Source organism: Mesorhizobium sp. WSM1386, assembly GCF_055901595.1.
In genome coordinates this window covers 786,938-840,735 of record NZ_CM148373.1, presented here as the reverse complement: position 1 = coordinate 840,735, position 53,798 = coordinate 786,938, and the positions used below count along the sequence as shown (strand labels likewise).

55 protein-coding genes (2 of these 55 running past the window's edge) are annotated in these 53,798 nt (G+C 64.6%); 25 read left to right on the top strand and 30 right to left on the bottom strand.

The window, feature by feature from the left end; all coding sequences use genetic code 11:
• Positions 1 to 1,745 carry the 5' portion of a translation elongation factor 4 gene (gene lepA / locus AC0NIH_RS04005; protein WP_473466432.1) on the bottom strand. It extends 61 nt beyond the left edge of the window, so the window shows 1,745 of its 1,806 coding nt (coding positions 1-1,745); the start codon lies at positions 1,743 to 1,745; its stop codon lies off the left edge, out of view.
• A 208-nt stretch (positions 1,746 to 1,953) separates the two neighbouring features.
• Between lepA and AC0NIH_RS04000 the strand changes: the two genes are divergently transcribed.
• The 4 genes from AC0NIH_RS04000 to msrA all read left to right on the top strand — a co-directional run bounded on the left by AC0NIH_RS04000 (position 1,954) and on the right by msrA (position 5,414).
• Complete coding sequence (locus tag AC0NIH_RS04000; RefSeq protein ID WP_352714727.1) at positions 1,954 to 3,018, top strand: TadE/TadG family type IV pilus assembly protein; 1,065 nt, start codon at positions 1,954 to 1,956, stop codon at positions 3,016 to 3,018.
• Positions 3,019 to 3,386: 368 nt separating this feature from the next.
• Positions 3,387 to 4,091, top strand: coding sequence for a DUF1223 domain-containing protein (locus AC0NIH_RS03995; RefSeq protein WP_473466434.1), 705 nt, complete (start codon positions 3,387 to 3,389; stop codon positions 4,089 to 4,091).
• Between the two features lie 107 nt (positions 4,092 to 4,198).
• Entirely contained in the window at positions 4,199 to 4,498 is a 300-nt protein-coding gene (locus tag AC0NIH_RS03990) for a hypothetical protein (protein ID WP_473466437.1), read from the top strand.
• Between the two features lie 190 nt (positions 4,499 to 4,688).
• Complete coding sequence (msrA, locus tag AC0NIH_RS03985) at positions 4,689 to 5,414, top strand: peptide-methionine (S)-S-oxide reductase MsrA (RefSeq protein ID WP_473466440.1); 726 nt, start codon at positions 4,689 to 4,691, stop codon at positions 5,412 to 5,414.
• Between the two features lie 233 nt (positions 5,415 to 5,647).
• Here msrA and AC0NIH_RS03980 read toward each other — a convergent pair whose 3' ends face one another.
• Positions 5,648 to 6,151 carry a hypothetical protein gene (locus AC0NIH_RS03980; protein WP_352712337.1) on the bottom strand — a complete coding sequence of 168 codons (504 nt, stop codon included), beginning with the start codon at positions 6,149 to 6,151 and terminating at the stop codon, positions 5,648 to 5,650.
• Between the two features lie 343 nt (positions 6,152 to 6,494).
• On the bottom strand, positions 6,495 to 6,767 hold the full coding sequence (locus AC0NIH_RS03975; RefSeq protein WP_013892082.1) for a DUF4242 domain-containing protein: 273 nt from the start codon (positions 6,765 to 6,767) through the stop codon (positions 6,495 to 6,497).
• Positions 6,768 to 6,989: 222 nt separating this feature from the next.
• Between AC0NIH_RS03975 and AC0NIH_RS03970 the strand changes: the two genes are divergently transcribed.
• Positions 6,990 to 9,581 carry a helix-turn-helix transcriptional regulator gene (locus AC0NIH_RS03970; RefSeq protein ID WP_473466443.1) on the top strand — a complete coding sequence of 864 codons (2,592 nt, stop codon included), beginning with the start codon at positions 6,990 to 6,992 and terminating at the stop codon, positions 9,579 to 9,581.
• 25 nt (positions 9,582 to 9,606) lie between these two features.
• Here AC0NIH_RS03970 and AC0NIH_RS03965 read toward each other — a convergent pair whose 3' ends face one another.
• From AC0NIH_RS03965 to AC0NIH_RS03955, 3 genes are all read right to left on the bottom strand, one after another.
• Positions 9,607 to 10,611: a cytochrome d ubiquinol oxidase subunit II gene (locus tag AC0NIH_RS03965; protein ID WP_473466445.1), complete on the bottom strand. Its 1,005-nt coding sequence runs from the start codon at positions 10,609 to 10,611 to the stop codon at positions 9,607 to 9,609.
• 4 nt (positions 10,612 to 10,615) lie between these two features.
• A complete protein-coding gene (locus AC0NIH_RS03960; protein ID WP_023779952.1) occupies positions 10,616 to 11,977 on the bottom strand; it encodes a cytochrome ubiquinol oxidase subunit I in 1,362 nt (453 codons plus the stop codon).
• A 243-nt stretch (positions 11,978 to 12,220) separates the two neighbouring features.
• Positions 12,221 to 12,448: a hypothetical protein gene (locus AC0NIH_RS03955; protein ID WP_473466448.1), complete on the bottom strand. Its 228-nt coding sequence runs from the start codon at positions 12,446 to 12,448 to the stop codon at positions 12,221 to 12,223.
• Between AC0NIH_RS03955 and AC0NIH_RS03950 the strand changes: the two genes are divergently transcribed.
• The gene (locus AC0NIH_RS03950; RefSeq protein ID WP_473466451.1) at positions 12,447 to 13,373 is read left to right on the top strand and encodes an ABC transporter ATP-binding protein; all 927 of its coding nucleotides are present in this window, start codon (positions 12,447 to 12,449) and stop codon (positions 13,371 to 13,373) included. The genes AC0NIH_RS03955 and AC0NIH_RS03950 overlap by 2 nt on opposite strands.
• Complete coding sequence (locus AC0NIH_RS03945) at positions 13,370 to 14,131, top strand: ABC transporter permease (RefSeq protein ID WP_013892077.1); 762 nt, start codon at positions 13,370 to 13,372, stop codon at positions 14,129 to 14,131. The genes AC0NIH_RS03950 and AC0NIH_RS03945 overlap by 4 nt, the downstream gene beginning before the upstream one ends.
• A gap of 67 nt (positions 14,132 to 14,198) precedes the next feature.
• Here AC0NIH_RS03945 and AC0NIH_RS03940 read toward each other — a convergent pair whose 3' ends face one another.
• A complete protein-coding gene (locus tag AC0NIH_RS03940; protein WP_473466454.1) occupies positions 14,199 to 15,236 on the bottom strand; it encodes a phosphatidylglycerol lysyltransferase domain-containing protein in 1,038 nt (345 codons plus the stop codon).
• Positions 15,237 to 15,643: 407 nt separating this feature from the next.
• Here AC0NIH_RS03940 and AC0NIH_RS03935 point away from each other — a divergent pair, with 407 nt between their 5' ends.
• From AC0NIH_RS03935 to AC0NIH_RS03925, 3 genes are all read left to right on the top strand, one after another.
• Entirely contained in the window at positions 15,644 to 16,831 is a 1,188-nt protein-coding gene (locus AC0NIH_RS03935) for a flavin-containing monooxygenase (RefSeq protein WP_473466457.1), read from the top strand.
• A 113-nt stretch (positions 16,832 to 16,944) separates the two neighbouring features.
• On the top strand, positions 16,945 to 17,430 hold the full coding sequence (locus AC0NIH_RS03930; RefSeq protein ID WP_473466459.1) for a MarR family winged helix-turn-helix transcriptional regulator: 486 nt from the start codon (positions 16,945 to 16,947) through the stop codon (positions 17,428 to 17,430).
• Positions 17,427 to 18,107, top strand: a complete 681-nt coding sequence (locus AC0NIH_RS03925) for a GNAT family N-acetyltransferase (RefSeq protein ID WP_224689246.1) — start codon at positions 17,427 to 17,429, stop codon at positions 18,105 to 18,107. The genes AC0NIH_RS03930 and AC0NIH_RS03925 overlap by 4 nt, the downstream gene beginning before the upstream one ends.
• Positions 18,108 to 18,190: 83 nt before the next feature.
• Here the strand turns inward: AC0NIH_RS03925 and AC0NIH_RS03920 are convergent, their stop codons facing one another.
• Together AC0NIH_RS03920 and AC0NIH_RS03915 are read right to left on the bottom strand one after the other, a co-directional pair.
• Entirely contained in the window at positions 18,191 to 18,415 is a 225-nt protein-coding gene (locus AC0NIH_RS03920; protein WP_013892072.1) for a hypothetical protein, read from the bottom strand.
• Positions 18,416 to 18,546: 131 nt separating this feature from the next.
• Entirely contained in the window at positions 18,547 to 20,550 is a 2,004-nt protein-coding gene (locus tag AC0NIH_RS03915; RefSeq protein ID WP_473466462.1) for a PhoX family protein, read from the bottom strand.
• A gap of 479 nt (positions 20,551 to 21,029) precedes the next feature.
• Between AC0NIH_RS03915 and AC0NIH_RS03910 the strand changes: the two genes are divergently transcribed.
• Positions 21,030 to 21,527, top strand: coding sequence for a hypothetical protein (locus AC0NIH_RS03910; RefSeq protein ID WP_473466464.1), 498 nt, complete (start codon positions 21,030 to 21,032; stop codon positions 21,525 to 21,527).
• A 261-nt stretch (positions 21,528 to 21,788) separates the two neighbouring features.
• Here AC0NIH_RS03910 and AC0NIH_RS03905 read toward each other — a convergent pair whose 3' ends face one another.
• The gene (locus AC0NIH_RS03905) at positions 21,789 to 22,451 is read right to left on the bottom strand and encodes a response regulator (protein WP_023779941.1); all 663 of its coding nucleotides are present in this window, start codon (positions 22,449 to 22,451) and stop codon (positions 21,789 to 21,791) included.
• Positions 22,448 to 23,845 (bottom strand): sensor histidine kinase, encoded by a 1,398-nt coding sequence (locus AC0NIH_RS03900; RefSeq protein WP_023779940.1) that lies wholly within the window; start codon positions 23,843 to 23,845, stop codon positions 22,448 to 22,450. The genes AC0NIH_RS03905 and AC0NIH_RS03900 overlap by 4 nt, the downstream gene beginning before the upstream one ends.
• A gap of 169 nt (positions 23,846 to 24,014) precedes the next feature.
• Between AC0NIH_RS03900 and AC0NIH_RS03895 the strand changes: the two genes are divergently transcribed.
• The 3 genes from AC0NIH_RS03895 to AC0NIH_RS03885 all read left to right on the top strand — a co-directional run bounded on the left by AC0NIH_RS03895 (position 24,015) and on the right by AC0NIH_RS03885 (position 25,435).
• Complete coding sequence (locus tag AC0NIH_RS03895; protein WP_013892067.1) at positions 24,015 to 24,353, top strand: hypothetical protein; 339 nt, start codon at positions 24,015 to 24,017, stop codon at positions 24,351 to 24,353.
• A gap of 28 nt (positions 24,354 to 24,381) precedes the next feature.
• Complete coding sequence (locus tag AC0NIH_RS03890; protein ID WP_473466467.1) at positions 24,382 to 25,083, top strand: phosphatase PAP2 family protein; 702 nt, start codon at positions 24,382 to 24,384, stop codon at positions 25,081 to 25,083.
• A gap of 70 nt (positions 25,084 to 25,153) precedes the next feature.
• Positions 25,154 to 25,435, top strand: a complete 282-nt coding sequence (locus AC0NIH_RS03885; RefSeq protein ID WP_473466469.1) for a hypothetical protein — start codon at positions 25,154 to 25,156, stop codon at positions 25,433 to 25,435.
• On the opposite strand, the gene AC0NIH_RS03880 is transcribed toward AC0NIH_RS03885, so the two are convergent.
• Entirely contained in the window at positions 25,425 to 26,024 is a 600-nt protein-coding gene (locus AC0NIH_RS03880; protein WP_473466472.1) for a DNA-3-methyladenine glycosylase, read from the bottom strand. The genes AC0NIH_RS03885 and AC0NIH_RS03880 overlap by 11 nt on opposite strands.
• Positions 26,025 to 26,162: 138 nt before the next feature.
• The gene (locus AC0NIH_RS03875; protein ID WP_473466475.1) at positions 26,163 to 27,023 is read right to left on the bottom strand and encodes an SMP-30/gluconolactonase/LRE family protein; all 861 of its coding nucleotides are present in this window, start codon (positions 27,021 to 27,023) and stop codon (positions 26,163 to 26,165) included.
• 112 nt (positions 27,024 to 27,135) lie between these two features.
• Between AC0NIH_RS03875 and AC0NIH_RS03870 the strand changes: the two genes are divergently transcribed.
• Positions 27,136 to 27,936: a helix-turn-helix domain-containing protein gene (locus AC0NIH_RS03870; protein WP_023779935.1), complete on the top strand. Its 801-nt coding sequence runs from the start codon at positions 27,136 to 27,138 to the stop codon at positions 27,934 to 27,936.
• A 5-nt stretch (positions 27,937 to 27,941) separates the two neighbouring features.
• On the opposite strand, the gene AC0NIH_RS03865 is transcribed toward AC0NIH_RS03870, so the two are convergent.
• From AC0NIH_RS03865 to AC0NIH_RS03855, 3 genes are read right to left on the bottom strand one after another with little or no spacing between them, the layout of a single operon-like run.
• The gene (locus AC0NIH_RS03865) at positions 27,942 to 28,748 is read right to left on the bottom strand and encodes a C40 family peptidase (protein WP_023768721.1); all 807 of its coding nucleotides are present in this window, start codon (positions 28,746 to 28,748) and stop codon (positions 27,942 to 27,944) included.
• A 46-nt stretch (positions 28,749 to 28,794) separates the two neighbouring features.
• Positions 28,795 to 29,733 (bottom strand): CHAD domain-containing protein, encoded by a 939-nt coding sequence (locus tag AC0NIH_RS03860; protein WP_023768720.1) that lies wholly within the window; start codon positions 29,731 to 29,733, stop codon positions 28,795 to 28,797.
• A complete protein-coding gene (locus AC0NIH_RS03855; RefSeq protein ID WP_013892060.1) occupies positions 29,730 to 30,203 on the bottom strand; it encodes a CYTH domain-containing protein in 474 nt (157 codons plus the stop codon). The genes AC0NIH_RS03860 and AC0NIH_RS03855 overlap by 4 nt, the downstream gene beginning before the upstream one ends.
• Positions 30,204 to 30,294: 91 nt before the next feature.
• Here AC0NIH_RS03855 and AC0NIH_RS03850 point away from each other — a divergent pair, with 91 nt between their 5' ends.
• The 4 genes from AC0NIH_RS03850 to AC0NIH_RS03835 are packed head-to-tail and all read left to right on the top strand — an operon-like array spanning position 30,295 to position 33,998.
• On the top strand, positions 30,295 to 30,981 hold the full coding sequence (locus tag AC0NIH_RS03850) for a CerR family C-terminal domain-containing protein (RefSeq protein ID WP_023768719.1): 687 nt from the start codon (positions 30,295 to 30,297) through the stop codon (positions 30,979 to 30,981).
• 13 nt (positions 30,982 to 30,994) lie between these two features.
• Complete coding sequence (locus tag AC0NIH_RS03845) at positions 30,995 to 31,948, top strand: HlyD family secretion protein (protein ID WP_473466479.1); 954 nt, start codon at positions 30,995 to 30,997, stop codon at positions 31,946 to 31,948.
• Positions 31,945 to 32,865 (top strand): ABC transporter ATP-binding protein, encoded by a 921-nt coding sequence (locus tag AC0NIH_RS03840; RefSeq protein WP_224689268.1) that lies wholly within the window; start codon positions 31,945 to 31,947, stop codon positions 32,863 to 32,865. Before AC0NIH_RS03845 ends, AC0NIH_RS03840 begins: the two co-directional genes overlap by 4 nt.
• Positions 32,862 to 33,998 carry an ABC transporter permease gene (locus tag AC0NIH_RS03835; RefSeq protein ID WP_473466482.1) on the top strand — a complete coding sequence of 379 codons (1,137 nt, stop codon included), beginning with the start codon at positions 32,862 to 32,864 and terminating at the stop codon, positions 33,996 to 33,998. The genes AC0NIH_RS03840 and AC0NIH_RS03835 overlap by 4 nt, the downstream gene beginning before the upstream one ends.
• A gap of 227 nt (positions 33,999 to 34,225) precedes the next feature.
• Here the strand turns inward: AC0NIH_RS03835 and AC0NIH_RS03830 are convergent, their stop codons facing one another.
• Together AC0NIH_RS03830 and AC0NIH_RS03825 are read right to left on the bottom strand one after the other, a co-directional pair.
• Complete coding sequence (locus tag AC0NIH_RS03830) at positions 34,226 to 35,203, bottom strand: threonine/serine dehydratase (protein WP_473466485.1); 978 nt, start codon at positions 35,201 to 35,203, stop codon at positions 34,226 to 34,228.
• A gap of 294 nt (positions 35,204 to 35,497) precedes the next feature.
• Complete coding sequence (locus tag AC0NIH_RS03825; protein ID WP_013892054.1) at positions 35,498 to 35,818, bottom strand: hypothetical protein; 321 nt, start codon at positions 35,816 to 35,818, stop codon at positions 35,498 to 35,500.
• Between the two features lie 174 nt (positions 35,819 to 35,992).
• Between AC0NIH_RS03825 and mbfA the strand changes: the two genes are divergently transcribed.
• On the top strand, positions 35,993 to 36,976 hold the full coding sequence (mbfA, locus tag AC0NIH_RS03820) for an iron exporter MbfA (RefSeq protein WP_287274215.1): 984 nt from the start codon (positions 35,993 to 35,995) through the stop codon (positions 36,974 to 36,976).
• A gap of 199 nt (positions 36,977 to 37,175) precedes the next feature.
• Here mbfA and AC0NIH_RS03815 read toward each other — a convergent pair whose 3' ends face one another.
• Together AC0NIH_RS03815 and AC0NIH_RS03810 are read right to left on the bottom strand one after the other, a co-directional pair.
• Positions 37,176 to 37,520, bottom strand: a complete 345-nt coding sequence (locus AC0NIH_RS03815) for an antibiotic biosynthesis monooxygenase family protein (RefSeq protein ID WP_473466488.1) — start codon at positions 37,518 to 37,520, stop codon at positions 37,176 to 37,178.
• Entirely contained in the window at positions 37,517 to 37,903 is a 387-nt protein-coding gene (locus AC0NIH_RS03810) for an NIPSNAP family protein (RefSeq protein WP_473466490.1), read from the bottom strand. The genes AC0NIH_RS03815 and AC0NIH_RS03810 overlap by 4 nt, the downstream gene beginning before the upstream one ends.
• A 173-nt stretch (positions 37,904 to 38,076) precedes the next feature.
• Between AC0NIH_RS03810 and AC0NIH_RS03805 the strand changes: the two genes are divergently transcribed.
• Positions 38,077 to 38,751: an ArsR/SmtB family transcription factor gene (locus AC0NIH_RS03805; RefSeq protein ID WP_023779924.1), complete on the top strand. Its 675-nt coding sequence runs from the start codon at positions 38,077 to 38,079 to the stop codon at positions 38,749 to 38,751.
• A 214-nt stretch (positions 38,752 to 38,965) separates the two neighbouring features.
• Here AC0NIH_RS03805 and ligD read toward each other — a convergent pair whose 3' ends face one another.
• Together ligD and ku are read right to left on the bottom strand one after the other, a co-directional pair.
• On the bottom strand, positions 38,966 to 41,527 hold the full coding sequence (ligD, locus tag AC0NIH_RS03800; protein WP_473466493.1) for a DNA ligase D: 2,562 nt from the start codon (positions 41,525 to 41,527) through the stop codon (positions 38,966 to 38,968).
• A 30-nt stretch (positions 41,528 to 41,557) separates the two neighbouring features.
• Positions 41,558 to 42,427, bottom strand: coding sequence for a non-homologous end joining protein Ku (gene ku / locus AC0NIH_RS03795; RefSeq protein ID WP_023768709.1), 870 nt, complete (start codon positions 42,425 to 42,427; stop codon positions 41,558 to 41,560).
• Between the two features lie 387 nt (positions 42,428 to 42,814).
• On the opposite strand from ku, the gene AC0NIH_RS03790 reads away from it, so the two are divergent.
• Positions 42,815 to 42,955, top strand: a complete 141-nt coding sequence (locus AC0NIH_RS03790; protein ID WP_013892047.1) for a hypothetical protein — start codon at positions 42,815 to 42,817, stop codon at positions 42,953 to 42,955.
• A 286-nt stretch (positions 42,956 to 43,241) separates the two neighbouring features.
• Positions 43,242 to 43,604: a thiol-disulfide oxidoreductase DCC family protein gene (locus AC0NIH_RS03785; protein ID WP_473466497.1), complete on the top strand. Its 363-nt coding sequence runs from the start codon at positions 43,242 to 43,244 to the stop codon at positions 43,602 to 43,604.
• A 38-nt stretch (positions 43,605 to 43,642) separates the two neighbouring features.
• On the opposite strand, the gene AC0NIH_RS03780 is transcribed toward AC0NIH_RS03785, so the two are convergent.
• The 3 genes from AC0NIH_RS03780 to AC0NIH_RS03770 form a co-directional block, all read right to left on the bottom strand.
• Positions 43,643 to 44,026, bottom strand: coding sequence for a DUF1850 domain-containing protein (locus tag AC0NIH_RS03780; RefSeq protein ID WP_473466499.1), 384 nt, complete (start codon positions 44,024 to 44,026; stop codon positions 43,643 to 43,645).
• Between the two features lie 61 nt (positions 44,027 to 44,087).
• Positions 44,088 to 46,190: a TRAP transporter permease gene (locus AC0NIH_RS03775; protein WP_473466501.1), complete on the bottom strand. Its 2,103-nt coding sequence runs from the start codon at positions 46,188 to 46,190 to the stop codon at positions 44,088 to 44,090.
• Positions 46,191 to 46,417: 227 nt separating this feature from the next.
• Positions 46,418 to 47,377: a TAXI family TRAP transporter solute-binding subunit gene (locus AC0NIH_RS03770; RefSeq protein ID WP_473466503.1), complete on the bottom strand. Its 960-nt coding sequence runs from the start codon at positions 47,375 to 47,377 to the stop codon at positions 46,418 to 46,420.
• 258 nt (positions 47,378 to 47,635) lie between these two features.
• Here AC0NIH_RS03770 and AC0NIH_RS03765 point away from each other — a divergent pair, with 258 nt between their 5' ends.
• Together AC0NIH_RS03765 and AC0NIH_RS03760 are read left to right on the top strand one after the other, a co-directional pair.
• Positions 47,636 to 48,004, top strand: a complete 369-nt coding sequence (locus tag AC0NIH_RS03765) for a YciI family protein (RefSeq protein ID WP_013892042.1) — start codon at positions 47,636 to 47,638, stop codon at positions 48,002 to 48,004.
• 25 nt (positions 48,005 to 48,029) lie between these two features.
• Entirely contained in the window at positions 48,030 to 49,289 is a 1,260-nt protein-coding gene (locus AC0NIH_RS03760) for an RNA polymerase sigma factor (protein WP_473466506.1), read from the top strand.
• A 3-nt stretch (positions 49,290 to 49,292) separates the two neighbouring features.
• On the opposite strand, the gene AC0NIH_RS03755 is transcribed toward AC0NIH_RS03760, so the two are convergent.
• The 5 genes from AC0NIH_RS03755 to AC0NIH_RS03735 all read right to left on the bottom strand — a co-directional run.
• The gene (locus AC0NIH_RS03755) at positions 49,293 to 49,919 is read right to left on the bottom strand and encodes a glutathione S-transferase family protein (protein WP_473466509.1); all 627 of its coding nucleotides are present in this window, start codon (positions 49,917 to 49,919) and stop codon (positions 49,293 to 49,295) included.
• A gap of 336 nt (positions 49,920 to 50,255) precedes the next feature.
• Positions 50,256 to 51,236: a cysteine synthase A gene (gene cysK, locus AC0NIH_RS03750; protein WP_473466511.1), complete on the bottom strand. Its 981-nt coding sequence runs from the start codon at positions 51,234 to 51,236 to the stop codon at positions 50,256 to 50,258.
• Positions 51,237 to 51,415: 179 nt separating this feature from the next.
• Positions 51,416 to 52,033, bottom strand: coding sequence for a LysE family translocator (locus tag AC0NIH_RS03745; RefSeq protein ID WP_473466513.1), 618 nt, complete (start codon positions 52,031 to 52,033; stop codon positions 51,416 to 51,418).
• A 187-nt stretch (positions 52,034 to 52,220) separates the two neighbouring features.
• Positions 52,221 to 53,597, bottom strand: coding sequence for a PQQ-dependent sugar dehydrogenase (locus AC0NIH_RS03740; protein ID WP_031249998.1), 1,377 nt, complete (start codon positions 53,595 to 53,597; stop codon positions 52,221 to 52,223).
• Between the two features lie 74 nt (positions 53,598 to 53,671).
• Positions 53,672 to 53,798, bottom strand: partial view of a hypothetical protein gene (locus AC0NIH_RS03735; RefSeq protein ID WP_013892036.1) — the 3' portion only. The gene runs 71 nt beyond the window's last position; the window shows 127 of its 198 coding nt (coding positions 72-198); its start codon lies off the right edge, out of view — the gene reads right to left on this strand; its stop codon occupies positions 53,672 to 53,674.

Here is a 53,798-nt window from a genome sequence, read left to right as displayed (position 1 = left end):
TGCCGCATCCGCTTCTTGCCTTCTTTCTGCTTGTCGAGCAGCTTGCGTTTGCGCGAGACGTCGCCGCCGTAGCATTTGGCGGTCACGTCCTTGCGCAGCGCCGAGATGGTTTCGCGGGCGATGACCTTGCCGCCGATCGCGGCCTGGATCGGGATCTTGAACAGATGGTGCGGGATCAGCTCCTTGAGCTTCTCGACCATCTGCCTTCCGCGCTTTTCCGCCGCGGTCCGGTGCACCAGCATGGACAGCGCGTCGACCGGCTCCTCATTGACCAGGATCGACATCTTCACCAGATCGCCCTCGCGGTAGTCGGTCAGGTGATAGTCGAACGAGGCGTAGCCCTTGGAGATCGATTTCAGGCGATCATAAAAATCGAAGACCACTTCGTTGAGCGGCAGATCGTAGGTCAGCATGGCGCGCTTGCCGACATAGGAGAGGTCGGCCTGGATGCCGCGCCGGTCCTGGCAAAGCTTCAAGATGCCGCCGAGATAATCGTCGGGCGTCAGGATCGTGGCGCGGATCCATGGCTCCTCGATGGCCGAGATCTTGACCACGTCGGGCATGTCGGCCGGGTTGTGCAGCTCCTTCATCGAGCCGTCATTGAGCAGCAGCCGGTAGACGACCGAGGGCGCCGTGGCGATCAGGTCGAGATTGAATTCGCGCTCCAGCCGCTCCTGGATGATTTCGAGGTGCAGCAGGCCGAGGAAGCCGCAGCGATAGCCAAAGCCGAGCGCGGCGGAGGTTTCCATTTCATAGGAGAAGGACGCGTCGTTGAGGCGCAATTTGCCGACGGCGGCGCGCAGATCCTCGAAATCGGCGGCGTCGACCGGGAACAGGCCGCAGAACACCACCGGCTGCGCCGGCTTGAAGCCGGGCAGGGCATGGCCGGTCTGCCGCTTGTCCTCGGTGATGGTGTCGCCGACGCGGGTGTCGGCCACTTCCTTGATCGAGCCGGTGAAGAAGCCGAACTCGCCGGGGCCGAGCTCGTCGACATTGATGCGGGCCGGCGTGAACACGCCGGTGCGCTCGACCAGGTATTTGGCGCCGGTACCCATCATGCGGATGGTCTGGCCCTTCTTCAACACGCCGTCGATGATGCGCACCAGAACGATGACGCCGAGATAGGCGTCGTACCAGGAGTCGACCAGCATCGCCTTCAAGGGCGCCGACGCATCGCCCTCGCGCGGCGGCGGCAGCTGGTGGACGATCGCTTCAAGCACATCGGGAATGCCAAGCCCGGTCTTGGCCGAGATCAGCACGGCGTTGGAAGCGTCGATGCCGATCACTTCTTCCACCTGCTCGCGGATGCGCTCGGGCTCGGCGGCCGGCAGGTCGACCTTGTTCAGCACCACGACGATCTCGTGGTTGTTGTCGATCGCCTGGTAGACATTGGCGAGCGTCTGCGCCTCGACGCCCTGTGAGGCGTCGACGACCAGCAGCGAGCCCTCGCAGGCGGCGAGCGACCGCGACACTTCATAGGCGAAGTCGACGTGTCCGGGCGTGTCGATCAAATTGAGGATATAGTCCTCGCCATTGTTCGCGCGGTACTTCAGCCGCACCGTCTGCGCCTTGATGGTGATGCCGCGCTCACGCTCGATATCCATCGAGTCCAGCACCTGCTCCTTCATGTCGCGCAGCTCCAGCCCGCCGGTGGACTGGATCAGGCGGTCGGCCAGCGTGGATTTGCCATGGTCGATATGGGCGACGATGGAGAAATTGCGGATGTGGTCGAGGGGCGTGCTCATGCCGCGCGCTTTAGCAGGGGCGGCCAGCGGCGGCAAGGCTTGCGGGCCAAGGGCTGCCCCTTCGATCACAAAGCGGTGAGCCGCGCCAAAAAGCCCGCAATACCGGCCCGGCGGCCAGCAATGCCTAAACTTTGATCTATCGCGTTAGACGTTGGTTTGTCGGCTGCGTGGTACCTGCGAAGCCTCTAATGCCTTTGGGGGTTGCGAAATGCGCAGGGTTGCCAGCGGGTTCGCCCGTTCACGCAGCGGGTCGATGATGCCGCTGTTCTTTCTCATGCTGGTGCCGATCATATCCGCCGTCGGCTTCTCGGTCGACTATACCAGCGCGGTCCAGACCCGGTCCAACCAGCAGCAGGCGCTGGATGCGGCGCTGCTGTCGGTCACCACCATGGATACCACCTCGACGCTGGCGCAGCGCCAGGCGGCGCTGCAGGATTCCTTCATCGCCAACGGCGGACAAGGCACCGCGACGCTGAACAGCTTTGTCGCTGGTACCGCCACCGCCGCCACCACCGCCCGGGCCACGGCAAGTTTCGCCATGCCGACCATTTTCATGAAAATCGCCCGGATCGACACCGTGCCGGTTGCCGTCGGGTCGGCGGTCAGCAAGCCGCCGTCGCTGGTAAACGCGACCTTCAAGGTCACCGGGGTGTCGGGTTACTGGAACAAGACGATGACGCTCTACGGCACGCAGTTCGGTGCGACGGTAGCCAAGCCGCTGATGACGGTCGCCTATACCTATGGCAACACCAAGGACCCCAAGGGCTACGGCACCACCAACGTCAGCGTCCTCACCACCGATTCAACGGGGAAGACCGTCACCACCTTGGTCCAGAACCAGGTCTGCACCGTCGGCAACAACCCGCCCAACGGCGTGACCCTCAAAACCGACGCGAGCGGCACGAAATATTATTGTGTCGATACGATGTACCCGGCCAATAGTGCCGGCGCGGCGGTCGATGTCAGCACGATGGGCGGCCTCTATCTGCAGATGGACGTGCCGTCGGGTAACCCGAAGAAGCTGATGTCGAACGATCCGGCGACATCCAACCGGCTCTATAACGGGGCATACGCGAACAGTCTGACCGAGACCGCGACCGGTCAGACCGTCGATATCTTCAGCATCGTGCCCTGCGGCGCGACAAGCTATCAGGCCTGGGAAGACGGCGGCAACCCGGTCCCGGCGCCTGTCAGCAACGCCGACTTCTTCTACAACGTCACCGGCAAATGCGACTTCAACAAGCGGCCCTCGGCCACGGCGCTGACGCAGTAGGAAACAGCCGATCTCCCCCCTCGAGGGGGAGATGGCCGGCAGGCCAGAGGGGGCGCTGCCCCGCCGGCCTTGCCGGCGTTCATCCTTCCTGCCCCACGTTTCATTGACAGATTGGGTCACCGAATTGTCGCGTGGCGATGCGTGTTGATACCGCATCGGTGGTGCTCTACGGCGCCCCCCCTCTGGCCTGCCGGCCATCTCCCCCTCAAGGGGGGAGATCGGCTGCTGCTGCGCCTTCGCCAATCTCCGGTGCCCCAGAGAGGCGCCTCCCGATCACAAACCGGTGAGCGCTGTAACGAAGCGGCGGAGGGCGGCGAAGTGGGGATATCGGCGGCGCATCGCAGCGCCGTCCCCACGGAGCAAAGTCGATGCCGAGATCATCAGCCGGAAGGTTCGCCCTGTTGTCCAGCCTGGGCGCGCTTGCGCTCGCGGCTAGCCTCGGTGCGGCGGCCGCGCAGCCGCTCACCGTGGTCGAGCTGTTCACCAGCCAGGGCTGTTCCTCCTGCCCGCCGGCCAACGCCAACCTCATCAAGGTCAAGGACCAGCCCGGCGTGCTGGCGCTGTCCTTCAACGTCACCTACTGGGATTATCTCGGCTGGAAGGACACGTTCGGCAGACAAGAGTTCACCCAGCGCCAGGTCCGCTACGAGCCGGCGCTCGGTCGCGACGGGCCGTTCACGCCGCAAGTGGTGGTCAATGGCCATGCCGATGGCGTCGGCGCCGCGTCCGGCGAAATCCAGCGCCTGATCTCCAGCGCCGGCCGCACCAAGGGCCCGTCGCTGTCGCTCGATGGCGGCAAGGCCGTGATCGGCGCCGGTTCGGTGCCGGGCGGCAAGGCCGATGTCTGGCTGGTGCGCTACACCAAGGGCGTCGTCGAGGTGCCGGTGGCGCGCGGCGAAAACACCGGCCGCACGCTGCCGCACGCCAATGTCGTGCATGCGCTGACAAGGCTCGGCGGCTGGACCGGCGACGCCACCGCGCTCGATCTGCCGGCGGCGTCCGGCGGCTTGAGCACCGCCGTGCTGGTGCAGTCGCCGGGCGGCGGGCCGATCCTGGCCGCGGCGACCAATTAGAGTTCACCGGAGCGAAGATCACGCTCCCGCAGAATTTGCGCAACGCCGCACGAGCGGCGCCGCAAGACCCCGGCCGCCGAAGCGCGAGCCCACCCAAGGAGACCACCATGACCGTTCTTTCCCGCCTGACACTGCCGGCGCTCGCTCTCGCTTTGTGCTCGACGGCGCTTGTGGCCGGCGGCATCGCCCGCGCCGACGACGCCACTAACGCGATGAAGCCCGCGGCCGACGCCATGAAGCCGGCAACCGATGCGATGAAGCCGGCCGATCCGATGGCCACCAACGCCATGAAGCCCGCCGACAACGCCATGAAGCCCGCGGCGGATGCGATGAAGCCGGCGGCGGACGCCATGAAACCCGCTGCCGACGCGATGAAGCCGGCGGATGCCATGGCTCCGGCCAACTGAACATTGGCCGTGGCCGCTGTCCCTGGCGGGCTCCCTGTCCAGCCGGGGACAGTCCCTGGAGTTCTCGTAAAGTGCATGTCCGGCAAGTGCATGGCGCACACGAATGTGAGCTCATTCCGCAACTCACGCATCGCGCCGTCGTATCTGATCCAATAGACTGGTCCCAATGCAAGCCATAAGGAGTGCAACCATGATCAATACCAAGAACCGTTCGATCGGCTTTGCCAGGCGCGCGCTGGCAGCCTTGGCGCTCGCCGCCGTGGGCGCCACCTTCTGGCTGACGCCGGCTGTCTCGGCGGAGGACGCCGTGGTGATCCCGCCGCCCGCGATGGACGAAAAGGCCGCCGGCGGCAGCGAAAAGGCAATCTTCGCCGGCGGCTGCTTCTGGGGCGTGCAGGGCGTGTTCCAGCACGTCAAGGGCGTCAGCATGGCCGTTTCCGGCTACACCGGCGGCGCCAAGGACGACGCCGTCTACGAGACGGTCGGCTCCGGCCGCACCGGCCACGCCGAATCCGTCGAGATCACCTACGACCCGTCGAAGGTCACCTACGGCCAGTTGCTGCAGGTCTATTTCTCGGTCGCCCACAACCCGACCCAGCTCAATTACCAGGGTCCGGATTCCGGCACCCAGTACCGCTCGACGATCTTCGCCGAAAACGATGCGCAAAAGAAGATCGCGCAGAGCTACATCGCCCAGCTCGACCAGGCCAAGCTGTATCCCAAGCCGATCGTCACCACGATCGAGACCGGCAAGACCTTCTACCCGGCCGAGAACTACCATCAGGACTTCCTGACGCTGAACCCGACCTATCCCTATATCGCCTACAACGATCTGCCCAAGGTGGCGAACCTGAAGGCGCTGTTCCCCAATCTCTACAGCGAGAAGCCGGTGCTGGTGCAGGCGGCCAGCAACTGAAGTACCCAACGGGTTGCAGGCAAGCAGGTGAAGGTTTGCGCGGGGAGCTAACACTCCCCGCGCCCCCGAGACCAATCGGTATGCCACCCGCCCCCAGCCCAGTATATGGGCTGACGCCGATCGGTCCTTGGCCTGGCGTGGGCACGCTTGGGATCGTCCCACACCAGGGCTGAAGCAATTCCAGGAAAAGCGTCAGACCAGCGATGGAGCCGGGCGCGATGCCGGCATCCGGTTCAGTCGCTCATCGTCACCGCGTCGCACGACACGTTCGGGTTCATGTCGGCGAAGGTGCCGGTCGGGTTCTTCTTCCACGCCCAGACATGCAGCTCGTAGAAGGCGCCCAGGCCATAGCGGTTGGGCGCGCTGTTGAAGTTGAACAGCTGGCCTTCGAGCGAGGCCGGCCCTTTCGAGGTGATGTATTCCACCGCCACCAGCTTCAGCTTGCCGTCCGCCATCGGCTCGTACATCACGGCCTCGGGCTTTGCGAGATCGACGGCATCGTCCTTCAGGTAGGCCGCGTTGACATAATGGATGCCCATGGCGCCGCCGGTGATGCCGCTGGCGCAAGGGATCGGCGCATAGCCTTCCGCGGTGGCCGTCGCGACGTTCTCGAAACGGCCGTTGGCTTTGCGCACCTTCTCGTCCAGCGCGCCGCTGTCATGGGCGCTGGCCGCCGTGGCTGCGATCGACAGGACCGACAGGTTGATGAGGTGCTTGGTCCACAGATGGATGTTCATTGTCTCTCTATTCATTATTGAGGGTGCACCAGGAGCGGCCTGCCGCCCCCGCTGCGAAGTCGGATCTGGACTGGATCAGCGGTTCGACCGGGTGAAGTCCCAGTATTGCGGCAGCTCCACGAGCTCCGGCAGGCCGATGTCGCGTCTCAGATAGTCGCCCTGCGGAGGCAAGCGGCGCCGGCGCGGGCGCAATGGTGGCAACAGCAACGAGGCGAGCCGCCGGAGAACCCGGCCCAGTAATGGGCCGCGTCCGACCGGCCTCGAGGCCGCCCACACCTCGCTGGACGCGTGGTGAGGCAAGCCGCCATAACCGCGAAGGGCAGTTGGATGCTCATTGTCGGCATCAACGGTAAAAGTAAGGGTCAAGAACCCGCACCTCCGTGATCTTGTCGACCGGCAGCATGTTCTTCTGGGCGGTGGCGCGGATCGCCTCCGGGGAGGGCGCGTCATAGACGCAGAAACTCTGCTTCTTGTCGGCCGAGACGAAGGACTGCACCCAGGTGACGCCCTTCTCGGCGTTGCGCATGATGACGCCGCCCATCGCATCGGCGCCGGCTTCGTTCATCGGCACGTTGAGACCATCCGGAAAAGTACGTTCAACAACATAGCGAGGCATATCGGGTTTCCCTTTTTCATGGATTTGACACTCGGTTTCGAGCGCTGGGGCCTTTGACCACGCTCGCCAAACCCGCGCATCGGAACCATTCCCCATATTTGCCGGGACGATTCCCCATGTTTGCAACGTTGGTTGTCCGGAGCCACACAGCGGATACCGAACCCACCTATAGTGGTGGCTGAACGCGACACGACGGCAAATCAGGCCACAATCGAGCGGATGATGATGCTTCTGGAACGGCAGACACAGCTGGAGCACCTGGACGGCCTGTTGGCGGAAGCCACGCGCGGCCACGGCCACGTAGCGGCCTTGTCAGGCGAGGCGGGCGCCGGCAAATCGGCGCTTGTCGAGGCCTTCATCGCCGATGCCGGCGAGCGGGCGCGCATCTTGCGTTCCGCGTGCGAGGACCTGTCGATCCCCGACCCGCTTGGCCCGCTCTACGATCTGGCGCGCGAGGCGCAATGGCCGCTGCCGCAGGCGATCGACGCCCGGCAGGGCCAAAGACTTCCCCTGTTTTCCGACGCCCTGGCAGTGTTCGAGAGCAAGGGCCGGCCAACATTGCTGGTGATCGAGGACCTGCACTGGGCCGACGACGCGACCCTCGATTTCATCAGGTTCCTCGGCCGGCGGATTGCCAACACCCACATCCTGCTGCTCCTGACGGCGCGCACCGACCGCAGCGAGGGCCAGATGCGCGTGCGCCGCGCGCTCGGCGAAATTCCGGCGGGTAGCATTACCCGCATCGAGGTGCCGTTGCTGAGCGAGGCCGCGGTGCGGTCGCTGGCCGCCACCGCCGGGCGCGATGGCGAAGCCATCTACCGGGCCACCGCCGGCAACGCCTTTTTCGTCACCGAGCTTTTGTGCGCCGACAACGAGACGATGCCGCCCGCCAGTGTGCGCGACGCCGTGCTGGCGCGCGCCGAGCGGCTGTCCGCCGGCGCGCGTTCGATGCTGGACGCGGTGTCGGTGTTTCCGCGCCGTGCCGACGCCTGGGCCTTGCAGGGCCTGTGCGGCGTCGCCAGCGCCGGCCAGCTGGCCGAATGCGTGTCGAACGGGCTGCTGGACGATCTGGGCGATGCCTATGCTTTCCGCCATGAGATCGCCCGCCGCGCCATCGAGATGACGCTGACGACCAGCCACAGGCGGCAGTTCAACCAGCGGGCTCTGTCGGCGCTGCTCGAACGGGGAGACATCGCCACCGCGCGTCTGGTGCATCACGCGGTCGAGGCAAGCAATTTCGAGGTGGTGCGGGAGTTGGCGCCGCTCGCGGCGCGCGAGGCATCAAGGGTTGGCGCTCATCGCGACGCCGCCGGTTACTATGAAGTTGCCTTGCGCCAGGCGGACGGCCTGCCCGCCGAAGAGCGTGCCGCGCTTTACGAGCAATATGCCTTCGAATGCCACTTGATCGGCCGCATCGACGACGCCATCGCGGCGCAGGAACACGCGCGCAAGCTGCAGCGGGACCTGGGCAAATTGCTGAAGGAAGGCAACAGCCTCAGGTGCCTGTCGCGCTTCGCCTATCTGCTCGGGGATCGAAAGAGCGCGGATTTGCTAGGCGCCCAGGCCGTCGCGTTGCTGGAGACCGCGCCCGCCGGCCCGGAACTGGCGATGGCCTATTCCAATCTCTCGCAGCTGGCGATGCTGTCCGAAAGGCTGGATGAGGCATTGTCGCTGGGAGACAAGGCGATCAAGCTGGCCGGACTTCTGGACCGGCCCGACATCTTCTGCCACGCGCTCAACAATGTCGGATCAGCCGAGCAATGGCTGGATCTGGCCAGCGGCCGCCAGCGCCTCGCCCAGAGCCTCGAAATCGCCATCGAGCAGAATTTTCAGGAGCACGCGGCGCGCGCCTTCACCAACAGCGCCTGTGTCGAGATGAACCAGCTCGGCTACGGCGAAGCGCGATCCCTGCTAGAGCGCGGCATCAACTACTGCGTCGAAAACGACCTCGTCACCTGGCGCGATTACATGCGCGGCGTGCTGGCCCAGCTGCGGCTGCGTCAGGGACAATGGGATTTGGCGGAGGCCGAGGCGCTCGACCTTCTTGCCAATGACCAGGCGACGGCTCTTGTGCGGTATCCCGCCGTGGTGGCGCTGGCCAGGCTGCGGGTCCGGCGCGGCGACCCCGGCACCGCGCCGCTCTTCGAGGAGATGATGCGCTTCCTGGAAAAGGGCGGGGAACTGCAAAGGCTGGCGCCCTATGCGTTGCTGATGGCCGAGCGGGCATGGCTCGGGCAAGCCGACACGGACGAGGCGCTGGACCTGATCGACGCTGCCGAGAGTCTGTCGCCGACGCGGGCCATATTCGCCGAACTGGCCTGCTGGCGGCAGGTGCTGGCGCCGGATTGCGACCCCGGCGACACCACGGGCATGGCCGAACCCTACCGGATGCTGCTGGGCGGCGACTGGCGGGGGGCGGCTGATGTGTGGGCCGGAATGGGCGCTTCCTTCGAGCGCGGGCTCGCGCTGATGCAGGGCGACGAGCCGGCGCAGCGGTCGGCGTTGGAGATTTTCGAGCGCCTCGGCGCCGGGGCGGTGGCACACAAGGTGCGCGAGATCATGCGGCGCAACGGCGTCAACAACATCGCGCGCGGCCCGCGCCAGACCACGCGCGCCAACAGCGCCGGCCTGACGCAGCGCCAGATGGAAGTGCTGCAACTGATCGAGCGCGGCCTCTCCAACAAGCGGATTGCCGAGCACCTCGCCATTTCGCCGAAGACGGTCGATCACCATGTCTCGGCGGTTCTGGGAAAACTGGACGCCATTTCCCGTGGCGAGGCGACGGCGGCGGCACGCGATTCCGGACTGATCTGAAACTCCGGCAACCGGCGCCGGTGCGTCAGTCGTAGGTCAGGTCCGTCGCCTTGCCGCCGAACACGCGGTAGGCATAGAAGGAATAGAAGATGATGATCGGCAGCACCACCACGGTGCCGGCCAGGATGATGGCCAGGCTTTCCGGCGCCGAGGCCGCCTGCCAGATGGTCAGTTTGTCGGGCACCACGAACGGATAGAACGACCAGGCAAGGCCGGCAAAGCCGAGCATGAAGATCGCGGCCAAGGTCAGGAACGGCGTCAGCGCATGGCGGTCGTCGGGCTTCGGCAGATGGAAGGTCTGCCGCCACAGCCACAGGAACAGCAGCGCCGACAGGATAGGCAGCGGCGAGAGATACAGCATCTGCGGCCAGACGAACCATTTGTCGAAGATGCGCGGGCTGGCAAACGGCGTCGCCAGCGACACCGCCACCATGCCGAGCGCGGTCAGCACCAGTGCGGTGCGCAGCCAGCGCACCGCCTTCTTCTGCAGATCGCCTTCGGTCTTGTAGATCACCCAGGCCGCGCCCATCGCCGCGTAGGCGGCGGCCAGGCAGAAAGCCACCAGCACGCCGAACGCCATGCCGCCCAGGCCGACATCGAGGCCGAGCACATAGACGCCAAGCATATAGCCTTGCGCAAGGGAGGCGATGATGGATCCCAGGAAGAAAATACGGTTCCAGCGGTGCTTGCGCTCGGTCGGCACCTTGGCGCGGAAATCGAAGGCGACGCCGCGCAGGATCAGCCCGACCAGAAGCACGAACACCGGGATGTAGAGTGCGGTCAGGATGACGCCATGCGCCATCGGGAAGGCGACCAGCAGCAGGCCGACGGCCAGCACAAGCCAGGTCTCGTTGGCGTCCCAGAACGGACCGATCGCGGCGATCATCGTGTCCTGCTCGGCATCCTCGGCGGCTGCGAACAGGATGCCGATGCCGAGATCGAAACCGTCGAGGATGACGTAGATCAGGATGGCGAGGCCCATCAGGCCGGCGAAGATGAGGGGAAGCAGGGTTGGCCAGTCGTAGGTCATTTTCTCACTCCCCCGCCGCCGGCTGCGACATCGGTGCGTTGAGCACGCCCGGCAGCGGCGATCTATCGCCGTCCTTCGCCGCCTTCAGCGCCAGATGCACCAGCACGCCGAGATAGGCGATCAGCAAAAGCACGTAGAGAATGAGATAGATGGCGAGCGTCAGCGCGACATGGCTGCCGGCGACCGGGCCGACGGCATCGGCGGTCTTCAGCACGCCCGTCACCAGCCAGGGCTGGCGGCCGATCTCTGTGGTGTACCAGCCGGCCAGCGTCGCCAGCCAGCCCGACAGCGCCATCGGCACCATCAGCAAGGCGAGCGGTTTCGGCAGGCTGTGGCGGCGCTTGAGGAAGAAGGCCGCCGACCACGAGACGACAAGCATCAGCAGGCCGGTGCCGACCATGACGCGGAAGCTCCAGAAGATCGGAAAGACCGGCGGATGATTGCCGGGATAGTCGTTCAGCCCCGGCACCACGCCGCTTGTCGAGTGCCGCAAGATCAGACTCGCCCCATCCGGAATCGTGATCTCGAATTTGTTCTCCTTTGCCGCCTCGTCGGGGAGTGCGAACAGGACCAGCGGCACGTTGGGCCCGGTGTTCCAGTTGGCCTCCATCGCGGCGATCTTCTGCGGCTGGTGTTCCAGCGTGTTCAGCCCATGCTGGTCGCCGGCAAGGATCTGGATCGGGATCAGGATCGCGGCGGTGAAGACGCCGGTGCGCAGCGCCTTCCACATCGATTCCGAACGGTCGCCGTAGAGGTAGCGCAGCGCCGACAGGCCGGCGATCAGGAACGACACCGTCAGGCCCGATGCCAGCAGCATGTGCACCAGCCGGTAGGGCATCGACGGATTGAAGACAATCGCCCACCAGTCGACGGCGTGCGCCTTGCCGTCGATCATCTCGAAGCCGGTCGGCGTCTGCATCCAGGAATTGAGCGCGATGATCCAGAAGGCGGAGACGGTGGTGCCGCCGGCCACCAGCACCGTCGCCAGCGTGTGGATGCGGTTCGACACGCGGCGGAAGCCGAACAGCATGATGCCGAGGAAGGCCGCCTCCAGGAAGAAGGCGGTGAGGATTTCGTAAGCCAGCAGCGGCCCGGCGATGTTGCCCACCGTTTCCATGTAGCCCGGCCAGTTGGTGCCGAACTGGAAGCTCATGGTGACGCCCGAGACCACGCCCATGGCGAAGGACAGCGCGAACACCTTCACCCAGGTGAAATAGGCCCGCATCCAGGCGGAATCATTGGTCGCGTTGTAGCGCAGCTTGAAAAACAGCAGCACCCAGCCAAGCGCAATGGTGATCGCGGGAAACAATATGTGGAACGAAATATTCGCGCCGAACTGCATGCGCGACAGTATGAGCGGGTCCATGGCAGGCTCCGGCTGCTTCCAATATTCGCGAAAGATAGGCCCGTCTCGCCGGTCGGTCAAAGCGGCTTCCCGCCGCGAGGCGGAACGCCGCAGCGCCCCGCCAATATGACGCATGCGGCTCTACGCCGTCGTTTCGGGTACCTCGCCAAGCGCGTCCGCGAACTTGCGCATCTTCAGACTGATCACGGCTTCGCGCACACGCCGATCGGCGGCGCTTGGCAGGCTGGCGGCTGACGACAAATTCTACGTCAAGGACAGCCAGCGAGCGTTGGACCGGAAGCTCTTTTCGCACGAATAGGCACTATCCAGCCGCATCCACTGCTGGCCCGCCCGGGCCGGCACTTTGCCACTGCATGTCGCCCAGAATGGCATGGCTTTGTCCAGAATTGTCAGGAGCGGCATTGACTTCCGGCCCTGCGCACCGACATTCACCGCAACAAAAATCTCTTTCAAGCAGCCTTTTTCACCCATGCCCTCCATCCTGACCATTTCCGGGGTCTCCAAGACCTACGCCACCGGCTTCATGGCGCTCAAGGAAGTCAATCTCGACATCGAGCGCGGCGAGATTTTCGCGCTGCTCGGCCCCAATGGCGCCGGCAAGACGACGCTGATCTCGATCGTCTGCGGCATCGTCAACCGCTCGACCGGCACGGTCATCGTCGACGGCCACGACATCGGCAAGGACTACCGCGCTGCGCGCAGCCTCATCGGCCTTGTGCCGCAGGAACTGACCATAGACGCCTTCGAGAGCGTCTGGGCGACGGTCAATTACAGCCGCGGCCTGTTCGGCAAGCCGGCAAACCACGCCTTTGTCGAGAAGGTGCTGCGGGACCTGTCGCTGTGGGACAAGAAGGACGCCAAGGCGATCACGCTCTCGGGCGGCATGAAGCGGCGCTTGATGATCGCCAAGGCGCTGTCGCATGAGCCGCGCATCCTGTTCCTCGACGAGCCGACCGCCGGCGTCGATGTCGAATTGCGCCAGGACATGTGGGCGATGGTGCGCCGCCTGCGCGAGGACGGCGTCACCATCATCCTCACCACCCATTACATCGAGGAAGCCGAGGCGATGGCCGACCGTGTCGGCGTCATCAACCGCGGCGAGATCATCCTGGTCGAGAACAAGGCCGAACTGATGCGCAAGCTCGGCCGCAAGCGGCTGGTGATGGAACTGCGCAATCCGCTGACGACGATCCCGGAAGCCTTCTCGCACTATGCGCTGGAGCTGTCGCCGGATGGCGGGCAATTGACCTACACCTATGATAACCAGGCCGAGCGGCCGGGCGTCGCCTCGCTGATCCGCGACCTCGAGGCCGGCGGCATCCAGTTCCGCGACATCGACACGCAGAACTCTTCGCTCGAGGAGATCTTCGTCAATCTGGTGAGGAGGGAGCCATGAACCTTCGCGCTGTATGGGCGATCTACCGGATGGAAATGGCTCGTGCTTTTCGCACCGTGCTGCAGAGCATCGTCTCGCCGGTCATCTCGACATCGCTCTATTTCGTCGTCTTCGGCTCGGCCATCGGTTCGCGCATCACCGAGATCGACGGCATCAGCTACGGCGCCTTCATCGTGCCGGGGCTGATCATGCTGTCGCTTCTGACGCAGTCGATCTCCAACGCCTCCTTCGCCATCTACTTCCCCAAATTCGTCGGCTCGATCTACGAGCTTTTGTCGGCGCCGGTCTCGTATCTGGAGATCGTCATCGCCTATGTCGGCGGCGCGGCCACCAAATCGATCATCCTCGGCCTGATCATCCTGGCCACCGCCTCGTTGTTCGTGCCGCTGCACATCGAACACCCGTTCTGGATGCTCGCCTTCCTGATCCTGACGGCGGTGACCTTCAGCCTGTTCGGCTTCATCATCGGCATCTGGGCGAAGAGTTTCGAGCAGCTGCAGCTGGTGCCGCTGCTGATCGTCACGCCGCTGACCTTCCTCGGCGGCAGCTTCTATTCGATCCACATGCTGCCCGGCATCTGGAAGACGATCACGCTGTTCAACCCGGTGGTGTATCTGATCAGCGGGTTCCGCTGGAGTTTTTACGGCAAGGCCGACGTCTCGGTCGGCGTCAGCCTCGGCATGACGCTGGTGTTCCTGGCCGTCTGCATAGCGATCGTCGCCTGGATCTTCCGGACGGGTTATCGGCTGAGGAATTGAGGCGGGCACTCACGGGCAGGTCTGTCGAGATTCAGGCCGGGCCGGCATCACTTGAATAGCGGCAGACCTAGATCGCCTTGACCAGCCGTAGCAGCCCCAGCATCTCGATATAAGTCCCCTTGCGGAAGGCGACATAGACCGGCTCTTCGACGCCATGGAAACGGCGCTTGAAGGCCGCCTGGCCTTGCAGGTTGAACCTGCGGCGGTTGACCCATGGCGACGAATAGGCACGCTGGAAGGTGTTGCGCCAGAAATCGCTTTCGGCAAACCCGCTCTGGGTCACATCGACGAGCGGCGACAGGCCAAGCGTGACCACTGAAATGCCTTCCTCGCGAAAACGGTCGACCGCGAATTTGGTCAGGCCGATCTCGGCGTGCGGCGAGGCATCGATATGCTTGCGCTTGAAGGCTGTGGTGTAGCCGATGACCTTGCCGTCGCGAAATATCGGATCGAAATCGAGCAAGGCAATAAGGTCGCCGTCCGGACCATGCAGGACGAAGCGGCGCATGTCGGTGCCGAGCTGATCGTAAAACGGACGGTTGAGGAACCCCATTTCCCAGCGCTTGACGATGCGGTCGCCGCGCCAATTGTCGGAGAGCCGCTGTATCTCGTCGAGATGGATCGTGCGTTTGTCCTCGTCGAACGAAAAGCCCTTCTTTGAAAGCCAGCGTTCGGAATAGCGCACGGTCTCGTTGCGCTTGCCGGAAAAATCATGTTCGGGCAGGACAAGGCGGGTGTCGATGCCCAGCCGGTTGACCTTGTAGCCGAGCCCGGCCAGCACGCGCGCGGTCTCTTCGCCGATCTGCACGAACCACGGGTCGCCGGCGGTCTCGACGAAGCGCCTGATGTAGTCGGGCCGCCGGGCCGGCGCCGCCACCGGGTCGCCAAGCGCGAAATGATGCTTCATCTTGGTGCCGAAGGCGATGTAGCCGTCGGCGTCGCCAAAATAGGAGAGCTTCGCTTGCACGGCGGTGGAATAGGCGAGCGAGAAATCGCCGTGGCGGCGCACGATCGCCAGGCGTTCGACATGCGTCAGTCCCTGGCGCTCGACCTTGGGCGAGGCGCCCTCGAGGATTTTGTCGAAATAGATCCGCAAGGAGGGCATGGTCGAGATTTCCGCGTGCCGTCTGTGGCGCGACGTGTCTGTCGACACGCAGGACGCGCCACGGCGCCTTGTTTTTTCGCGGGAAGCCGAAATCGGTTGCCGGTTTCGAATTCCTGCGTCGGTAACGGGATCCGCCCCCGGACCTCGAATCAATCACATTGCCGCGACCTGATTATCGCCGATGCCGCCGATATGCCATATAGGGCGCGATGTATTGGGACAGAAGCCGGCAATCGGCTCCGGCCGGCGTGGCGGTGGAATGCTCCGGAGCGCAGCCGCAGCTTGGCGCGGGCCTCGAAAATCGCTGCCGATCCGCTGTATCGGGGATCCTGCCCGCAATCAGACGGTTCCAGCGCCCTGCGAGCCTTGCGGGGATGCTATTGTGGTTGAACGGGACCGAAGAGTGAATGGCTGATACGACAACCAGACAGATGATGGAACAGGTGGCGGCGGTCGAGCCGGCGATCGTCATTGGCGCCGGCGCCGCCGGACTGGCTGTCGCACAGGCTTTGATGAAGGCCGGCGTGCCGACGTCGATCCTGGAAAAGGAAAGCCGGCTGGCCGAGCCCTGGCATCGGCGGCACCGGCAGCTGCGTCTCAACACTCACCGCGATCTCTCGACGCTGCCGGGCCTTGCCTATCCGACGGGTACACCCGCTTTTCCGCCAAGGGAGGTCGTCATCCGCCACATGAACGATTTCAGGGAGGCGAACCGCCTGCCGGTGGAGTTTGGCGTTGCCGTCGAGACCATCGTCTTCAGGGGCGATCATTGGGCCATACGCACCAGCGCCGGGCCGCGCCTGGCGCGTCATGTCGTTGTCGCCACCGGCCGCGACAGGCAGCCTTTCACGCCGCAGTGGAAGGGTATGCTGACCTTTGCGGGCCGGATCGTCCATTCGGCGGATTTTGGCGACGCGACGACCTATGCCGGCAAGAAGGTGCTGGTCGTCGGCGCCGGCAATTCGGGCTTCGACGCGCTCAATCATTTGGCCGATGTGGATACGTCCGCGATCTGGCTGTCGGCCCGCAACGGCCCCGCCCTTCTGCCCAAGCGGATCGGCAAGATTGCCGTGCACCGGCTTTCGCCGCTCATGGCGCGCTTGCCGACCCGCATTGCCGATGCGGTGATCGCGGCGACACAGCGCCTGGTTTTCGGGGACCTCACCAAATTCGGCATGCCGCCCGCGCCGTCGGGCGGCGTCAGCCGCCTGACCTCGGACTACACCGCGATCGCCGCCGATGACGGCGCCGTCGACGCCATCAAATCGGGCAAGATCGTCGTGGTGCCGGCGATACGGGAGTTCACCCGCGACGGCGTGATCCTCGCCAATGGCAGCCTGATCCATCCCGACATCGTCATTGCCGCGACCGGCTACCGCACCGGGCTGGAGAGCATGGTCGGCAATCTCGGCGTGCTCGACAACAAGGGCGTTCCGCTCTTCAACGGCGGCGAGGCCGATCCGAAACTGCCGGGCCTCTGGTTCACCGGCATGCGGCCGAGCATTCGCGGCTGTTTCGCCAATGCCGCCATACTGGCCAAGGCGATCGCCAGGCGAATTGCCGGCTCCTCCTCCGTATCCGGCGCATCGGGCTGATTCAGGTCGAGGCGACGGAAAAACGTCGGATATTCGTCTGTCCGCCATCGCCTTGACTTATTTACTTGCCTTGTTATATAACATGTTATGGTTATGCATCGAACGGATTGATCATGGAAGATGTTCTGCGATCCCTTGGATATCTCTGCCTGGGCAGCCGGCTGAAGCGCATAGGCGAGCAATTGCAGGCCGATGCGCAACGCGTGCTCGATGGCCTGAAGGTTCCGCTTCAGTCGAGCCAGTACCCGTTGCTGGCCGCGCTCGACAGGCTGGGGCCATTGGCTGTCGGCGAACTGGCGCAGTCGCTCGGGCTCACGCAGCCCGGCGTGACGCGAAGCGTGTCGCTTCTGGCCGAGTTGGGCCTGGTCGAAGCCATCCAGTCGGACGGCGACCAGCGGCGCAAGATGGTCTCGCTGACCAGGAAGGGCCAGCGCCTGGTCGACGTTGCGAAACGGGACGTCTGGCCGCGCATCGAGCGCGCCGTCGCGGATCTGTGCCGGGATCTTTCGGGGCCGCTTCTCGATCAACTCGCCGCCATCGAGGACGGCCTGGCCATGGCCCCGCTCGATCGGCGTGTGAAAAAGGGCGCAGCGCAATGAAACATGTTCTCGACCGGCCCGTCTGGAGCGCGCTGGAGACGCGGCATCGGGCTTTCGCGCAAGGCGGCAAACTCGCCAGACGCTATTCGCCGTCGATCGCCCTCTTTGCCGCCACCGCAGCGGACGATGCTGAAAGCCTGCGGGCGCTCAGTGACCTTGTCGATCCAAGCGAAAGCGTGATCATGCTACAGGCCGACGCGATTGTCCTTCCGGCCGGCCTCTCGGCAACACTGTCGGCGACCGCCGTTCAGATGCTCGCCGACGCGCCGGTGCAGGCCGTGTCTGATGAGCGCGTGCAGCGCCTGACGCACGATGATGTGGCCGAGATGCTGGCACTGGCCACGCTCACCAAGCCCGGCCCGTTCACGTCAGGGGCGCTGAGCCTCGGCGACTTCTGGGGCGTGAAGGTTGAGGGCAGGCTGGTGGCGATGGCCGGCGAGCGCATGAAGCAGCCTGGCTATAGCGAACTCAGCGGCGTGTGTTCGCATCCGGAATTTCGCGGCGCCGGCCTCGGCCGGCTGTTGTCCGTGTTCGTCGCGAATCAGATTTTAGCCCGCGGCGAAATCCCTTATCTTCACGCATATGCCACCAACACAGGCGCGATAAAGCTGTACGAATCCATCGGCTTCAGACTTAGAAGCACGATCAATGTGGCTGTCGCTCAGCGTGCCAGATAGAGCGACCCCAGGAAAATGTGAAACGGCATTCCGCCAGGAACCGGCCACCCCAAAAAGCCCGAGCAGTTCCTTGCCCCTGGCGTTCACGCCGATTTCGATTCCAGCCGCCGGAAACCGACGGCTTCCATCAGCATGTCCTCGTCGACCATGCCGGCATTGTGGAGCGCAAGCAGGGTGAGAGCCAACTCGCGCGCCTCGGTGGATTCGGGACGCGCTTCGCGCCGTCGGCAGGCCTCGTCGAACACGCGTTGCAGCCTGGCGATATCATCGGGTTTGAGCAGGCCACGGTCATAAACGGACTTAGGCATGGCGGTCTCCTGAAGGAAGAGTTAGGGCGCCATTCCTAAATTGCCAATCTTTCCCGAGGCTTGAACGGTTCAGGCCGGATGGGCCCCGGATCGCCGAGGCCCATCCCGCAATTGCAAACCGGCGCCTGATATCAGACAGCGATCTTGCCGCCACCCTGTTTCGTAATCGCGACAACCGCCGGCCGTACCGGCATGTCCGGTTTGAAATCCGGCCAGCGGGTCGACAGATCCTCATAATAGGATGGGCGACCGAACGCTTCCCAGTCCTCGCCGCCGTCGCCCGGATGCTGGACGGCGACGAAGGCGGTCTGGTCGTCGGGCGCAAACAGCGGGCCGCACATTTCGGCGCCGATCGGCACGCGGAAGAACAGTTTCGAGGTCGCCCGCGCCGATCCCTCCGTGTCGACCGCCCACAGGCCATCGGTACGGCCGGTGGCCTTCGGACCCTGGCCGTCGGTGGCGACCCACAGGCGCCCGGCCGAATCGACCGCGCAATTGTCGGGCATGCCGAACCAGCCATTGGCCGTCGTCGCCGTCGAGAAGGTGGCGCCGACATCGGCCACCGAGGGATCGCCGCATTTCAGCAGCACTTCCCATCTGCCTCTGGCAGCGGCGAAATCGCCGCCCTCTTCCGATATTTCGATGATGTGGCCGAAGGCATTTTCGGCGCGCGGGTTGGCGGCGTCGACCTGGTCGGCCTTGCGCTTGGAATTGTTGGTCAACATGACATAGACCTTGCCGTTGACGGCATTGGGCTGGATGTCCTCCGGGCGGTCCATCTTGGTGGCGCCGAGCAGGTCGGCGGCGCGGCGCGTTTCGATCAGCACGTCGGCCTGGCCGGCGAAGCCGTTTTCGGCCGTCAGCGGCCCCTGGCCGAAGACGATCGGCAGCCATTCCACCGAACCATCCTCGGCGAACTTGGCGACATGCAGCGTGCCGTCGTCCAGCAGGTCCTTGTTGGCGGCGCGGTCATTGGCATTGAAGGTGCCCTTGGTGACGAACTTGTAGACATAGTCGAAGCGCTCGTCGTCGCCGAGATAGAAGACGACGCGGCCATCCCTGGCGACGATCGATTCGGCGCCCTCATGCTTGAAGCGGCCCATGGCGGTGCGCTTCCTTGGCGTCGAAGTCGGATCGTTGACGTCGACCTCGACGATCCAGCCAAAACGATTGGCCTCGTTAGGCTCCTTGGCCAGGTTGAAGCGGTCGTAATGCGCGCCCCATTCGTAAGCCCCTTCCGGGATGCCGAGGCGCTTGTAGTTGGCGGCTTCCTTGTGACCCTCCGGCAGTTCGCCGGAGAAATAGCCGTGGATGTTCTCCTCGGACATCACATAGGTGCCCCAGGGCGTGACGCCGCCCGCGCAGTTGTTGATGGTGCCGATGACCTTGGTGCCCGATGGATCGGCATTGGTCTTGACGCGGTCATGGCCGGCGACCGGGCCCGACAGGGCCATTTCGGTGTTCGAGGTGATGCGGCGGTTGAGCTTGCCGTCGCGCACCACTTGCCATTTTCCCGAGACCTTGCGGATCTCGACGATGGTGCCGCCATGCGCGGCCATCTCGACATCGACTTGCTCCTTGCTGAGCGGCGCCACTTCGGCCGCCTTCTTGCCGTCCTTGTCGACGATCTTGACGATGCCGGGGAACATCAGATGCGGATTGGTGTATTCGTGGTTGACCACCAGCAGGCCATGCTCGGCGGAACCGTCGATCGGGATATAGCCGAGATAGTCGTTGTTGTAGCCGAACTGCCTCGCCTGGGCTTCGGCCGACTGTTTGGCCGGATCGAACTCCGGCGAATCGGCAAACAGCGGATCGCCCCAGCGCAACAGCACGTCGGCGTCATAGCCCGGCGCGACATGGTGCTTGTCGTCGATGCCGGCCTCGAGTTCGTCGAATTTGAAGGCGGAGCCGTCCGCGGCACGGGCTTCGTCGGCGCTGACAAGTGCCAGCGGGCTGACGGTGGCGGCAATCGCCGAGACGGCGAGCGATCCTTTCAGGAACCCCCGGCGCGAAAACCGCGCGGCGATGATCTCGCCCATGGTGCGGTTGTCGGTGGGATTGATGGCCGGTCCGTCGTTTTCCTCGAGCAGGCTGGTGCGAAATTTGGCGTCGGGGGCGCGATGTTCGGTCATTGGGGCCTCTGGCTTTGGAGTGGCTGGAGCTTGTGTCTTTCGACCCCTTACAGTCGGCCGGTCACATTTTCGTGACATGAGAAGTCACTTTTAAACGACATTCCGCGAACGCCGGCAAGGCGGCCGTATCCGCTTGTGCCGGGGAGCCGCGAAATGGGTTCTTGAACAGGTCAGGCAAGGGGTTCTTTCCGTCACCTCCGCCACCTCCGCCACCTCCGCCACTTCCGCCCGAGGTGACCTTCAGGCTCGACGGCTGTTGTCTCCCGTCGGCGGTGATGCGCGGCGCGGCCGCTCCATTGCTCCCGCGAGGCGGGTTCTCAGGCATCCGAGCTGGGACTTTAGTCCAAGCTTGCGCTTGCAAAGGTCTTGGGTGACAAACGCAACGGTCGGAGGTTGCTTCCGGTCACCACGTCTTTCGGCGATGTTGGTTGCACTGCAACGTTGGGATGGGCACGCCGGCTCAATCGACGGAGATCAGGATGTACGGATCGATCACGGCCCGTTGCCGACGGCTGACGCTCGGATCGGCGGCTTTCCTGGCGCTGACTCTCGCCCCCTATCAGATTGCCTTTCACGGCGCCGCCCTTGGAATCGACGCCGCTAGCGCACAGGCCGCCGGCGGTGGCCATGGCGGCGGTAATGGCGGTGGCAACGGCGGTGGTAGTGGAGGCGGCAACGGTGGTGGCAATAGCGGCGGCAACAGCGGCAATGGCAACAGCGGGAACGGCAACGGCAATAGCGGCGGCAATTCCGGAAAAGGCGGCGCCGCCTCCGGCAAGGGCCAGAGCGGCAGCCATGTCAACGCGGCGACCGGCGACAAGGTCGACATCAATGGCAGCACGATCACGGTCGAGCACCCGGACGGATTGACGGAAAAGATCGAGAACGGCCGTTTCAGAATGCAGGATGCGCTCGACCGAACGATCGTCGACCGCCCGGCCACGCCGGCCGATGTCAAACGTCTTAATGCTTTGTGAATCCGGGCCTTGTGGAGCTGGTCAACAGGCAACGGCCGGCTTCGCATGTCACCTCCGCCGCCCCCGGCGGAGGTGACCTCGTTTATCCGGCCTAGCTAGAGCAATTCCAGGAAAAGTGTGACACGGTTTTCTCGAGAAAAGCGCGTAGCGCTTTCCCTTGGGAATTGCGTAAAAACAAAGGGAAGAGCGGTTCGCCGTTTCCTTGAAACGGTGAAATGTTCTAGCGCGGTTTCCCGCATGGCGCCGGCATAGCGACGGCGTCTATGCGCGGTTCCGGTCGCGGTCGCGAAACTCACGCATCATCAGGGCCGCCTCGGTGCGGTTTCGCGCGTTGAGTTTCGACAGCACGCCGGTCATATGGTGCTTGACGGTCTTCTCCTGCAGATCCAGCCGCAGGGCAACTTCCTTGTTGCTGAGCCCCTCCGCCACCAGCCGCAGGATCTCGCTCTGCCGCTCCGTGAGTTGCCGCAGCCGGTCCGCCATGCCGTCGGCGGGCTGCTGGGACTGGAGATCCGAAAGCAGCCGCGCCGACAGCATCGGCGAAAGATAGCTCTCGCCTGCCACCACGTTACGCAGGATGTCGGCGAGCGCACGCGACCCGACACCTTTGAGGACATAGCCGTGTACCCCGGCGTTCAGGGCCTTGGTCACGTCGGCATTGGCCTCCGAAACGGTCAGCATGACGATCTTCTGGGCGGGATGGTTGGCAAGGATGCCTGCAACCGCGGTCAGGCCGCCGCCCGGCATGGAGATGTCGAGCAGCAGTATGTCGGGCCGCGCCGTCGACGCGATGCGTTCGGCGTCCTGCGCGGTCGCGCCTTCGCCGACCATCTCGAAGCCGCCGATCTCCGACAGGCTGCGCGTCACGCCTTCCCGAAAGAGCGGATGATCGTCGATGATGGCGATACGAATGGTCTCGGTCATGCTTGCTCCTCAACCGATAAACTGATCACCAAGCGCGTACCTTGCGGTCCGGTCAAGGTTTCGAACTGGCCGCCAATGCTTTCGACCCGCTCCCTGAGGCCGGCGAGCCCCAATCCCTCGACCCGTGTCGCCGGGTCGAAGCCTGGCCCGCCGTCCGATACTTCGACGAAGAGCCGGCCGCCTTTCATTCCGGCGGCCACCGCCTGATCCTTGCCCCGGCCGTGGCGATAGGCATTGTTCAGCCCTTCCTGTACGAAACGATAGATGCTGATCTTCTCCGAAGCGCCGGGTTCGGGCAACTGCCCTGGCAGCGTGAGCGCCACCGACGTTCCGGTTCGGCGCTCGTGCTCTTTGACGGCCAGCCGCAATATTTCCGTTGCCGCGGCCGTCTCTATCTGTGGCAGGACAAGGCCGTTGCAGATGCCGCGTATCTCTTGCATCGCATCCTCGAGCGTCTTGCGGATCATTGCCACCTCGGTCGCGCGGTTCCCCTCCCAATGGTCATCGCCGGTAAACACCGGGCTGTCCATGCGCAGCGCCGCCAGGGCCACGAGTTGGGCCGGCCCGTCATGCAGGTCGGCGCCGATGCGGCGCAAATATCTTTCATTGAGCGCCGTGGCGCGGCGGGACGCCCGCTGCACGCGCTGCCGCAAGGCGCTGTTCTGCGCCACCAGGCCCTGCAGCTCCGACACCTGGCGGCGCAGCGCTCCGCGCTGGTCGTCGATGGTGCGGCTGCCGCGCAGCACGATCCCCGACAGGAGCAGGAATGCCGTCAAGGTGGTCCCGGCCACGATCAGCCAGCTCGACAGCAGGGCGGAGGCCAGCGTGGCTTTGAAATCGGTGGCGATTTCGTAGAATTCGGTGACCGCCACCACATCGCCGGACCAGGGTTCGCGCACGGGATTGTATATCTCCAGCAACGGTTCGCCCGAAGCCCGCTCCTTCTCTTCGTTTTCGTCAAACGTGTCGAACTGGGCAGCGACGTTGCCCTGGAAGGCGGAACGCAGGTGGTCGTTCAGATCGAAGCGGCGGCCGATCAAGGAGGAGTCTTTCGAATAGAGCACGGTGCCGTCGCGGCGCCAGAGCCTGAACGAGACCAGGCGCTTGCCGAGCGCGCCCTGGCCGAGCGTTTCGTCGAGCGCCTGCTTGACGGAGTCGCTGAGCTCCTCGCTCTTGCGCAGGTCGGGCAGCAGCGGCGCGATCACGCTGTCCACATAAAGCGCCGTCGTGGCGGCCGAATTGCGGGTGACGCCGTCCCGGATCTGCGTCGTCACCCAGGCACCCACCAGCAGCATGACGACCAGAAGGCCAAAGCCGCCGGCAACGAGGAATTGCACAGCGAGCGAAAGCTCGCTCCAGCGCCGCGCCAAGTTCTGAAAGATGCTGCGTATCATGAGCCCCTGACCGCCCTTCGATCGACAGGCTGAGCGGCGTCGGTACATTGAGCCTCCGTCTTGCCGTTGCCAAGGCCTTCGTTTGAACGAGGCCGCTTGACGTCCCGGCGCGCTTCGGAAACAAGGGCCGCGGCACACGCGGCGGGCGCCGCTTCTAGGGGAGGGGACGTTGAGTTTTTCGGGATTGCTGCAGCTTGGCTTTTCTACGGTCATCTTCCTTCTGGCGGCGACCGCGGCCAAGCAATGGGGATTGGCGCCGAGCCTGGGCAAGATCCTTCTGACACTCGCGCTCTATTCGCTGGGCAATCTCATCATGCTGCGGCTGATCCGCGAATTCGGCATGTCGGTGTCGTTCAGCCTCTCGGCGGTCATCCAGCTGGTCTCTGTCAACGTCGTGGCGCTGGTGTTCTTCGGCGAGCGCGTCAACGCACTGCAGGCGACCGGCATCCTGCTGGCGATCGCCGCGGTGGCGCTGATCACGCTCGGGCCCTATCTGCAAGGACGATGATAGAGATGACGGCTGCGATACCGATCCGATGAAAGACACCGCCACCACCTTGCTCAACCGGATCGAATTCCCGGTCCTGCTGGCCGGCCTGGTTATCGCCGGCGGGCTATGGGGCTTCGTGGAACTGATGGAACTGGCGCGGACAACCGAGCCGCATGCCTTCGACACCGAGATCCTGCTTGCCTTCCGCCAAGCGGGGCAGCCCGGCGTTCCGCTCGGCCCGCTATGGCTGGAAGGGGCGATGCGCGACATCACCAGCCTCGGCAGCACCAGCGTGCTGGTGCTGATCACGACGGCGACGATCATCTATCTGCTGTTGATCCGCAGACTGGGAACCGCGCTTCTCATCTTCGTCGCCGTGGCCGGCGGCCAGCTTCTGTCGAGCCTGTTGAAAGTCGGCGTTGACCGGCCCCGGCCCGAACTCGTTTCGCATCTGGTCAACGAGACGTCGCTCTCTTTCCCGAGCGGCCATGCGATGCTGTCGGCGGTGACCTACCTCACGCTCGGTTCACTGGCGGCGCGCTTCCTGCATGGCCGGGCGACCAAGATCTACGTTCTGTCGCTCGCTGTGCTGACGGCGGTGCTGGTCGGCGTCAGCCGCATCTATCTCGGCGTCCACTGGCCGTCGGATGTGCTGGCGGGCTGGTGCGCGGGCTTCGCCTGGGCGATGCTGTGCTGGTTGGTGGCGCGGTTCCTGCAGCGGCGCAAGATGGTGAGCGACGATACCTGATGGGGTCTGACCGAGCGCCTCGGCTGTGCGTCAGATCAATCGGTTGATCACGTGCCCGCATCCCGTCAGCATGAAAATTGTCGACACCAGGCATGCCGATGTCATCAACGCCCTGAAAATGGTCAATCGCATTACCCCCTGCCCAAACCCAAAACACCCTAGCCTGCAATTTCCGGGAAGTATCAGAAAAATGGAAAAGGGGCCGGCGAATGATCGCTGCCGCGCGGATACATGCCGCATCGGCCTTGGCCGTACCGACCAGAAGACACGCGCCGAGTGCAATTGGCGGGGAAGTCTTTTCGCGTCCAACTTCCATCGGGAGGAAGAGAGCGGCCGCGTCCTTATCGATTGAGCGATCCTGGACCGCTGACGAATGGGTTGCCCCTGACATAAAACCGCAGCAGCCGGTCGGCATCCTTCGAAATGCCGATCCTGATGCCCTGCCCGATGTCGCCGGGTGCGTGATTATCGCTTGCGAGCCATAGCGGGCCCTTCCGGCAAAGATCGAGCCCGTCGAGCGAACGATCGATCCGCAACGCCATCGCCAGCCGTCCCGGTCCGCGCGCCAAATCGCGCAGGCGCTCGACACTGCGGTTCCGTCGCATGATCGCGATGCCTTCGAGCGGCTCGAGAGCCCTGATCAGAACGCCGGTGCCGGTGCCCTCCTTCCCGCTCGAGACGTTCAGCATGTATGAGATGCCATAGGCGAGATAGACATAGGCGTGCCCTGGCTCGAGGAACAGCGAACGGTTGCGCGGGGTCATGCCCCGGTAGCCATGCCCAGCGGCATCGCCGACGACATACGCCTCGGTCTCGACGATGCGGCCGCTGGCCACGCCTTCGGTCAATTCCCGTACCACCACCTTGCCGATAAGATAACGGGCGAGAGCGGCTGTATCGTCAGGCAATTCCGAACGGGCGATCGGGCGGTAGGAGGTCATGGCGGCCGGGTTCTCAGGGGGGCCCATCTATGCCAAACCTCTCTGACTGTTGTTTGATGGACCGTCCTACCACGGTCCACCTCACGGCCGTTAGCGAAGGTCGCGCGGATGGCGCGGGATGGCCCCGACGCGCGGTGCTCAATCGAGCTTCAATGCAGCCACCTCGCCCTCGTTCATCAGCGGCACGTAGAGGATCGACTTGCCGTCGGTGCCGATGTCGGCGCTGCCTGGCTTGAAATGCGCCACCGCTTCCGGCGCACCGCCAGCCTTGTATCGATAGAGCGTGCCGGTCATGTAGGCGGTGGCATAGATGGTGTCGCCGATGGCGACGACGCCGTCGAGGTCGGCGAATTCCTGCGCGCCAGGCAGCGGCGAGACCATTTTGCTGGCGAGGTCGACGGCCAGCAGCCCACCGGGCTCCGCCGTGCTGAAGTCGGGCTTGATGCCCTTGCCCCAGGAGGCCACGACCAGCCGGTCGCCATCGGCGAACACGCCATTGGGCGAAGCCAGCATCGGATCCCCAACGAACAGCTCGGGCCTGTCGCCGTCGATGCGGTAGATCGTGTCGGCCAGCATGTCGGTGACATAGACCTTGCCCCTATGATCCGATGTCATGTCGTTGAGGAAGACGGCATTCGGCACGGCGATGCTGGCGACCAGCCTGCCGCTGGCGAGGTCGACGACGCGGATTTTGGTGATGTCGGCGACATAGAGCTTGCCCCCCGATATCGCCATGCCCTTGGGCGCGTCCATGCCGTCGCTCCAGTGTTGGGTCACCGTCTTGCCGTCCGGGGACAGCACACTGAGGTAGCCATTGCCGTCGGCATCGCCGGGATTGCCGACGATGTTGGAAACAATGATGCGGTTGTTGGCGGCGTCGAACAGGGCCGATTCCGGCTGTTCGAGCCCCGTGGCGCGCCAGAGCTCGCCGGCCTGGGCGGCCGGTGTGACGGCGATGCCGATGGTGGCGGCAAAGGCGGAAATGATGAGGCGGTTCATGGCTGGTCTCCTGTGATGATGCGAACAGCTATGATTTTCGATACTTCTCGGGAAGCCATATTGCCTCCAGTATCGAATATCGATACGAAACTACCGGCAAGAGGTGCATCCCATGAACGGTCTGATCTTCGAGGCGCTGAAGCGGACGCTGAAGGCGAAGGGCGTCACCTATCGTGAGCTTGCCGAGCGCATGGGCGTTTCCGAGCCGACGGTGAAGCGCATCTTCCATGAGAAGAACTGCAAGCTCGACCGGCTGGTCGAGATCTGCGCGGCCGCCGGCGTCGAGCTGGAAAACGTGCTCGGCTCGATGAACCGGGGGCCGGGGCCGGTCAACCACATCGCGCCCGAGATCGAGCGCAGGCTGGCCGGCCGGCCGGCGCTGCTGTTCATCTTCGTCATGCTGTCGGAAAAATTCACGCCGCAAGGCATCATGCGCTCGCAAGGCCTGAGCGAGGCCTCGATGTTCCTCTATCTGCGCGATCTCGAGGAACTCGGCCTTGTCGCGCTCGGGCGGGGACTCACGGCGAGGCTGCTGGTCGAGACGCCGATCCAGTGGAATTTCGAGGGGCCGCTCAGGCCGCTGTTCGAGATGACCAACAAGAACTTCATCGGCTGGGCCATCACGCACATCGAGAAGGAGGCGACCTTCGTCAGCTTCTCCAGGCGGATGCGGCCGGAGACCGCCGAGATGGTGCGGCGCGAAGCCGAGGAATTGGCCGACCGCGCCAGGCTGCTTGCCCATCACGACCAGCACACCACGCCCGAGGACGGGCTCACCGGTTACAAATGGACGTTTGCCTTCGGGGCGACGCCGTTTCCGGCGATCATGCCGATCGGCCCGCATCCGCGCGATGCCGGTGCGCGCCCGCCAGAGCAGTCCGCCGCAAAAGGGCGGCGCCCGCTTCCGGCTTGAAAGGATTATTCTGCGGCCTTCGTCTCCGCGTCCGCAGCCTTGTCGTCCCAGGTCACGGCCCGGTAGTCGAAGCCATATTCCAGGGTCGGCTTGACGATGCGGAAATAGGGCGACAGGTCGAAGTCGCGCGGCGTGTACAGCGAGTGGTGGCGGATGTGCAGGATTTCCTTGCGCGAATAGCTCGACTGCGCCGAGGCGCGGCCGGGCGCGCGGGTGATCTCGGGCAGGATCGGATAGCGGATCTGGCCATAGGCCTCGGCAATCAGCGTCGAGCAGATGGCGCGCGTCGGGTCGCCCGAGCCGAAGGCCAGCATGCGGCGGCGCCAGCGCACAGGCACCGGCGGCGTCGGCAGGAAAAAGCGCAGCATGTCGAAGATATTCTTGAGGTCGTATTTCAGGCCAAGCTTGCCGACCATGAAGGCGACGACCATGTCGCGGTCCTCCGGCGCCAGGCCGCTCGCCCGGCAAATGCGGGTGTTGTAGGTGCGGTAGCGCGACAATGGCACGGCGACGCAGCCTTCGCCCATGGTGACCTCGATAAGCCGCGGCCGCTCCGCTCCGTCTTCCGGCTTGGGCAAGGCATCGCCGACATAAAAGGCCGCATGCGACCATGTCGACTGGGTAAGGTACTTGATCGCCGCCGAGATCCTCTGGTTGCCCTCGACCAGCAGGATGTCGCCGGGCTCCAGCGTGCGGCGCAGCGTTTCGGCATCGGATGGCGTGTAGGGCTCATAGCCCGAGGATTCTTCCTGCAGCCGGCCGGCAAGCCAGCGGCCAAGGCGGTCGAGAAGCGTGTCGGCCGGCGCGGTCATAGCAGAGCGTGATTAACACAGGCTGGCGTGCGGACACCAGCCGCGGTTAGCCGGCCGATGCGCTGGCGTCTTCCTGCGGGCCGGCCAGATCGTCGCGCGCCTTGCGGGCCAGTCTTTTCGTCGCGTGCCTGGGGCTGTCGCCGAACAGGTCGGCGGCCTCGGCAAGACAGGATTTCCTCAGGCTTTTTTCCGACCGCTTCAGCAGCTTGCCAAGAAGCTTCGTATCCGCGTGCGGCCCAAGCGGCTGGTCGTCGGCCTCGAGCAGCGCGCGCATGACGAACACGTCATGCAGTTCGCCAAGCCGCTCGCCCAGTTCGTCGACGGCCTTGCGCCGCGCCTTGATCGGCGTCGGCCAAAGCCGGCCGAGCAGCGACAGGTGCATGCCGTGCGTCTTGGCCGCCTTGCGCAAATCGTGGAAATCGTCGGCCTCGCCGCGCGCGCCGGCCTTGTCGAGCGCCTTCCTGGCACGGCGCAGGGTGACGCGGGCGCCTTCGGCGAGCACGTCGGCGGCCTGTTCCGGCTGGTCGGGCAAGGCAAGGCTTTCGATCCGCTTCATGCCGTCCTGGCAAGCGGCGGTCGCCGCGCCGATTGCCGCCTGGAGGCCGGCGCCTTCATGCAGATCATGCTGGCGGGCGACCAGCCTGTCGCGCACGGCATCGAGCCCGCCATCGGCGCTCTCCTTGGGAAAACCTGCCGCCAGCCGGTTGATGGTTTCGATCAGCGCCGTTGCTTCACGCGGGCCGGCAAGCAGCGCCGCTACATTGCGATAGCACTGGTTCTCGGTCGTGCAGAAAGTTTCGTCTCCGGAACGAACCAGGCGTAGCAAGGCACGCGCGCTCTTCAGCCGCTTGCGGCATTTGTGCAGTCCCTGTTCCGGCCGGCTCTGCGCCGCGTCCAGATGCAGCAGTGCCTTGCCAATCTCCTCGGCAAGGATGCGTCTGACCTCGCCGGTCAGCGGCAGGCGCGGGTCGATACGAAAACTCATGCGGCGATCTCCGGAATCCCCCCGAGGGCGAGCGACGCGTTGTAGAATTTCTGCTCGCCGGTGACTTCACGGCCGAGCCAGTCTGGCAGCATTTCGTCCGGCACGTCTTCCGGCGTCTCGAGTTCGGCCACCACAAGTCCTGCCAGCGCGCCGCCAAAGACGTCGACTTCATAGAGATAGCCGCGATGCCTAACATGGTGGCGTGTCTTCTCTATGACACGTCCTAGAGCGAAGGCCAGCATCTCCTCGGCCTCGGCAAGAGGCACCGGATACTCGTATTCGTCGCGCTCGCGCGCCTTGCTGCCGAATTTGAGCGTCAACTTGGCGGACACGCCGTCGCTGATGCGGATACGCACCGTCCGGCCGGGCGCGGCGGCAAGATAGAACTGGCGAATGCGGATATCCGCCTCGACCAGGTTCCGCCATGCGGTGCTGGAGACCAGGAACTTGCGCTCGACTTCCTTGCCCATGGCCGCGCACTAAAGCGGTTGCCGCAGGCGATGGCAAGACAGCCACGCACTCAAGTTGACTTTAATCAATCGATTGATTAAAGAATGGATCATGATCAAAACGCCCGACGCCAAGAATCCACGCCGCGACACGCCGCCGGCGGAGTTGACGCGTGCCGCGCTCGTCCGCGCTGCGCTGAAACTGTTCGGGCGGCAGGGCTTTGACGGCACCTCGACACGCGAGATCGCGGCGGAGGCGCAGGCCAATATAGGTTCGATCGCCTACCATTTCGGCGGCAAGGAAGGCCTTCGCGCCGCCGCCGCCGACTTCATCGTCGAGACCATCCAGACCGTTGCCGGCCAGGCGCTGGGCAACAGCCAGGCCGCGGCTCCACCCGATCCCGAGGCGGCGAGGGCGCAGCTCTTCGCGGCGCTGGAGCGGATGGTCGGCTTCATCGTGGCGCAGCCGGAGGCCGGCGAAATCGTGCAATTCGTGCTGCGCGAGCTGTCGCATCCCACCGCTGCGCTCGACCGCATCTATGATGGCGTCTTCGAGCCGACGCATCGCCGGCTGTGCCTGATCTGGGAGCAGGCGACCGGCGAGCCGGCCGAAAGCGAACGGACCCGGCTCACCGTGTTCACGCTGATCGGCCAGGTCATCTATTTCCGCATCGGCCGCGAGGCGGTGATGCGCCGCATGGGCTGGCATGACATCGGCAGCGCTGAGGCGGCAAAGGTCGTGGCGGTCACGACCGACAATCTCAGCGCCATACTGGCCGCCAGGAAGAGGCAGAAATGAAGGGGCAAAGACCATGAGTTTTCTATGTTCGCTGCCGCTCGCCGTGCAGCTTTTCGGTGCCTGCGCCCCGGCGCCGCCGCTGGCCGTCGGCTATGTCGAAGGCGACTATGTGCTGCTGGCGCCGATCGAGGTGGCGCAGGTCGAGACCGTCACTGTCAAGCGCGGCGATCGCGTCACGTCAGGCGCGACGGTGGTGACGCTGGAAAGCGCCGATGCCAAGATCGCGGTGGCGCAAGCTAAGGCAAGCCTCGCCCAGGCGCAGGCGCAACTCGCCGACCTCCAGGTCGGCAAGCGGCCGGAAGAAATCGCCGCGCTCAAGGCCCAGGTCGACATGGCCAAGGCGCAGGCCGACGACGCCAAGCGCAAATACGACCGCGCCGCCGACCTGTTCAAGCGCGGTACCGGCACGCAGGCGGACTACGACACCGCCTCGGCGACGTTGGAAACCGCCAACGCGCAGGTCGGCCAGGCGCAGGCCAATCTCGCCGTCGGCGGCCTGCCGGCGCGCGCCGAGACGATCAAGGCCGCCGACAATCAGGTCGGCCAAGCGCAGGCCGCGCTCGACCAGGCCGAGTGGCGGCTGTCCAAGCGCATATTGGCGGCGCCATCGCCGGGCCGCGTCAACGACGTCATCCGCAATCCCGGCGACACGGCGGGTCCGACCGCGCCGGTGATTTCGGTGCTGCCCGACGGGGCGGTGAAGCTCAGCGTCTATATACCGGAGGCCGCCTTCCACTCGGTCAAGGTCGGCAGCCTGCTCAGCGTTCATTGCGACGGCTGCGGCGCGGATGTGAAAGCGCGCGTCAGCTACGTCTCGCCCGATCCCGAATTCACCCCGCCGGTGATCTATTCCCTGGAGAACCGGCAGAAGCTGGTCTACCTCGTCGAGGCGCGGCCGGAGGGCGATGCGGGTCCGCTGCAGCCCGGCCAGATAGTCGATGTCGACCTTGCGGAAACGGCAAAATGAATGTCATCGACGTTCATGGCCTGGTCAAGCGCTTCGGTGACAAGACGGTCGTCGACCACGTGACGATGTCGGTCGCCGAAGGCGAGATCGTCGGCTTCCTCGGCCCCAACGGGTCGGGCAAGACCACCACCATCCGCATCATGTGCGGTCTGCTGACGCCGGACGAGGGCGAAGGCACGGTGCTGGGTTTCAACATCCGCACCGACTCGCTCAGGATCAAGCGCGAAGTCGGCTACATGACGCAGAAATTCTCCTTCTACGAGGATTTGACGATCGGCGAGAATCTCGAATTCGTGGCGCGGCTCTACCGGCTGAAGCCGGTCGAGGAGCATGTCGCCAGGACGCTGGAAGAGCTCGGCCTCGCCACACGCCGCAACCAGCTGGCCGGCACCTTGTCGGGCGGCTGGAAGCAGCGGCTGGCGCTGGCCGCCTGCATCATGCACAAGCCGAAACTGCTTTTGCTCGACGAGCCGACAGCCGGGGTCGATCCGAAGGCGCGGCGCGAATTCTGGGACGAGATCCACCGCCTCGCCAGCGGCGGGCTGACCGTGCTGGTCTCCACCCACTACATGGACGAAGCCGAGCGCTGCCACCGCATCAGCTACATCTCCTACGGCAAGATGCTGGCCACCGGCACCGTGGCCGAGGTGGTCAGGAATGCCGGGCTGACCACCTTCGTGCTGCAGGGTCCGCAACTCGATGAGGTGGCCGAAGCACTGCAAGGGCGCCCCGGCGTCGACCAGGTGGCGCCGTTCGGCGCCACGCTGCATGTTGTCGGCTCCGACAAAAAGAAGCTCGAAGCGGCACTTGCCGACGTCGAGAAAGAGCACAACGGCGTGACGGTGGCGCCGGGGGAAACCAGCCTGGAGGACGTCTTCATCCAGTTCATGTCCGGGTCGAAGGACAACATGGCATGAACGGCATCTTTTCCTTCGCCAGGCTTGGCGCGCTGCTCATCAAGGAATTCATCCAGATGCGGCGCGACCGCATCACCTTCGCCATGATGCTTGGCGTGCCGCTGATACAGCTCGTGCTGTTCGGCTACGCCATCAACAACGATCCGAAGAGCCTGCCTGCCGCACTGGTGGCGACCAGCAGCGACCCCTACACGCGCGCCATTGTCGCGGCGCTGCAGACCACCGGCTATTACCGCTTCGATCATGTCGCGCAAAGCGCCGAGGAGGCCGAGTTCCTGATGGCGCGCGGCGACGTCGCCTTCGTCGTCACCATACCGGCCGACTTCGCCAAGCGGGTCGAGCGTGGCGACAACCCTCAGATCCTGATCGAGGCCGACGCCACCGATCCCGCGGTCGCCAGCGGCGCCATCTCCACGCTCGGCACCGTCGCCAGCCAGGCCTTGCTCAGGGCCCAAGGCATGCAGGAAGCCGCGGCCGAGGCCGCCAGGGGGCAGCTCGATGTCGTGGTGCACCGGCGCTACAATCCCGAAGGCATCTCGCAATACAACATCGTGCCCGGCCTGCTCGGCGTCATCCTGCAGATGACCATGGTGATGATGACCTCGATCGCGCTGACGCGCGAGACCGAGCGCGGCACGATGGAAAACCTGCTCGCCATGCCGTCGAGCCCGCTCGAGATCATGATGGGCAAGGTGCTGCCCTATCTGGCGGTCGGCGCCGTGCAGGTGGTGGTGGTGCTGGCGGCGGCGAAGCTTCTGTTCGCCATCCCCTTCACCGGGTCGATGTCGCTGCTTTTGTCGGCGGTGCTGGTGTTCGTGCTGTCGCTGGTGCTGCTCGGCTATACGATCTCGACCATCGCGCGCACGCAGATGCAGGCACTGCAGCTCACCTTCTTCTTCTTCCTGCCGTCGATCATGCTGTCCGGCTTCATGTTCCCCTATCGCGGCATGCCGGATTGGGCGCAGACCTTCGGCGAGATCTTCCCGCTGACGCATTTCCTGCGCATCACCCGCGCGGTGATGCTGAAGGGCGCCGAACTGCCGGCCGTGGCAACCGAGATTGGCTGGCTGGTGGTGTTTGTCGTTTTGTTTGCCGGCGTCGCACTGGTGCGGTTCCGGCGTACGCTGGATTGAGCGTTTTGCGGTGCGGAACCTTTTCATGTCGGCGGGACAGCACCCCCCTCTGGCCTGCCGGCCATCTCCCCCGCAAGGAGGGAGATCGGCAGCTTTGGCGCTCCGCCTCTCTGGTGAACTTTGGAGATTAGCGAAAGCCGGGGCGACACCTGATCTCCCCCCTTGCGGGGGAGATGTCCGGTAGGACAGAGGGGGGTGCTCAAGCGCGACGCTTCCGCGTGGAGCGCCTAAGCCGCCGCCATGATCCCGGCATACGTCCCGAAATCGACATTGCCGCCAGACAGCACCACGGCGATATTCTTGCCTGACAGCTCGATCTCGCCCGACGACAGCGCCGCCAGCGCGACGCAGCCGCCGGGTTCGACCACCAGCTTGAGATAGGCCATGGCGTCGCGCATCGCCTGCGCCGCCGCCTGGTCCGAGACGGCGATGGCCCCAGCGAGGTTCCTGCGGTTGATCTCGAAGGTGATCACGCCGGGCTCGGCGGTCAGCAGCGCGTCGCAGATGGAATCATGGCCCGGCTCATTCGAAACCCTGGTACCGGCGGCCAGCGAGCGGCGCGTGTCGTCGAAATGCTCGGGCTCGACCGCCCAGACGGCGGTGTCGGGCGAAGCATCCTTGACGGCGACGGAGATGCCGCTCGACAAGCCGCCGCCGCCGCAGGGAACGATCACCGCGTCGAGGCCGACGCCAAGCGCTCTCGCCTGGCGCATCAGTTCGAGGCCGATCGTACCCTGGCCGGCGATGATGGCTGGATCGTCGAAGGGCGGCACCAGCACCATGCCCTTCTCGATGTAAGGGCGGACCACGGCCATGCGATCATCGCGAAAACGGTCGAACGGCACCACCTCCGCGCCCATCTTGCGGACATTGCCGACCTTCATAGCCGGCGCGTCGGCGGGCATGGCGATGACCGCCTTGACGCCGAACATGGCGGCCGAAGCGGCGACCCCTTGCGCATGGTTGCCCGAGGAGAAGGCAACGACGCCACGGTTGCGTTCCGCCTCGCTCAGCGACGACAGCTTGTTGTAGGCGCCGCGGAATTTGAACGAACCGGTGCGTTGCAGCGTCTCCGGCTTGAACAGGATGCGCGCGCCGAAGCGCTTGTTCAGTTCCTGTGATTCGATCAATGGCGTTTCGACGATCAAGCCGGAGAGCCGGGCCGCGGCGGCGTGGATGTCGGCGATGCCGGGAGGGGTTGTCATGGCGGATCCTGCGAGATGTGGCCCGTCATGGTGCACGCAGGGCCCGCGCGAGGCCAACGAAAAGATGTGACCGTCACAAATTTGGCGGATGGTCACCAACGTCACGGCTGCACGCCCCCCTCTGTCCTGCCGGACATCTCCCCCTCAAGGGGGGAGATTGGCTGTTTCATGCGCGGCGTTTCTTCTCTTGCGTTGGAGATTGGCGAAAGCAAAGACAACCGTCGATCTCCCCCCTTGAGGGGGAGATGGCCGACAGGCCAGAGGGGGGCGCTGTCCAGCCAACCTATCGCAATTTCACCCCAGCAGCGTCCGCTGCCTCTTGGTCCCGCCCAGCTTGCGCCAGTTGTTGAAGCGGTGGGTGGCGGCGGCGAAGGAGATCTTCATCTGCTGGGCGACCGAATAGCGCGACTTGCCCTCGTCGAACATGCGGTAGCAGCACTCGACGCCTTCCTCGGTCAGCTTGCCGTCCGGGGCTTTGTTGTGCGGATTGGCGGGGTCGAACTTCTCGACCTGCTGCTCCACCAGGCCCTTCAGGCGCTGCAGGTCGGCCTCGATGCTGGCAATGAGATCGAGAACGGGTTTTGGGTCGAAATGCTCTGCGTGCGGCTTCGTCATGCGTTGATCCTCATCCTTGTCTTGGGCCCAACTATATAGGTTAACATTTGCCAATAATGAAGGGCGCGCTCCGGTGCCGGCTTCAACAATTCTTGAGCCGTGAGCAAGCGCGCGATTGACCCGGGGTCCGTCAAACTCTAGTTTAGAACCATTCTAAACTAGGGTGATTTGCTCATGCTTTCCCGCGTTTTCGGTTTCGGCCGCCGTCCCTTCGAATCGCTGTCCGAACAGGAGATCCTGGCGCTGGCCATTTCATCCGAAGAAGACGACGGACGAATCTACCGTGCCTATGCCGATGGGCTGGCGGATAAGTATCCGCAATCGGCGAAGATGTTCGAGGAGATGGCGCATGAGGAGGACGGCCATCGCGATGCGCTGATCGAGCTTCATCGCAAGCGTTTTGGCGAGCGCATTCCGCTGATCCGGCGCGAGCACGTGAAAGGCTATTACGAGCGCAAGCCCGACTGGCTTGTCCGGCCGCTCGGCATCGAAAATGTGCGCAGCCAGGCCGAGGTGATGGAGCGGCAGGCCTACCTGTTTTATGTCGAGGCGGCAAAGCGCACCACCGACGCTTCGACGCGCAAACTGCTCGACCATCTGGCGGCGGTCGAGCAAGGCCACGAGACGCTGGCTCACCAATTGGAGCAGAAGCACGTGCCTGGCGAAGTGAAGGACGAAGAAGCGGCGGCCGAGCAGCGCCAATTCATCCTCACCTATGTGCAGCCGGGCCTTGCCGGCCTGATGGATGGCTCTGTGTCGACGCTGGCGCCGATCTTCGCCGCGGCTTTTGCCACGCATGACACCTGGCAGACCTTCCTGGTCGGACTTGCCGCCTCGATCGGCGCCGGCATCTCCATGGGTTTCACCGAAGTCGCCTCCGACGACGGCAAGCTCTCGGGACGCGGCTCACCGATAAAGCGCGGCGTCACGACCGGCGTCATGACGGCCGCAGGCGGCCTCGGCCACGCGTTGCCCTATCTCATCCCGCATTTCTGGACGGCGACCGGCGTTGCCGCCGTGGTGGTGTTCTTCGAGCTATGGGCCATTGCCTTCGTCCAGAACCGCTACATGCAGACGCCCTTCCTGCGCGCCGCCTTCCAGGTGGTGCTCGGCGGCGCGCTGGTGTTCGCCGCGGGCGTGCTGATCGGGAATGCCTGAGCGACTTTCTCCCTTCCCCCCTTGTGGGGGAAGGTGGATCGGCGCATAGCGCCGAGACGGATGAGGGGTGTTCCAGCGGAGTGAGGCGTTGGCGATTTAGGCCTACGATCTGGATGAAGAGTATCGCCAAGCTGGAGCACCCCTCATCCGACCGCGCTTCGCGCGGCCACCTTCCCCACAACGGGGGAAGGAAAAACCGCTACCCATTCATCGCCCGGCTATCGACCGGCGCCTCGTCCCTTTCCGTCAGCCCATAGTCCCGCACCACATGCGCGATGCGCAGCCGATAGCCGGCAAAGATGCCGCCTCGGCCAGCCTTCTGGGCCTGCCGGTGTTCTTCCGTATTGCGCCAGGCCTTGACCGCTTCCTCGTCGCGCCAGAACGACAGCGAAAGGATGCGGTCGGGGTCGGCCAAACTCTGGAAACGCTCGATCGAGATGAACCCATCGATGCCATCGAGCAGCGGACGCAGCTTGGCGGCGATGCCGAGATAGACATCGCGTTTGCCCTCCGCCGGCTCGACCTCGAAGATGACCGCGATCACGGCAACACCTTTTCCCTTGGCATGATCCCGGTCTGAAAAGTCTGCAACTTTTCAGGATCAAGCCTTGGCGCATGCGGGCCGGAAGCCAGTTTCAGGAACATGCGGTCCTCCTTGAGGATGAATCGTTCACGCTTGGCGAACGCGTAGTTTGCCTTGCCGGCGGGGTCGGCGGCAAGCCGGGCGCGATAGGCTTCGTAGGCCGCCAGGCTTTCAATGTTGTAGGCGGCGTACGCCGTCGTGGCCGAGCCCTCATGCGGCGCGAAATAGCCGATCAGGTCGGCGCCGCAGCGCGGAATGGCCTGGCCCCAGTTGCGGGCATACTCCTCGAAGGCAGCCTTGCCGAACGGGTCGATCTCATAGCGGATGAAGCAGGTGATGGTCATGGTCGTCTCCTCGGATCGTTGCATCAATAGTTCGAGCCCGGTCGAAACGTCGCGCACTTGGGTTATGCTAGGCCGTTTCGTGTCAGGAGCCGTCGTGGCGTGCTTCGCCGCCTCCTTGAGCCGATCGGAGAATAATGCTTATCTGACGAGAATGCTTCGATGAGGAACGAACTATGCGTGAAGGACCCGACATTGCCCGCATCGCCAGCCTGGTCGGCGATCCGGCCCGCGCCAACATGCTGAACGCGCTGATGGGCGGCACCGCGCTGACCGCGAGCGAACTGGCGCTGGAAGCCGGTGTCTCGTTGCCGACCGCTTCCTCGCATCTGTCGAAACTGATGGAGGGCGGCCTTCTGACCCTGGCCAGCCAGGGCCGCCATCGCTATTACGGCCTCGCCGGGCCGCAGGTGGCCGGCATGATCGAAGCCATCACCGGGGTCGCCGAAGCCGTCGGCCCGAAGCGCGTTCGGCCGGGCCCGCGCGACGGCGCCATGCGCGTGGCCCGTGTCTGCTACGATCACCTCGCCGGCGAGCAGGCCGTGGCGATGCTCGATCGTCTGGTCGAAAAAGATATCCTGCAGCGTGACGACAAGGAAATCAGGCTCGGGCCGTCGGCCGCATCGCATTTCGCGGCAATAGGCATCGATGTCGGCGCCAGGCCGCGCCGCCCGGTCTGCCGCGCCTGCCTCGACTGGAGCGTGCGCCGCTCCCACCTCGCCGGCACGCTGGGCGCCGCTATCTTGGACAAGATCCTTGCCGAGAAATGGGCCCGCCGCGAGAAGGACAGCCGCGCGGTGGTGTTTTCGCCGCCGGGAAAGCAGGCGTTCGAGAGGGTGTTTTTGAGCTGATGGTGTACGGAGACGTCGGCGGGACAGCGCCCCTCTCTGCCCTGCCGGGCATCTCCCCCTCAAGGGGGGAGATTGGCGGCTTCATTGTCTCGCTCACCTTTAAGCGTCGATAGTTGGCGAGCGCTTGAGCGCGTAATCTCCCCCCTTGAGGGGGAGATGGCCGGCAGGCCAGAGGGGGGCGCCAAGGATCGCAACGGTTGCAAATGCGGATGGATCACCCCCGCTTCAACACCTTCCCTCTCTTGAAAAAATCCTCCCACGGGTCGGCTTCCTTCAACTGCTTCGTCGTCGTCTTGTCGCCGATCGGGAAGGCATTGGGCGCCAGTCCGGCCTCGATTTCGGCCCAGGTCACCGGCGTCGACACGGTGGCGCCCTTCTTGGCGCGCGAGGAATAGGGCGCGACTGTTGTGGCGCCCCTGCCATTGCGCAGATAGTCGACGAAGATTTTCCCGGTGCGCGCCTTTTTCGACAGTGTCGCCGTATAACGGTCAGGGGCGGCCTGCTCGAGCGCCCTGGCGAAATCATGGGCGAAATTCTTGACCTCGTCCCAGTCCGCCGAGGGCTTCAGCGGCACCAGCACATGATAACCCTTGCCGCCCGATGTCTTGACGAAGTTCGGCAGCGACAGCTCGTCGAGCTTGTCCTTGATATCCAGCGCGGCGTCGCGCACCTTCTTGACGTCGACGCCTTCGTCGGGATCGAGATCGAAGATGATCTGGTCGGGCTTTTCGATCTCGTCGACGGTAGAGCCCCAGATATGAACTTCGACAACGCCGTACTGGACCAGCGCGGCGATGCCGTCGAAATCCCGGATGAACAGGATCTCCTCGCCGTCCGTCGGGTCCTTCATCCGGGCTATCTTGTCGCTCATCCCGGCCGAGGCGTGCTTCTGGAAGAAGCGCTGGCCGCCGACGCCATCGGGCGCCCGCACCAGGCTGAGCGGCCGGTTGATCACGAAGCGCTCCATGCGCGGCCAAACCTGCGCGTAGTGATCAAGCAGGCCCTGCTTGGAGATTTTTTCGTCGGGCCACAGCAGCTTGTCGGGATGAGAGAGTTTTACCGTGGTTGTCATCGCCCCGGCAGGTTTGCCAGCGCCGCTGGGCGCGGATTTCGCCCTGGCTGAGCTCTTGCCTCCTGGTTCCTTGCCGTCTGGTTCCTTGGCCCCTGATGTCTTGAGTGTCGCCGCCCTGGGCTTTTCCTGCACGACTTCCTCCGCCGGCTTGTCCTCGCGCAGCCCCTGGAACGAGGCATGGCGTATTATACGGTCCGATGTCCAGCTGCGGAACTCCACTTCGCCGACAAGCTCGGGTTTGACCCAGACCAGCCCCTTGCCCTTGGGCACGGCTGCGTCGAAAGGCGAGGTATTCGCCTTCAGCCCATCGAGTTTCTTCTTCAGATCGTTGGCGCTCCTGGTGGAGAAGCCGGTGCCGACGCGGCCGGCATAGTGTAGGCTGCCACCCTCGTAATAACCGACCAGCAGCGAGCGCAGCCCGCGCCCGGTCTTGTCCGACGGCAAATAGCCGCCGATGACGAATTCCTGCCGCGCCGTGCATTTCGACTTCACCCAGCTAGGACCGCGCCCGCTGCGATAGGGCGCGTCGGCGCGTTTGGAGACGACGCCCTCCAGTCCCATGCGGCAGGCATGCTCCAGCATGATCTTGCCGGGCTCGGTGAAATGGTCGGAGAAACGCACCGCCGCGTTCTCGGATGGCTTGCCGAGCAGTTCCTGCAGGGCTTGCTTGCGCTCGACCAGCGGCTCGCGGCGCAGGTCCTTGCCGTCGAGGCGCATCAGGTCGAAGACATAGTAGATGAAGCGGTTTGTCCGCTTCGCCGACAGATCCTGCTGCAGCAATGAAAAGGACGAAACGCCGCTGTCGGCCAGCACGACGACCTCGCCGTCGATGATGGCGTCGCTGCACTTCAGGCGAGCGAGTTCGGCAACGATCTCGCCGCCGAATTTCTCCGTCCAGTCGAGGCCGGCGCGGGTCAAGAGCCGCACCTCCGTGCCGGCGATCTGTGCCTGTATGCGATAGCCGTCGAACTTCACCTCGTGCAGCCAGTCCTCGCCCGACGGAGCCTCCCGTTCCAGCGTGGCAAGCTGCGGTTCGACAAAGTCGAGTTTCCGGCCCGCGGCCTTCGCCTTGCTGGCGGCCGGCCTGTTGGAATGCCAGACTTTCGGTTTCTCGCCCCTGGCGGCCTTGCCCGCGCCGACCTCCTCGATTGTCAGGCCCGACTTCACCGATTGCGGCGCCTCCTGAAGGATATCCTCGCCCGGACGCGCCGCCGCATCGTCCGACTTGATCAGCAGCCAGTTGTCGCGCTTCTCCCCCGGGCGCGGCCTCAGCCGCACCAGATGCCATGAGCCATGCAACTTATGGCCCTTGAGCTCGAAGTTGATATGGCCCTTCTTCATCGCCTTGGCCGGGTCGGTCTCGGGAACCCATGTCCCCTCGTCCCAGACGATGACAGAGCCGCCGCCATATTCGCCCTTGGGAATGGTGCCTTCGAACCCGGCATAGTCGATCGGGTGGTCCTCGACGTGGACGGCGAGCCGCTTTTCATGCGGATCGAGGCTCGGGCCGCGCGTCACCGCCCAGCTCCACAGCACCCCGTCATGCTCGAGGCGGAAATCGTAATGCAGCCTGGTCGCCGCATGCTTCTGGATTACGAAGAGACCGCCACCAACCTCGCCCTTCTTGCCGCGCGCGACCTTGCCGGCCGGTTCGGACGTCTTCTTGAAGTCGCGCTTGGAATGATACTGTTCGAGTCCGGCCATTATTCCCTGGTCCTCAAGCTTCCCTGTCCCTCAGGCCGATTTGCGTTTGGGCGCGGCGGTTTTCGGCTTGGCGCGTTTGGCTGCCGGCTTGGGTTTCGCCGACGAAGACGCTTTCGATGACCCGGAGTCCGACAAGCTCTTCTTCAACGCGTCGAACAGGTTGATGACATTGGAAGGTTTTGGCGCGGCCTTTGCCTTCGGCGCCTTGTGGCCGGCCTTCTTGGCGCGGATCAGCTCGAGCAGCGCGTCCTCATATTTGTCGTCGAATTTCGACGGATCGAACTTCGCCTTCTTCTTGTCGATGATCAGTTCGGCAAGATCGGTCATCTCCTGGTCGGTCTTCACCGCCTCGATCTCGCCGAACACGGTATCGGGCTGGCGCACCGTGTTGTCATAGCGCAGCGTGGTCAGCACCATGCCCTTGCCGAGCGGCTCGATGACCACAGGACGTTCGCGTCGGTAAAGCACGATGCGCGCCAGCCCGGCCATCTTCTTGCCCGCCATGGCGTCGCGAATGACGGCAAACGCTTCTTCCGACACCTTGTCGCCCGGCGCGACATAATAGGGCGTATCGAGATAGACCTGCTGGATCGAGGCCTTGTCGACGAAACCGTCGAGGCTCATCGTGTGCGAGGATTCGATCTGCACCGCCTCGATCTCGTCTTCCTCGATATGGATGAATTCACCGTCGTCGAGTTCATAACCCTTGATCTCGTCATCGTCGCCAAGCGGCTCGCCGGTCTCGGCGTCGACATAAATGCGCTTCACCGTATTGCCGGTCTTGCGGTTGAGGATGCGGAAAGACACCCTTTCGGTGTGGGTGACGACATTGGTCAGTTCGACGGCGCAGGTGACCAGCGACAGCTTCAGATAGCCCCTCCAGGCAGGACGCGGCGCCATGACAACTCCCTTCAGGAACGCGATGAAGGTGAGAACGGATGGCGCGCGCTCCAGTTCCTTGCCAGTTCCCTGATCGCTTGATGTTCGAGCACTTTGAAGTCAGGCCCGCATCGAAGCGTCCAGAACGGAAATTTCACAGGCGCGGCGGAAATTGAAACAGAACCGCGCGCGGGCGACATTCAAACGAAACATATGTGATGCAAAAGTCACACTGGGCGAAATGGCGACAAAAGGCACCGAAACACCCCGAATCAGCCGCATTCCGGCCACGAAGCAACGGGTTTTCGACCAGAAATTAACATCACGTTCACCGACTATTCACGCCTCGATGCTATCATTCTCGCAATTCGGAAGGGACATCCGAAAATCGGGACAGGGACAGGGTAAATGAACTTCCTCACGCACCTCATCGGCTATGCCGCCGCCATCCGCGAATTCGTCGCGCCGACCTATCGGCCCGAGCGCTACTACATGCGCGGTCCCGGTCCGGCTTGCGCCCGTCGCGGCACGTCGCTGGGCGCGCACTGACCATGACGTTCGAGAGCCGCCACAACAGCCGCATCTGCAGGCCCGGTGCCAACGCGCGTGCCACCACCTATCGCGCCGAGCGTCCCGTTCTGGGTGACCGGGTCCTCAGTGACGGACGGCGTGCGACATCGCCACGTCTTTGATCCCGCTTGCGGCTACCTTAGTGTCCCGGGACACGAGCAGCCGAGGCCCGCGTGACCGATCTTCCCCAGTCAAATCTGCCCCAATCAAGTCCTCTGAGCCGTCAGGTACAAGCCGTCAGCTGATCGTCTTCGATGGCGTCTGCGTGCTCTGCTCCGGCTTCGTGCGCATGGTGGTCAGGCTCGACCGCAAAAGCCGCTTCCGCTTCGCCACCGCCCAGTCGCCTTTCGGCGAAGCGCTGTTCAGGAAGCACGGGCTGCGCACCGACGCTTACGAAACCAATCTCGTCCTTGTCGACGGTGCCGTCTTCACGCGGCTCGACAGTTTTGTCGCCGTCATGGCGGAACTCGGCTGGCCGTGGCGTGCGGCCAAGGCGCTGTTGCTGCTGCCGCGCCCGCTGCGCGACTGGCTCTACGAGCGCGTCGCCAAGAATCGCTACGCCCTGTTCGGCAAAAAGGACAGCTGCGACGTCCCATCCGCAGGACTGCGCGGGCGGTTCCTTGGCTAAATGGCGATCGCGCCGCGCAATTGGCGTCGCCTGACACGCTATCGCGGCTGGCTCGTGCCACCTGCCGCGCACGGCTCCAGCGTGATGGAGCCGCCGGCCTCCTTGCCGAACTCCCGGCAGCCCTGAACCGTGCACAGTGTCCAGCCGTTGCCAGTTGCGCCGGAGGCGGCGAGAGAGACGTGACGCTGCGGCCCAACCTTCGGGGCATAGGCCCACCAGCCGTCTTTCAGCACCGCGCCCTCCGGTGGCTCCATGCCGGCGCCCGAACCCTTGATGCGCGCCTCGACCACTTGCAGGCCGGACGGCGTCACCTTCCAGTCTTCCTCCCATCGCGTCCGTTCCACCGAATGCGTCCACGACAGCGTGAAGGCGGCGACCGCCAGCGTCACCGTCTTGCCGGCGGCAAGGATGCACAGGCTCATGTGGTGCTATTTCTTTGCTTGAGCATGATCTCTTCCGAAAACCGGATTCCACTTTTCGGGATCATGCCCTGGCTCGCCGTGCCCGCCAGCAGTGCCAGCCGATCCAGGCAAGCGACAGCGCCCAGCCGGTTTCGTCGGTGAGCGGCAGCGCCGCGACCAGAAGCACGCCGCCGGCGAAGGCGACAAGCCGTTCCCACCACGCCATGCGGGTGACGAGGAAACCGACGGCGGCCGCCCCCCACAGCACGATGCCCATGCACGCCTTGACGACGATATAGGCGACCTCGACGGGATAGCCGAACTGGGCGGCGATCGGCCCGGCGTCCTGCAGCATCAGCGCCGGCGTGTAGACAGCCATGAACGGCACCACGAAGCCGGCGATCGCCAGCTTGGTTGCCTGGATGCCGATCTTGAGGCCGCTCTCCTTGGCCATCGGTGCCGCCGCGAAGGCAGCCAGCGCCACCGGCGGCGTCAAATCGGCCATGATGCCGAAATAGAAGACGAACATATGGCTGACCACCAGCGGCACCCCGAGCGACAGCAGCGCCGGGCCGGCCAGCGACGAGGTGATGATGTAGTTCGGGATGGTCGGGATGCCCATGCCGAGCACCAGGCAGGTCAGCATCGTCAGCACCAGCGACAGGAACAGGTTGTTCTCGCCGATCGAGATGATCCAGCCGATGAAGGTCGATGCGATGCCGGTCAGTGTCAGCGTGCCGATGACGATGCCGACGATGGCGCAGGCGATGCCCACCGGCAGCGCGTTCTTGGCGCCCTCGGCAAGTGAATCGACGCAGATCCGCAGCGTCGCGCGCCCACCCTTGAATGTGGCGCAGGCGATGATCAGTGCGGCGATGACCAGGCTTAGGACGTTGACGCCGAACTTCATGAACGAGGCGGCAGCAAGCCCGAGCGCCAGCCAGAAGACGATGCGGAAGGCGAGCGGCCCGATCGCCGCCGCCAATGGCGTGCCGAGGATGAGCACGATGGTCAGCGCCAGCCCCATCGTGCCGGCGAAGACCGGCGTGTAGCCGGCGAACAACAGATAGATCAGCGCGGCCAGCGGCAGCACCAGCGGCCAGTGCTGCCGCACCGCGTCCCACGGGTTGGGCAGGTCCGCCTTGGCCATGCCGTGCAGGCCGGCCTTGCCGGCCTCCAGATGCACCTGCCAGAAGCAGGCGCCGAAATAGAGCATTGCAGGGATGATCGCCGCCTTGACGACGTCGGCATAGGGAATGTTCAGCGTCTCGGCCATGATGAAGGCGACCGCGCCCATTACCGGCGGCATGATCTGGCCGCCCATCGAGGACGTCGCCTCGACCGCGCCCGCGAAGGCCGGGCGGAAGCCGAAGCGCTTCATCAGCGGAATGGTGAACTGACCGCTTGCCACCACATTGGCGACGCCGGAACCGGAAATCGTGCCCATCAGCGCCGACGACAAAACGCAGACCTGCGCCGGGCCGCCGCGCCATGAACCGACGAGGCCGAGCGCGGAATCGTTGAACAGCGCGATCATGCCGGCGCGTTCGAGAAAGGCGGCGAAGACCACGAAGATGAAGATATAGGCCGCCGAAACGTAGATCGGCGTGCCGTATATGCCTTCCGTGCCGTAGGCGAAGGTGTCGACCAGCTGGGCGAAGTCGTAGCCGCGATGGATGAAGGGCGCCGGCAAATGGTTGCCGAAGAAACAATAGGCGAGGAAGATGAAGGCGATTGTTGCGAGCGGCAGCCCCATCAGCCGCCTGGCCGCCTCGAACACCAGCACCACCAGCACCGCGCCGACGATCAGGTCCGGTGTGGTCAGGAAGCCGGAGCGCCGGATGAGATCGGAATAGAACATCCAGTTGTAGAGGCCGGTGCCGAAGCCGAGCGCGCCGAGCGTCCAGAACATTGTTTTTGCTGCCATGCTTTTGGCGCGCAGATTGGCGATCAGGGCAAAGCCGAGGAGCAGCAGGAAGCCGACATGCATGGCCCGCACCACCTGGCTCGGAAGGCTGCCATAGGCGGCGATGTAGACCTGGAAGACGGAAAAGGCGACGGCGATGACAAACGCCGCCTTGCCGGCGATGCCATCGCCGAACCCCGGCGGCAGGCCTTCGACTTGCTCTTCGGCGACAGGGAGATGGAAAGTACTGGAGGATTTGCTGTCGGCTGGTTCGCTCATCCGACGCACTCCCAAGCAAGCGAACTGCAGCGCGAGGCGCCCCCCTCTGCCCTGCCGGGCATCTCCCCCTCGAGGGGGGAGATCAGCGGCATCGATGTCGGCGCAGGTTTTGCAAAGTTTGGCGAAGAACATAACAACGGCCAATCTCCCCCCTTGAGGGGGAGATGCCCGGCAGGGCAGAGGGGGGCGCTTAGCGAAGACATCTCAGATAAGCCGAGCGAACCTTGCTACTTCACCAGCCCCTTCTCCTTGTAATACCGCTCCGCGCCCGGATGCAGCGGCACCGGCATGCCGTCGATCGCCTTGGCCGGATCGATGCCCTTGGCGGCGGCGTGCGCGGCGGCAAGCTGGTCGAGATGGTCGAACATCTGCTTGGTCATCTGGTAGGCGGTCTCGTCGGAGACATCGGCGCGGGTGATGAGGAAATTGCCGACGGCGGCGGTGGCGACGTCCTCGCTCTGGCCTTCATAGGTGCCCTTGGGAATGACCACCGACAGATAGGGCGCGCCGATCTTGGCGACGTCCTCGGCCGGCACGGCAACGACGTTGATCGGCACCGAGGTGGCGAGGTCGCGGATCGAGGCGACGCCGAGTCCCGCCGACTGCAGCGTGGCGTCGAGCTGGCGGTTCTTGATCAGTTCGACGGATTCGGCGAAGGGCAAATATTCGACCCGGCCGAGATCCTCGTATTTCAACCCTGCGGCGGCGAAGATGGCGCGCGCGTTGAGTTCGGTGCCGGAGGCCGGCGCGCCGACCGACAGGCTCTTGCCCTTGAGGTCGGCAAGCGTCTTGATGCCGGACTCCTGGCTGGCGACGATCTGGATGTAGTTGGGATAGATGGCGGCGATGCCGCGCAATTTGTCGAGCTTGCCAGGGAAGCCGGCCTCGGCATTGCCTTCGGCGGCGAGCTTGACGGAATCGCCAAGGGCAAACGCGATCTCGCCCTTGCCCTGCTGCAGCAGATTGAGGTTCTCGACCGACGCCTTGGTCGCCTGCACCTGCGTGCGGGCGCCCGCGATGCCCTTGCCGTAGATCTCCGACAGCGCCACGCCGAGCGGGTAGTAGACGCCCGAAGTGCCGCCTGTCAGTACGTTGATGAATTCTTGCGCGCCGGCAGAAACAACGCCAAGGCCAAGCGAAAGCGCCACCGCGCTGGCTGCAACAAATCTCGTCCTGAAATGGAACATCTGGTTTCCTCCCTGAAAAGATCGACCGCACCACCTCCTCGGTGCGAACCGGGCCAAGTTTAGACAGCGAGCCGCAAATGCCAACCGGCAATCGCAGCCATTAGACGAACGGTTGAGTGCATGGGCGACACCTTCCGGCTTGCGCTAGGCGCGGCCACGGCCGAAAGATTTTCACGGCACCTGTCGAAATCGGCCGACACCGCACGACATACGTCTGGCCCCGCAAGACGCGGCCTTCCAAACCACGGGAGAAAACCCATGCGATACATGCTTTTGATCAACAATGACGAAGCCGCGCTGGCGAACACGCCGGTCGAGAAGGCCCAACAGATGAGCGCGGCCTATGCCGCCTACACCGAAGCGTTGAAGAAGTCCGGTGCGTGGCTGGCCGGCGAAAGGTTGCGTCCGACCCAGGCAACCACCTCGGTGCGGATCGCCGACGGCAAGACCAACGTCATCGACGGCCCCTATGCCGACACCAAGGAGCAGCTTGCCGGCTTCTACATGATCGAGGCGGCCGACATCGATACCGCCATCGAATGGGCGGCGCGCTGTCCGGCGGCCAGCACCGGCACGGTGGAGTTGCGGCCGATCTGGGAAATGGCCGACTACATGCCCAAGAAATGACGATGTGCCGGGAAATAGCGATGTGATGGACAGTCGTCCGGAGATCGTCCGGGCGGCGGCGGAAGCGGCCGCCCGGCAAAGCTATGGCAAGCTGGTCGCCTGGCTGTCGGCGCGCACGCGCGACGTGGCCGCCGCCGAGGACGCGCTGGCCGATGCCTTTGCCGCGGCGCTCGAACGCTGGCCGAAGTCCGGCGTGCCCGACAAGCCGGAAGCCTGGCTGCTGGCGGTGGCGCGCCGGCGGCGTGTCGATGCGGTGCGGCGGCGGCTGACCAGCGAAGCCGGCCGCGAGCATCTCAGGCTGATCGCCGAGGAAGCGGAGGCGCGCATGACCAACGAAGACTTGCCCGACGAAGACATGCCCGACGAACGCCTGCGGCTGATGTTCGCCTGTGCCCATCCGGCGATCGAATCGAGCGTCCGCGCGCCGCTGATCCTGCAGACCATTCTGGGTTTCGATGCCGCGACCATCGCCTCCGCCTTCCTGGTCTCGCCGGCGACGATGGGCCAGCGCCTGGTGCGTGCAAAGACCCGAATCCGTGAAACCGGCATTCCGTTCCGCGTGCCGGAGCGGGCCGAACTCGGCGAGCGGCTGGACGCGGTGCTGGAAGCCATCTACGCCGCCTTCGCCGAAGGCTGGTCGGACCCGGCCGGCACCGAAACACAACGCCGCAACCTGGCGACCGAAGGCATCTGGCTCGGCCGGCTGGTGGCCTCGCTGATGCCGGATGAGCCGGAGGCGCTCGGTCTGCTTGCGCTGATGCTGTTTGCCGAGGCCCGCCGGGCTGCCCGGCGCGATGCCGAAGGCGACTTCGTGCCGTTGGCGCAACAAGATTGCGAGCTGTGGGACCGTGCCCTCATCAATGAGGCGGAGGTGCTGCTGTCCCGCGCCGCGCAGAGCGGCGTCATCGGCCGTTACCAGCTCGAGGCCGCAGTCCAGTCGGCGCACGCGGCGCGACGGCTGACCGGTCGCACCGACTGGGTGGCGATCCGCGAGCTCTATGACGCGCTGTTTTCGATCGCCGGATCGCCCGTCGTGGCGATCAACCGTGCGGTGGCGGTCGCCGAGGCCGAGGGCGCCGTGGCGGGACTGGCGGCCCTTTACGTGCTGGGTGACGACAAGCGCCTTGACGACTATCAGCCCTATTGGGCCGCGCGCGCCGGGCTTCTGGCCAGGCTCGGGCAAGTGCCGCAGGCCAGCCAAGCCTATGATCGGGCGATAGGCCTCGAGCGCGACCCAGCGGTACGGCGCTTCCTGCAAGGCAAACGGGCAGCGCTGCGAAATTGACCTTCAGCCCGGCCACATCTCGTGCGAGATGTTAAGCGTCTTCATCAGCGGATGGCCGCGCAGCTTCGCCCACAGGCGTTCAATGTTCGGCCATGCTATCCGCGCGGTCTCAATGTCTGGATGCCAGGCCACCAGCATGACGAGATAGATGTCGGCCAGCGACAGGCCGTCGCCGACCAGCCAGTCACGGCCTTTGAGCGCGTTGTCGAGAACGGCGAAGCCACGATCCATCTCGGCGACCGCCGCCTGCTTTACGGCCTTCGTGCCGTCGGCATCGGACGTGTAGCGATGGGCATAGTACAGCCGCAGGATCGCGGGGTAGAGCGCCGACGACATGAAGGCCATCCAGCGCAGGAAATCGACGCGGGCCGGCGCGCCGATCGCCGGCGCCAGGCCGGCCTCGGGATGGCGCTCGGCCAGCAGGATGCAGATCGCCGCCGATTCGGTCATCGACTGCCCGTCCGGCAAGGTCAGCACCGGCACCTGGTTCAGCGGGCTGATGTCGAGGAAGGCCGGGTCCGGCCGGTCGGTCTTCGGCACGTCGATCTGCTCGAACGGCGCGTTCGCCAGCGCCAGCGCCGCCTCGACGACGAAGCCGCCGCTGCCGGGCCGTGTGTAGAGTTTGTACATTGGATTCTCCCCCGGCCCGCACCAATCAGGCCGTAGGCGATATGGACCGGAAGCAGGGTGGGGCTCAAGCGAGCGGCGGTCGCCAGGGCTGATTTTTCAGCGGGCCAGATGGCTGGTCGATGCAGAACTTTCTATGCTGTCGGGCCAGCGCCCCCCTCTGTCCTGCCGGACATCTCCCCCACGAGGGGGGAGATCAGCTTCGCCACCGATTTCGCCAATCGCAGGCGGTGCGAGAAAGGCGGGACGACCAACACGGCCAATCTCCCCCCTCGTGGGGGAGATGCCCGGCAGGGCAGAGGGGGGCGCGAAGGATCTCGGCGCTTAAGTTCCGCGCGCCTACGCCCCCAGCCCTTCGAACAGGATCGTCGACAGGTAGCGTTCGGCGAAGTCGGGGATGACCACGACCAGGGTCTTGCCCTTGTTTTCCGGCCGCGAGCCGACGACGATTGCCGCCTGCAGGGCGGCACCCGACGAAATGCCGACCGGCACGCCTTCGAGGCGGGCGACGAGACGGGCATTGGCGACGGAATCCTCGTTCGAAACCTTGACGATCTCGTCATAGATCTTGGTGTCGAGGATTTTCGGCGCGAAGCCGGCGCCGATGCCCTGGATTTTGTGCGGACCGGGCTGGCCGCCCGACAGCACCGGCGATGCCTCCGGCTCGACGGCGACGACATGCAGCGAGGGCTTGTGCTTCTTCAGCACCTGGCCGACGCCGGTGATGGTGCCGCCGGTACCGATGCCGGCGACGAAGATGTCGACCTCGCCATGCGTGTCGTTCCAGATCTCCTCGGCCGTCGTCTTGCGGTGGATCTCCGGGTTGGCCGGGTTTTCGAACTGCTGCGGGATGATCGCGTTGGGGATGGTCGCGGCCAGCTCGTCGGCCTTGGCGATGGCGCCTTTCATGCCTTTCGGGCCCTCGGTCAGCACCAGTTCGGCACCGAGCAGCGCCAGCATCTTGCGGCGCTCGACCGACATCGTCTCCGGCATGGTCAGGATCAGCTTGTAGCCCTTGGCGGCGGCGGCGAAGGCGAGCGCGATGCCGGTGTTGCCCGAGGTCGGTTCGATCAGCGTGGTCTTGCCGGGAGAAATCTTGCCGGCCGCTTCCAGCGCCTCGATCATCGCCACGCCGATGCGGTCCTTGACCGAGGCGATCGGGTTGAAGAATTCGAGCTTGGCGACGAGCTTGGCGACGACGCCCTTTTCCTTGGCGAATTTGTCGAGCCGCACCAGGGGCGTGTCGCCGATCGTGTCGGTGATGGAATTGTAGATGCGGCCGCGGCCGGGGGCGCGGGCGGAGGTGACAGGCTTGTTCATTGGTTTCGCTCCCAGGAGTCAGGCAAGTAATTTCAGGCAATTGGGCAAAGGGCCTTCGGTCGCGCAAGATAGACCGTCAGCGAAGAATATCCGAGTGGGGCGCATGTCTAAAGCGCCTCCGTCTCGGAAAAGCGTTTTCCGAAAAGGCCGATATCTGGAATATTTTGGCCGAGCAGAGGCTATTGGCGGGCAGCGATCGCCGCCGCGGCGCCGACCATGAAGCCGGCGGCGGTGCGGTTCAGCACCCTCAACGCACGCGGCGATTTCAGGAACCAGCGCGCCTTGGCGGCCAGCGCAAGGTAGGGCACCAGCACGACGAACAGGACGACGATCGTCAGCGCGACGAGAATGCCGTAGTCGGCCAGCGTGATGGTCTTCAGGTCGACGATGGTCGGCGTGATCGCCAGGTAGAAGATCATCGTCTTCGGATTGCCGAGCGTGACGGTCAGCCCGGCGGCGAAGCTCGACGCCAGTCCACCCTTGCCCTTCCGGGCTTCGACGGTTTCGGGTGTGATGCCGGCGGTCCAGAAGCGCCAGCCGAGGAAAGCGAGATACGCGACGCCGGCCCATTTGATCGCCAGGAACACCATGCCGAAAGTCTGCGCGACGAAGGCGAGGCCGAGCACCACGGCGGTCAGGTAGGTGAGGTCGCCGAGCATCAGGCCAAAGGACATGGCCAGCGATGAGCGGAAGCCGGAGCCGAGCGCCCGGGCGACAAGCGCGGTGACGCCGGGACCGGGAATGGCGGCGGCGATGCCGAGGGCGGCACTGTAGGCGAGAAAGCCGGTGAGGGTCATGGCTGGTGGTCCCGGATTGGCCTGCCTTGTCGCATGGAACGGACCAGAATTGAATTCCCTGAAGTCGGATTCCATTACACCAGACATCTGTGACACGTCGCGAAGGCCTCCTATCCGGCGCGCTTCGCGACCACCTATGCCCGGGGCGAGTCCGGGTGAGGGGGCCAGCGCTGCCCAGCAAGACTCGTCAGGAACGGCCGCCATCGTAGGTGACGCGCCAGATGGTGCCGTTGCCGTCTTCGGTCACGATCAGCGCGCCATCCTTGGCCACAGTCACGCCGACCGGCCTGCCCCACACCTCGCCGTTGGAGACGACGAAGCCGGTCATGAAATCCTCGTATTCGCCGGTCGGCTTGCCATCCTTGAACAGCAGGCGCACGACCTTGTAGCCGGTCCTGTTGCCGCGGTTCCAGGAGCCGTGCAGGGCGACGAAGGCATCGCCGCGATATTCCTTGGGAAACCCGGTGTTCGCGGGCAGGTCCTTGCCGTCGTAGAAGGCGATGTTGAGCGGCGCCGAATGCGCCTGCATCAGCACATCGGGAATATCGACCTTGCCGGCAAGGTCGGGGCGCTCGCCCTTGTGGCGCGGATCTTCGTTGTTGCCGATATAGTACCAGGGCCAGCCATAGAAGGCGCCTTCCCTGACCGATGTGGCGTATTCGGCTGGCACATTGTCGCCGAGCGCATCGCGCTCGTTGACGACGCACCACAGCGCGCCGGTCGCCGGCTGGACGGTCATGCCCGAGCAGTTGCGCAGGCCGGTGGCGACGGTGCGGCCGTTCTTGCCGTCGGGGTCGAAGGCCTGCACGTCGGCGCGTCCCTCTTCGGAGCCCCAGCTGGCGCCGAGCGGCTTTGACTTGATCCATGCATCGAGTCCGCCCCTCGGCCTCTTGCCCATGTCCCCGGCGGCGTTCGAGCCCGAGCCGACCGACAGATAGAGCGTCTTGCCATCGGGCGAAAAGGCGATGTCGCGGGTCCAGTGATGGTTCGATGGAATGTCGTCGACGATGGTTTCCGGGTCGGCGGATGCCTTGAGATCGCCATTGCGGTAGGCAAAGCGCACGATGCTGTCGCTGTTGGCGACATAGACCCATTGCGGGTCGCTGCCCGGCGGGTAGAAGGCAATGCCGTAGGGCTGGTTGAGATCGCCGGCGAAGATGCTTTTCTCGGCGGGCTTGGCGCTGCCCTCGGTCAGGCGGTAGACGCGGATCTGGTTGGCTTCGCTGTCGGCGACGAACAGGTCGCCATTGGGTGCCGCGCGTACCACGCGCGGATTGTCGATGCCGGACGCGATCAGCTCGGCCGAAAAGCCTTCCGGCAGTTGCGGTTTGGCGTCCGCCGGCCTTTCGGCAAGGCCGGCGCTGTTCGAGGCCGACTTGGCGAGATTGGGCTTCGGCAGGTCTTCCGGCTTGATCAGGCGGCGCACGCCGGGCTTGTCGGCGCGCCAGTCGCCAAAGGCGGCCGGACCCTTCAGCACCGGCTGGTCGGCCTGCTGGGCGAACGCCGCGGTCGCGAGGAGCAGTGCGGAAAGCCCCAGTCCGGCCATTCGGGTCCCAGCGATCATTGTCGTCCCTCCACCTGGTCGCGAAGGAAGTATCAACGGCCGGTTTGTCCCTGGGTTCCGTCTTGCTTCCGGGTTCAGGTCCCGGCGGCGTAAAAATCGTCGTCGAGGCGCTTTTCCAAGGCGACGAGATCCGCCGGCAGCGGCAGGCCCATGGCGCGCATTTCGCGCAGCTTCTCGCGCAGCTGTTCCTGGATTTCGTGC

Excerpts from the sequence above, each read along its gene's own strand:
- AC0NIH_RS03890 (WP_473466467.1), top strand. The coding sequence starts at position 24,382 with ATGAAAGACACCGCCACCACCTTGCTCAACCGGATCGAATTCCCGGTC.
- AC0NIH_RS03845 (WP_473466479.1), top strand. The coding sequence starts at position 30,995 with ATGAGTTTTCTATGTTCGCTGCCGCTCGCCGTGCAGCTTTTCGGTGCC.
- AC0NIH_RS03955 (WP_473466448.1), bottom strand. The coding sequence starts at position 12,448 with ATGGGTGAAAAAGGCTGCTTGAAAGAGATTTTTGTTGCGGTGAATGTC.
- AC0NIH_RS03810 (WP_473466490.1), bottom strand. The coding sequence starts at position 37,903 with ATGACCATCACCTGCTTCATCCGCTATGAGATCGACCCGTTCGGCAAG.
- AC0NIH_RS03770 (WP_473466503.1), bottom strand. The coding sequence starts at position 47,377 with ATGTTCCATTTCAGGACGAGATTTGTTGCAGCCAGCGCGGTGGCGCTT.
- AC0NIH_RS03765 (WP_013892042.1), top strand. The coding sequence starts at position 47,636 with ATGCGATACATGCTTTTGATCAACAATGACGAAGCCGCGCTGGCGAAC.
- AC0NIH_RS03945 (WP_013892077.1), top strand. The coding sequence starts at position 13,370 with ATGAACCTTCGCGCTGTATGGGCGATCTACCGGATGGAAATGGCTCGT.
- ku (WP_023768709.1), bottom strand. The coding sequence starts at position 42,427 with ATGGCGCCGCGTCCTGCCTGGAGGGGCTATCTGAAGCTGTCGCTGGTC.
- AC0NIH_RS03920 (WP_013892072.1), bottom strand. The coding sequence starts at position 18,415 with ATGCCTAAGTCCGTTTATGACCGTGGCCTGCTCAAACCCGATGATATC.
- AC0NIH_RS03980 (WP_352712337.1), bottom strand. The coding sequence starts at position 6,151 with ATGAACATCCATCTGTGGACCAAGCACCTCATCAACCTGTCGGTCCTG.
- AC0NIH_RS03950 (WP_473466451.1), top strand. The coding sequence starts at position 12,447 with ATGCCCTCCATCCTGACCATTTCCGGGGTCTCCAAGACCTACGCCACC.
- AC0NIH_RS03970 (WP_473466443.1), top strand. The coding sequence starts at position 6,990 with ATGATGCTTCTGGAACGGCAGACACAGCTGGAGCACCTGGACGGCCTG.
- AC0NIH_RS03880 (WP_473466472.1), bottom strand. The coding sequence starts at position 26,024 with ATGACCTCCTACCGCCCGATCGCCCGTTCGGAATTGCCTGACGATACA.
- AC0NIH_RS03975 (WP_013892082.1), bottom strand. The coding sequence starts at position 6,767 with ATGCCTCGCTATGTTGTTGAACGTACTTTTCCGGATGGTCTCAACGTG.
- AC0NIH_RS03850 (WP_023768719.1), top strand. The coding sequence starts at position 30,295 with ATGATCAAAACGCCCGACGCCAAGAATCCACGCCGCGACACGCCGCCG.
- AC0NIH_RS03860 (WP_023768720.1), bottom strand. The coding sequence starts at position 29,733 with ATGAGTTTTCGTATCGACCCGCGCCTGCCGCTGACCGGCGAGGTCAGA.
- AC0NIH_RS03760 (WP_473466506.1), top strand. The coding sequence starts at position 48,030 with ATGGACAGTCGTCCGGAGATCGTCCGGGCGGCGGCGGAAGCGGCCGCC.
- AC0NIH_RS03930 (WP_473466459.1), top strand. The coding sequence starts at position 16,945 with ATGGAAGATGTTCTGCGATCCCTTGGATATCTCTGCCTGGGCAGCCGG.
- AC0NIH_RS03990 (WP_473466437.1), top strand. The coding sequence starts at position 4,199 with ATGACCGTTCTTTCCCGCCTGACACTGCCGGCGCTCGCTCTCGCTTTG.
- AC0NIH_RS03925 (WP_224689246.1), top strand. The coding sequence starts at position 17,427 with ATGAAACATGTTCTCGACCGGCCCGTCTGGAGCGCGCTGGAGACGCGG.
- AC0NIH_RS03745 (WP_473466513.1), bottom strand. The coding sequence starts at position 52,033 with ATGACCCTCACCGGCTTTCTCGCCTACAGTGCCGCCCTCGGCATCGCC.
- AC0NIH_RS03910 (WP_473466464.1), top strand. The coding sequence starts at position 21,030 with ATGTACGGATCGATCACGGCCCGTTGCCGACGGCTGACGCTCGGATCG.
- AC0NIH_RS03995 (WP_473466434.1), top strand. The coding sequence starts at position 3,387 with ATGCCGAGATCATCAGCCGGAAGGTTCGCCCTGTTGTCCAGCCTGGGC.
- AC0NIH_RS03885 (WP_473466469.1), top strand. The coding sequence starts at position 25,154 with ATGAAAATTGTCGACACCAGGCATGCCGATGTCATCAACGCCCTGAAA.
- AC0NIH_RS03790 (WP_013892047.1), top strand. The coding sequence starts at position 42,815 with ATGAACTTCCTCACGCACCTCATCGGCTATGCCGCCGCCATCCGCGAA.
- AC0NIH_RS03865 (WP_023768721.1), bottom strand. The coding sequence starts at position 28,748 with ATGACCGCGCCGGCCGACACGCTTCTCGACCGCCTTGGCCGCTGGCTT.
- AC0NIH_RS03875 (WP_473466475.1), bottom strand. The coding sequence starts at position 27,023 with ATGAACCGCCTCATCATTTCCGCCTTTGCCGCCACCATCGGCATCGCC.
- AC0NIH_RS03870 (WP_023779935.1), top strand. The coding sequence starts at position 27,136 with ATGAACGGTCTGATCTTCGAGGCGCTGAAGCGGACGCTGAAGGCGAAG.
- AC0NIH_RS03755 (WP_473466509.1), bottom strand. The coding sequence starts at position 49,919 with ATGTACAAACTCTACACACGGCCCGGCAGCGGCGGCTTCGTCGTCGAG.
- cysK (WP_473466511.1), bottom strand. The coding sequence starts at position 51,236 with ATGAACAAGCCTGTCACCTCCGCCCGCGCCCCCGGCCGCGGCCGCATC.
- AC0NIH_RS03740 (WP_031249998.1), bottom strand. The coding sequence starts at position 53,597 with ATGATCGCTGGGACCCGAATGGCCGGACTGGGGCTTTCCGCACTGCTC.
- AC0NIH_RS03855 (WP_013892060.1), bottom strand. The coding sequence starts at position 30,203 with ATGGGCAAGGAAGTCGAGCGCAAGTTCCTGGTCTCCAGCACCGCATGG.
- AC0NIH_RS03940 (WP_473466454.1), bottom strand. The coding sequence starts at position 15,236 with ATGCCCTCCTTGCGGATCTATTTCGACAAAATCCTCGAGGGCGCCTCG.
- mbfA (WP_287274215.1), top strand. The coding sequence starts at position 35,993 with ATGCTTTCCCGCGTTTTCGGTTTCGGCCGCCGTCCCTTCGAATCGCTG.
- msrA (WP_473466440.1), top strand. The coding sequence starts at position 4,689 with ATGATCAATACCAAGAACCGTTCGATCGGCTTTGCCAGGCGCGCGCTG.
- ligD (WP_473466493.1), bottom strand. The coding sequence starts at position 41,527 with ATGGCCGGACTCGAACAGTATCATTCCAAGCGCGACTTCAAGAAGACG.
- AC0NIH_RS03805 (WP_023779924.1), top strand. The coding sequence starts at position 38,077 with ATGCGTGAAGGACCCGACATTGCCCGCATCGCCAGCCTGGTCGGCGAT.
- AC0NIH_RS03965 (WP_473466445.1), bottom strand. The coding sequence starts at position 10,611 with ATGACCTACGACTGGCCAACCCTGCTTCCCCTCATCTTCGCCGGCCTG.
- AC0NIH_RS03775 (WP_473466501.1), bottom strand. The coding sequence starts at position 46,190 with ATGAGCGAACCAGCCGACAGCAAATCCTCCAGTACTTTCCATCTCCCT.
- AC0NIH_RS03900 (WP_023779940.1), bottom strand. The coding sequence starts at position 23,845 with ATGATACGCAGCATCTTTCAGAACTTGGCGCGGCGCTGGAGCGAGCTT.
- AC0NIH_RS03960 (WP_023779952.1), bottom strand. The coding sequence starts at position 11,977 with ATGGACCCGCTCATACTGTCGCGCATGCAGTTCGGCGCGAATATTTCG.
- AC0NIH_RS03840 (WP_224689268.1), top strand. The coding sequence starts at position 31,945 with ATGAATGTCATCGACGTTCATGGCCTGGTCAAGCGCTTCGGTGACAAG.
- AC0NIH_RS04000 (WP_352714727.1), top strand. The coding sequence starts at position 1,954 with ATGCGCAGGGTTGCCAGCGGGTTCGCCCGTTCACGCAGCGGGTCGATG.
- AC0NIH_RS03825 (WP_013892054.1), bottom strand. The coding sequence starts at position 35,818 with ATGACGAAGCCGCACGCAGAGCATTTCGACCCAAAACCCGTTCTCGAT.
- AC0NIH_RS03835 (WP_473466482.1), top strand. The coding sequence starts at position 32,862 with ATGAACGGCATCTTTTCCTTCGCCAGGCTTGGCGCGCTGCTCATCAAG.
- AC0NIH_RS03915 (WP_473466462.1), bottom strand. The coding sequence starts at position 20,550 with ATGACCGAACATCGCGCCCCCGACGCCAAATTTCGCACCAGCCTGCTC.
- AC0NIH_RS03935 (WP_473466457.1), top strand. The coding sequence starts at position 15,644 with ATGGCTGATACGACAACCAGACAGATGATGGAACAGGTGGCGGCGGTC.
- AC0NIH_RS03830 (WP_473466485.1), bottom strand. The coding sequence starts at position 35,203 with ATGACAACCCCTCCCGGCATCGCCGACATCCACGCCGCCGCGGCCCGG.
- AC0NIH_RS03905 (WP_023779941.1), bottom strand. The coding sequence starts at position 22,451 with ATGACCGAGACCATTCGTATCGCCATCATCGACGATCATCCGCTCTTT.
- AC0NIH_RS03780 (WP_473466499.1), bottom strand. The coding sequence starts at position 44,026 with ATGAGCCTGTGCATCCTTGCCGCCGGCAAGACGGTGACGCTGGCGGTC.